Origin of the sequence: Qipengyuania xiapuensis (genome assembly GCF_019711395.1) — a bacterium.
Classification (GTDB): Bacteria; Pseudomonadota; Alphaproteobacteria; order Sphingomonadales; family Sphingomonadaceae; genus Qipengyuania; species Qipengyuania xiapuensis.
The window spans coordinates 1001533-1056815 of record NZ_JAIGNL010000001.1 but is presented as its reverse complement, the minus strand read 5'-3'; the positions used below and the strand labels follow the sequence as shown (position 1 = coordinate 1056815).

Annotated in this window: 55 protein-coding genes and 3 tRNA genes (2 of these 58 only partly in view); 28 read left to right on the top strand and 30 right to left on the bottom strand. The window is 63.5% G+C overall.

The window, feature by feature from the left end; translation table 11 throughout:
• From K3163_RS05395 to K3163_RS05380, 4 genes are all read right to left on the bottom strand, one after another.
• Nucleotides 1–297, bottom strand: the 5' end (the start) of a protein-coding gene (locus tag K3163_RS05395) for a sensor histidine kinase (protein ID WP_425594718.1). Its footprint begins 1209 nt before the window's first position; 297 of the gene's 1506 nt are visible here — the first part of the coding sequence; it begins with the start codon at nt 295–297; the stop codon falls past the left edge of the window.
• The gene (locus tag K3163_RS05390; RefSeq protein WP_221428849.1) at nt 245–925 is read right to left on the bottom strand and encodes a response regulator transcription factor; all 681 of its coding nucleotides are present in this window, start codon (nt 923–925) and stop codon (nt 245–247) included. The genes K3163_RS05395 and K3163_RS05390 overlap by 53 nt, the downstream gene beginning before the upstream one ends.
• 85 nt (nt 926–1010) lie before the next feature.
• A complete protein-coding gene (locus tag K3163_RS05385) occupies nt 1011–1328 on the bottom strand; it encodes a PepSY domain-containing protein (protein ID WP_221428850.1) in 318 nt (105 codons plus the stop codon).
• A 62-nt stretch (nt 1329–1390) separates the two neighbouring features.
• Nucleotides 1391–2107, bottom strand: coding sequence for an SIMPL domain-containing protein (locus K3163_RS05380; protein ID WP_221553394.1), 717 nt, complete (start codon nt 2105–2107; stop codon nt 1391–1393).
• 136 nt (nt 2108–2243) lie between these two features.
• Between K3163_RS05380 and K3163_RS05375 the strand changes: the two genes are divergently transcribed.
• Genes K3163_RS05375 through K3163_RS05360 form a run of 4 tightly spaced genes read left to right on the top strand, consistent with a single transcriptional unit; the run spans nt 2244 to nt 6572 of the window.
• On the top strand, nt 2244–3806 hold the full coding sequence (locus K3163_RS05375) for an amidohydrolase family protein (RefSeq protein ID WP_221553392.1): 1563 nt from the start codon (nt 2244–2246) through the stop codon (nt 3804–3806).
• Nucleotides 3807–3831: 25 nt separating this feature from the next.
• Entirely contained in the window at nt 3832–4146 is a 315-nt protein-coding gene (locus K3163_RS05370) for a phage tail protein (protein ID WP_221553390.1), read from the top strand.
• Between the two features lie 48 nt (nt 4147–4194).
• Nucleotides 4195–6000 (top strand): ABC-F family ATP-binding cassette domain-containing protein, encoded by a 1806-nt coding sequence (locus K3163_RS05365; RefSeq protein WP_221553388.1) that lies wholly within the window; start codon nt 4195–4197, stop codon nt 5998–6000.
• Complete coding sequence (locus K3163_RS05360) at nt 5997–6572, top strand: uracil-DNA glycosylase family protein (protein ID WP_221553386.1); 576 nt, start codon at nt 5997–5999, stop codon at nt 6570–6572. Before K3163_RS05365 ends, K3163_RS05360 begins: the two co-directional genes overlap by 4 nt.
• Before the next feature lie 8 nt (nt 6573–6580).
• Here the strand turns inward: K3163_RS05360 and K3163_RS05355 are convergent, their stop codons facing one another.
• Nucleotides 6581–7054, bottom strand: a complete 474-nt coding sequence (locus K3163_RS05355; protein WP_221553384.1) for a DUF6456 domain-containing protein — start codon at nt 7052–7054, stop codon at nt 6581–6583.
• 99 nt (nt 7055–7153) lie between these two features.
• Between K3163_RS05355 and K3163_RS05350 the strand changes: the two genes are divergently transcribed.
• The gene (locus K3163_RS05350) at nt 7154–7726 is read left to right on the top strand and encodes a helix-turn-helix transcriptional regulator (RefSeq protein WP_221553368.1); all 573 of its coding nucleotides are present in this window, start codon (nt 7154–7156) and stop codon (nt 7724–7726) included.
• A 19-nt stretch (nt 7727–7745) separates the two neighbouring features.
• Here K3163_RS05350 and secF read toward each other — a convergent pair whose 3' ends face one another.
• From secF to yajC, 3 genes are read right to left on the bottom strand one after another with little or no spacing between them, the layout of a single operon-like run.
• Nucleotides 7746–8723 (bottom strand): protein translocase subunit SecF, encoded by a 978-nt coding sequence (secF, locus tag K3163_RS05345; RefSeq protein WP_221553361.1) that lies wholly within the window; start codon nt 8721–8723, stop codon nt 7746–7748.
• Between the two features lie 12 nt (nt 8724–8735).
• Complete coding sequence (secD, locus tag K3163_RS05340; RefSeq protein WP_221553350.1) at nt 8736–10331, bottom strand: protein translocase subunit SecD; 1596 nt, start codon at nt 10329–10331, stop codon at nt 8736–8738.
• 39 nt (nt 10332–10370) lie between these two features.
• A complete protein-coding gene (gene yajC, locus K3163_RS05335; protein ID WP_221553348.1) occupies nt 10371–10697 on the bottom strand; it encodes a preprotein translocase subunit YajC in 327 nt (108 codons plus the stop codon).
• 202 nt (nt 10698–10899) lie between these two features.
• Between yajC and K3163_RS05330 the strand changes: the two genes are divergently transcribed.
• A tRNA-Pro gene (locus K3163_RS05330) sits at nt 10900–10976 on the top strand.
• 54 nt (nt 10977–11030) lie between these two features.
• Here K3163_RS05330 and K3163_RS05325 read toward each other — a convergent pair.
• A complete protein-coding gene (locus K3163_RS05325; RefSeq protein WP_221428860.1) occupies nt 11031–11456 on the bottom strand; it encodes a hypothetical protein in 426 nt (141 codons plus the stop codon).
• 157 nt (nt 11457–11613) lie between these two features.
• Between K3163_RS05325 and K3163_RS05320 the strand changes: the two genes are divergently transcribed.
• Nucleotides 11614–12024 carry a holin family protein gene (locus tag K3163_RS05320; protein ID WP_221553346.1) on the top strand — a complete coding sequence of 137 codons (411 nt, stop codon included), beginning with the start codon at nt 11614–11616 and terminating at the stop codon, nt 12022–12024.
• Nucleotides 12025–12077: 53 nt separating this feature from the next.
• Here K3163_RS05320 and K3163_RS05315 read toward each other — a convergent pair whose 3' ends face one another.
• Nucleotides 12078–14327 carry a copper-transporting P-type ATPase gene (locus K3163_RS05315; protein ID WP_221553344.1) on the bottom strand — a complete coding sequence of 750 codons (2250 nt, stop codon included), beginning with the start codon at nt 14325–14327 and terminating at the stop codon, nt 12078–12080.
• 107 nt (nt 14328–14434) lie between these two features.
• Here K3163_RS05315 and K3163_RS05310 point away from each other — a divergent pair, with 107 nt between their 5' ends.
• The 3 genes from K3163_RS05310 to accC all read left to right on the top strand — a co-directional run bounded on the left by K3163_RS05310 (nt 14435) and on the right by accC (nt 16788).
• Nucleotides 14435–14869, top strand: a complete 435-nt coding sequence (locus K3163_RS05310) for a type II 3-dehydroquinate dehydratase (RefSeq protein WP_221553341.1) — start codon at nt 14435–14437, stop codon at nt 14867–14869.
• A gap of 74 nt (nt 14870–14943) precedes the next feature.
• Nucleotides 14944–15435: an acetyl-CoA carboxylase biotin carboxyl carrier protein gene (gene accB / locus K3163_RS05305; protein WP_221428864.1), complete on the top strand. Its 492-nt coding sequence runs from the start codon at nt 14944–14946 to the stop codon at nt 15433–15435.
• Nucleotides 15436–15438: 3 nt separating this feature from the next.
• Nucleotides 15439–16788 carry an acetyl-CoA carboxylase biotin carboxylase subunit gene (gene accC / locus K3163_RS05300; protein WP_221428865.1) on the top strand — a complete coding sequence of 450 codons (1350 nt, stop codon included), beginning with the start codon at nt 15439–15441 and terminating at the stop codon, nt 16786–16788.
• 126 nt (nt 16789–16914) lie between these two features.
• Here the strand turns inward: accC and K3163_RS05295 are convergent, their stop codons facing one another.
• The 3 genes from K3163_RS05295 to K3163_RS05285 all read right to left on the bottom strand — a co-directional run bounded on the left by K3163_RS05295 (nt 16915) and on the right by K3163_RS05285 (nt 18163).
• Nucleotides 16915–17202 (bottom strand): hypothetical protein, encoded by a 288-nt coding sequence (locus K3163_RS05295; RefSeq protein WP_221553331.1) that lies wholly within the window; start codon nt 17200–17202, stop codon nt 16915–16917.
• Between the two features lie 74 nt (nt 17203–17276).
• Nucleotides 17277–17705, bottom strand: a complete 429-nt coding sequence (locus K3163_RS05290) for a GFA family protein (protein ID WP_221553329.1) — start codon at nt 17703–17705, stop codon at nt 17277–17279.
• Nucleotides 17702–18163 (bottom strand): Lrp/AsnC family transcriptional regulator, encoded by a 462-nt coding sequence (locus tag K3163_RS05285; RefSeq protein WP_221553327.1) that lies wholly within the window; start codon nt 18161–18163, stop codon nt 17702–17704. The genes K3163_RS05290 and K3163_RS05285 overlap by 4 nt, the downstream gene beginning before the upstream one ends.
• A gap of 254 nt (nt 18164–18417) precedes the next feature.
• Between K3163_RS05285 and K3163_RS05280 the strand changes: the two genes are divergently transcribed.
• The 4 genes from K3163_RS05280 (at nt 18418) to K3163_RS05265 (ending at nt 21711) form a co-directional block, all read left to right on the top strand.
• Complete coding sequence (locus tag K3163_RS05280; RefSeq protein ID WP_221553325.1) at nt 18418–20088, top strand: sensor histidine kinase; 1671 nt, start codon at nt 18418–18420, stop codon at nt 20086–20088.
• Between the two features lie 74 nt (nt 20089–20162).
• Nucleotides 20163–20239 (top strand) — tRNA-Ile (locus K3163_RS05275).
• 32 nt (nt 20240–20271) lie between these two features.
• A tRNA-Pro gene (locus K3163_RS05270) sits at nt 20272–20348 on the top strand.
• Nucleotides 20349–20424: 76 nt separating this feature from the next.
• A complete protein-coding gene (locus K3163_RS05265) occupies nt 20425–21711 on the top strand; it encodes an MATE family efflux transporter (protein WP_221553323.1) in 1287 nt (428 codons plus the stop codon).
• 31 nt (nt 21712–21742) lie between these two features.
• On the opposite strand, the gene K3163_RS05260 is transcribed toward K3163_RS05265, so the two are convergent.
• The 4 genes from K3163_RS05260 to K3163_RS05245 form a co-directional block, all read right to left on the bottom strand.
• Nucleotides 21743–22954 carry a GGDEF domain-containing protein gene (locus K3163_RS05260; protein WP_221553321.1) on the bottom strand — a complete coding sequence of 404 codons (1212 nt, stop codon included), beginning with the start codon at nt 22952–22954 and terminating at the stop codon, nt 21743–21745.
• A gap of 130 nt (nt 22955–23084) precedes the next feature.
• Nucleotides 23085–24440 (bottom strand): M20/M25/M40 family metallo-hydrolase, encoded by a 1356-nt coding sequence (locus K3163_RS05255; protein ID WP_221553319.1) that lies wholly within the window; start codon nt 24438–24440, stop codon nt 23085–23087.
• 39 nt (nt 24441–24479) lie between these two features.
• Nucleotides 24480–25469 carry a UDP-glucuronic acid decarboxylase family protein gene (locus K3163_RS05250; RefSeq protein WP_221428873.1) on the bottom strand — a complete coding sequence of 330 codons (990 nt, stop codon included), beginning with the start codon at nt 25467–25469 and terminating at the stop codon, nt 24480–24482.
• Nucleotides 25466–26641 carry a glycosyltransferase gene (locus tag K3163_RS05245; protein ID WP_221553310.1) on the bottom strand — a complete coding sequence of 392 codons (1176 nt, stop codon included), beginning with the start codon at nt 26639–26641 and terminating at the stop codon, nt 25466–25468. Before K3163_RS05245 ends, K3163_RS05250 begins: the two co-directional genes overlap by 4 nt.
• A 123-nt stretch (nt 26642–26764) precedes the next feature.
• On the opposite strand from K3163_RS05245, the gene ettA reads away from it, so the two are divergent.
• Nucleotides 26765–28438: an energy-dependent translational throttle protein EttA gene (gene ettA / locus K3163_RS05240; protein ID WP_221428875.1), complete on the top strand. Its 1674-nt coding sequence runs from the start codon at nt 26765–26767 to the stop codon at nt 28436–28438.
• Between the two features lie 51 nt (nt 28439–28489).
• On the opposite strand, the gene K3163_RS05235 is transcribed toward ettA, so the two are convergent.
• Nucleotides 28490–29593: an endonuclease/exonuclease/phosphatase family protein gene (locus K3163_RS05235; RefSeq protein ID WP_221553308.1), complete on the bottom strand. Its 1104-nt coding sequence runs from the start codon at nt 29591–29593 to the stop codon at nt 28490–28492.
• A 152-nt stretch (nt 29594–29745) separates the two neighbouring features.
• Here K3163_RS05235 and K3163_RS05230 point away from each other — a divergent pair, with 152 nt between their 5' ends.
• The gene (locus K3163_RS05230) at nt 29746–30183 is read left to right on the top strand and encodes an FKBP-type peptidyl-prolyl cis-trans isomerase (protein WP_221553306.1); all 438 of its coding nucleotides are present in this window, start codon (nt 29746–29748) and stop codon (nt 30181–30183) included.
• Between the two features lie 217 nt (nt 30184–30400).
• Entirely contained in the window at nt 30401–32203 is a 1803-nt protein-coding gene (locus K3163_RS05225) for a sensor domain-containing diguanylate cyclase (protein ID WP_221553304.1), read from the top strand.
• Between the two features lie 28 nt (nt 32204–32231).
• Here K3163_RS05225 and K3163_RS05220 read toward each other — a convergent pair whose 3' ends face one another.
• Complete coding sequence (locus tag K3163_RS05220) at nt 32232–32801, bottom strand: PNPOx family protein (RefSeq protein WP_247712465.1); 570 nt, start codon at nt 32799–32801, stop codon at nt 32232–32234.
• A gap of 176 nt (nt 32802–32977) precedes the next feature.
• Between K3163_RS05220 and K3163_RS05215 the strand changes: the two genes are divergently transcribed.
• Both K3163_RS05215 and K3163_RS05210 read left to right on the top strand, forming a co-directional pair.
• Nucleotides 32978–33964: an RcnB family protein gene (locus K3163_RS05215; RefSeq protein ID WP_247712464.1), complete on the top strand. Its 987-nt coding sequence runs from the start codon at nt 32978–32980 to the stop codon at nt 33962–33964.
• A 252-nt stretch (nt 33965–34216) separates the two neighbouring features.
• Complete coding sequence (locus tag K3163_RS05210; protein ID WP_221428880.1) at nt 34217–34669, top strand: hypothetical protein; 453 nt, start codon at nt 34217–34219, stop codon at nt 34667–34669.
• Between the two features lie 67 nt (nt 34670–34736).
• Here the strand turns inward: K3163_RS05210 and K3163_RS05205 are convergent, their stop codons facing one another.
• Nucleotides 34737–35294: a cytochrome b gene (locus tag K3163_RS05205; protein ID WP_221553302.1), complete on the bottom strand. Its 558-nt coding sequence runs from the start codon at nt 35292–35294 to the stop codon at nt 34737–34739.
• 104 nt (nt 35295–35398) lie between these two features.
• Between K3163_RS05205 and K3163_RS05200 the strand changes: the two genes are divergently transcribed.
• Nucleotides 35399–36067 carry a prolyl hydroxylase family protein gene (locus K3163_RS05200; RefSeq protein WP_221428882.1) on the top strand — a complete coding sequence of 223 codons (669 nt, stop codon included), beginning with the start codon at nt 35399–35401 and terminating at the stop codon, nt 36065–36067.
• 7 nt (nt 36068–36074) lie between these two features.
• On the opposite strand, the gene K3163_RS05195 is transcribed toward K3163_RS05200, so the two are convergent.
• From K3163_RS05195 to K3163_RS13690, 3 genes are all read right to left on the bottom strand, one after another.
• Nucleotides 36075–37196, bottom strand: a complete 1122-nt coding sequence (locus tag K3163_RS05195; protein ID WP_221553301.1) for a PAS domain-containing protein — start codon at nt 37194–37196, stop codon at nt 36075–36077.
• Between the two features lie 147 nt (nt 37197–37343).
• Entirely contained in the window at nt 37344–38969 is a 1626-nt protein-coding gene (locus K3163_RS05190; protein WP_221553293.1) for a lysine--tRNA ligase, read from the bottom strand.
• 291 nt (nt 38970–39260) lie between these two features.
• Complete coding sequence (locus tag K3163_RS13690; protein ID WP_221553290.1) at nt 39261–41183, bottom strand: TIR domain-containing protein; 1923 nt, start codon at nt 41181–41183, stop codon at nt 39261–39263.
• A 222-nt stretch (nt 41184–41405) separates the two neighbouring features.
• Here K3163_RS13690 and K3163_RS05180 point away from each other — a divergent pair, with 222 nt between their 5' ends.
• Nucleotides 41406–44150, top strand: coding sequence for an ATP-dependent DNA helicase (locus K3163_RS05180; RefSeq protein WP_221553281.1), 2745 nt, complete (start codon nt 41406–41408; stop codon nt 44148–44150).
• Complete coding sequence (locus K3163_RS05175; protein WP_221553273.1) at nt 44147–44674, top strand: SixA phosphatase family protein; 528 nt, start codon at nt 44147–44149, stop codon at nt 44672–44674. Before K3163_RS05180 ends, K3163_RS05175 begins: the two co-directional genes overlap by 4 nt.
• 5 nt (nt 44675–44679) lie before the next feature.
• On the opposite strand, the gene K3163_RS05170 is transcribed toward K3163_RS05175, so the two are convergent.
• From K3163_RS05170 to soxR, 4 genes are all read right to left on the bottom strand, one after another.
• The gene (locus K3163_RS05170) at nt 44680–46023 is read right to left on the bottom strand and encodes an APC family permease (RefSeq protein ID WP_221553271.1); all 1344 of its coding nucleotides are present in this window, start codon (nt 46021–46023) and stop codon (nt 44680–44682) included.
• Nucleotides 46024–46114: 91 nt separating this feature from the next.
• Complete coding sequence (locus K3163_RS05165; RefSeq protein WP_221553269.1) at nt 46115–47206, bottom strand: acyl-CoA dehydrogenase family protein; 1092 nt, start codon at nt 47204–47206, stop codon at nt 46115–46117.
• Between the two features lie 4 nt (nt 47207–47210).
• Nucleotides 47211–48419: an acyl-CoA dehydrogenase family protein gene (locus K3163_RS05160; protein ID WP_221553267.1), complete on the bottom strand. Its 1209-nt coding sequence runs from the start codon at nt 48417–48419 to the stop codon at nt 47211–47213.
• A gap of 110 nt (nt 48420–48529) precedes the next feature.
• Nucleotides 48530–48967, bottom strand: a complete 438-nt coding sequence (gene soxR / locus K3163_RS05155) for a redox-sensitive transcriptional activator SoxR (RefSeq protein ID WP_221428893.1) — start codon at nt 48965–48967, stop codon at nt 48530–48532.
• Between the two features lie 113 nt (nt 48968–49080).
• Between soxR and K3163_RS05150 the strand changes: the two genes are divergently transcribed.
• From K3163_RS05150 to K3163_RS05145, 3 genes are read left to right on the top strand one after another with little or no spacing between them, the layout of a single operon-like run.
• The gene (locus K3163_RS05150; RefSeq protein WP_221553264.1) at nt 49081–49464 is read left to right on the top strand and encodes a VOC family protein; all 384 of its coding nucleotides are present in this window, start codon (nt 49081–49083) and stop codon (nt 49462–49464) included.
• The gene (locus K3163_RS13625; protein ID WP_280638297.1) at nt 49457–49582 is read left to right on the top strand and encodes a hypothetical protein; all 126 of its coding nucleotides are present in this window, start codon (nt 49457–49459) and stop codon (nt 49580–49582) included. Before K3163_RS05150 ends, K3163_RS13625 begins: the two co-directional genes overlap by 8 nt.
• A gap of 45 nt (nt 49583–49627) precedes the next feature.
• Entirely contained in the window at nt 49628–50890 is a 1263-nt protein-coding gene (locus K3163_RS05145) for a Xaa-Pro dipeptidase (protein WP_221553262.1), read from the top strand.
• Here K3163_RS05145 and K3163_RS05140 read toward each other — a convergent pair.
• Genes K3163_RS05140 through ubiA form a run of 3 tightly spaced genes read right to left on the bottom strand, consistent with a single transcriptional unit; the run spans nt 50887 to nt 52878 of the window.
• Entirely contained in the window at nt 50887–51339 is a 453-nt protein-coding gene (locus tag K3163_RS05140; protein ID WP_221553260.1) for a tRNA (cytidine(34)-2'-O)-methyltransferase, read from the bottom strand. The genes K3163_RS05145 and K3163_RS05140 overlap by 4 nt on opposite strands.
• A 4-nt stretch (nt 51340–51343) precedes the next feature.
• The gene (locus K3163_RS05135) at nt 51344–51964 is read right to left on the bottom strand and encodes an SOS response-associated peptidase (RefSeq protein ID WP_221553258.1); all 621 of its coding nucleotides are present in this window, start codon (nt 51962–51964) and stop codon (nt 51344–51346) included.
• Nucleotides 51964–52878, bottom strand: coding sequence for a 4-hydroxybenzoate octaprenyltransferase (ubiA, locus tag K3163_RS05130; RefSeq protein ID WP_221553256.1), 915 nt, complete (start codon nt 52876–52878; stop codon nt 51964–51966). The genes K3163_RS05135 and ubiA overlap by 1 nt, the downstream gene beginning before the upstream one ends.
• Nucleotides 52879–52917: 39 nt before the next feature.
• On the opposite strand from ubiA, the gene K3163_RS05125 reads away from it, so the two are divergent.
• The 3 genes in view from K3163_RS05125 to K3163_RS05115 are tightly spaced (at most 42 nt apart) and all read left to right on the top strand, a layout consistent with a single transcriptional unit that may run on beyond the window.
• The gene (locus K3163_RS05125) at nt 52918–53673 is read left to right on the top strand and encodes a 16S rRNA (uracil(1498)-N(3))-methyltransferase (protein ID WP_221553254.1); all 756 of its coding nucleotides are present in this window, start codon (nt 52918–52920) and stop codon (nt 53671–53673) included.
• Nucleotides 53674–53715: 42 nt separating this feature from the next.
• Nucleotides 53716–55086: a glutamate--cysteine ligase gene (locus K3163_RS05120; RefSeq protein ID WP_221553252.1), complete on the top strand. Its 1371-nt coding sequence runs from the start codon at nt 53716–53718 to the stop codon at nt 55084–55086.
• A gap of 15 nt (nt 55087–55101) precedes the next feature.
• Nucleotides 55102–55283, top strand: partial view of a putative quinol monooxygenase gene (locus tag K3163_RS05115; protein WP_221428901.1) — the 5' portion only. 121 nt of this gene lie beyond the right edge of the window; the window shows 182 of its 303 coding nt (coding positions 1–182); it begins with the start codon at nt 55102–55104; its stop codon lies beyond the right edge, outside the window.

Genomic DNA, 55283 nt, shown 5'->3' with positions numbered 1-55283 from the left:
GTTGAGGACGTACTCGAGCTGGTCGTCGAAGTTCGTCTGCACCTGCCGGGCGAGCGCGCGATCGAGCGCGAAACCGCCACCCACGAGCAGCACGGCGATCCACACCGCCGCAATCACCATCATGCGCGAGGCAAGACTACGGCGCTGCTCGGGCTGGTGACCCAGCGTTACGGGATCGGACGCGGGCACAGCGCCTTCGCCGGTGGGAGAACCCGCCGCCGGACGCGCCTCGCCCGCTACATCGTCAGGATGCGCGGGGTGCGTCGGCGGGGTCGTCGAGGCTGTAACCGAGTCCACGGATGGTCGTGATCACTTCTGCACCCAGCTTTTTGCGGATGCGGGTGACGAAGACTTCGATCGTGTTCGAATCGCGATCGAAATCCTGGTCGTAGATATGTTCGATAAGCTCGGTGCGGCTCACCACCTTGCCCTTGTGGTGCATGAGGTAGCTGAGCAGCTTGTATTCCTGTGCGGTCAGCTTGACCGGCTCGCCCTTCAGCGTGACGCGGCCCGATCGCGTGTCCAGCCGCACGTCGCCAGCCGTAAGCTCGCTCGAGGTGTTGCCCGAAGCGCGGCGGATGAGTGCGCGCAGGCGAGCGATCAGTTCTTCGGTCTGGAAGGGCTTCGCGAGGTAATCGTCTGCACCTGCATCGAGGCCGGCAACCTTGTCGGACCAGCTGTCACGCGCGGTGAGCACGAGGACGGGGAATTTGCGCCCTTCCTTGCGCCACATGCCGAGCACGGTGAGCCCGTCGATCTCCGGCAGGCCAAGGTCGAGAATTACAGCGTCATAGTCTTCGGTCGAGCCGAGGAAGTGGCCGTCCTCGCCATCGGTCGACAGGTCGACGGCGTAGCCGTTCTGCTCGAGCGTGCTCTTGAGCTGCTGGCCGAGTGTCGGCTCGTCTTCGACGATAAGGATTCTCATGAATTTCCGTCCTCGCTAATATTCTTGCGCGTGTCGTTCATGTACATGAACGCGTCAAGGTGCGCGAGGTTTCTAATGGCGGAAATCAGCGGCTTCGGCGCAGGATGCGGCCGGTGCGAGCATCGACATCGACGTAGAGAACACGGCCGTCACGAATGAATTTCAGGCGATAGGCCATGGCGGTACGGTCGTAGTCGAAGCCGAGGTATTCGGCGCCGCGCATGGAGGGCAGCACCCGGTTCTCGATCTCGCGCGAGGTCAGGATATTGCCCGCACGCATCTCCTTGCGCGCCTCGCCCTGGTCGGAGCGACGCTGCGCTTCGGCCGGTGCCGCACCGATGGTCGCGGCAATCGGCCCGGCGACGAGGCCGAAGGCGAGAAGGGATGCGAGAACGCGTTTCATAGTGGCAGTGTTACTACGCAGAGAGCATTGAACAAGGTGTGAATACCGGGGTTGTCACCCGTTCAGCGAACCATCTCGTATTTCACCGTTATGTTGACCGCCGTACTGACCAACCCGGGCTGAACCGGAGCGGCATCTTCGGCAACATCCATCGTGGCCACGTTGCGCAACTGGGGCATCGGGCCGCCGCGCCCTGTGATCGTCTCGTTCACCTCGAGAAGCCTCAGCTCCGAGTACCCGGCGAGCTGCGCATATTCGAGCGCCTGCGTACGTCCGCGCTCCATCGCACGGGCACGCGCGGTGGCCTTGGCCTGGCTATCGTCTTCGAGGCTGAAACGCGGTCCGTCGAGATTGGTCGCACCGGCCACCACGAGCGCGTCGAGGATCCGGCCCGTTTCGTCGATCTCACGCAGTTTCACGCTGACCCTGTTGCTCGCCTGGTAGCCGCGAAAGACCTGCCGCTGCGCACGCTGGTCGTAGTCATAGCGGGCATTGAGATTGATGCCGGTGGTCTGGATATCGCGCTCGGCAATCCCAAGCGCCTTCAGCCGGTCGATGACCTTGCGCATCTCGACGGAGTTGAGGCGCAGTGCCTCTACGGCCGTGGGAGCATCGCTCGTCACGCCTGCCCCAACCGTCACCAGATCCGGATCGGCTTCGATCTTCTCGACCACGGTCAATTCGACGACCGGTCCGGAGGATTCGATCACGACTTCCGCCGCGTGGGCCGGCATCGCAACCAGCGTCGCTGCAAATGCGGTTCCGATCAGGTGTCTCATGATGTCTACTCCTTTGAAATTCCGGCTCATCATCCCTGCCGGTGGTTTACGCCTTGCTGAACTGGTCGGTTCCACTGGCGGCTTCACTTTCCCGGCGAGGCGAGATACGCCCCGGCGCAAGAGGGGAACTGTCTCGATGAAACTTCTGAAATTCGCGCTCGCAGCTCTGGCCACGCTAGGGTTCTCGGCAGCAACGGCCCAGACGATGCAGCCGGTGCCGGATCGCGCGGCTGGCGAAGGCGAAGGCCCTTACGGGACGCTGATCATCTCAGGCGCGACGATGATCGAAGGGTCAGGCGCCCCGCCAATGGGACCGGTCGATATCGTGGTCGAGGGCAACCGGATCGCAGCCATCCACGGCGGCGGTGCGCCAGCCGACGTTCGTGCCCGCGCCGACCGGATCGTCGATGCCAGCGGCATGACCGTGATGCCGGGCTTCGTCGACACGCATGGCCACAATGGCGATCCGTCGAAAGCAGCGCAGCCTTCCTATGGCTACAAGCTCTGGCTTGCGCACGGGGTGACCAGTGTGCGCGGAGTTTCGTTCTACTTCGGTCCGGGCCAGCCCGACCTCACCGATACGCAGCGCAGCAGGAACAACACCATCGCCGCGCCGCGTCTGTTCCCCTATGCCGTGTTCGGCGACAAATGGGGCCGCGACTATCCAGCAACTCCGGCTGCCGCGCGCGAATGGGTACGCTGGGCGAAGGCGCAGGGTTTCTGGGGCATCAAGTTCTTCAACAACCTCAGTCCGGAAATGCTGGCCGCCACTCTCGATGAAGCGGAGAAACAGGGTCTCGGAACGGTCGCCCACCTCGCCCAGCCGGGCGTTCAGCGCGTTAACGCGGCCAAGGCCGTCGAGCTCGGGATGGACGGCATCACCCATTTCTACGGGCACTTCGAAAGCCTGCTCGACGACAATGCGCTGCCGACCTACCCCAAGGGTTACAATTACTACGACGAGCAATCTCGCTTCGGCTGGGTCGCACGCCTTGCCGACCAGGTGGTGGAGCCGGGCAGCGAGGAGTGGGTCGCCTATATCGACCATCTGGTAGAGAGCGGGGTAACGCTGAGCCCCACCTTCAACATCTACTCCGCCAGCCGCGACGTGATGGCCGCCAAGAACCGCGACTGGCACGCGCGTTACACTCTGCCGAGCCTCATGGATTTCTACGCGCCCAGCGCCACCAATCACGGCAGCTATTACAAGGACTGGTCGACCGAGGACGAAGTCGCCTGGCGCAAGTTCTATCGCTACTGGTTCGACCTCACGAAGGAGTTCCATCGCCGTGGAGGCCGCGTCACTGCAGGCTCGGACCCGGGCTATATCTACCAGACCTGGGGCTTCGCCTATATCGGCGAACTCGAGATGCTTCGCGAAGCCGGCCTCGAACCGCTCGAGGTGATCCGCGCCGCCACCGTCGCCGGAGCCGAGGAAATCTACCAGGCGCGCGGTGAAACACCGCCGATGGGCACGATCCAGGTCGGGAAGCTGGCCGATCTCGTCATCGTACCGGGCAATCCGCTCGACAATCTCAAGCTGCTCTACGGCACCGGCCACACAAAGCTGAACTACGAAACCGGCGAGATCGAACAGGTCGGCGGCGTACGCTGGACCATCAAGGACGGCATTGTTTACGACGCACCCGCACTGCTTGAAAGCGTCGCGGCGATGGTCGAGGCTCAGCGAGCGAACTAGGGGCGCGCACAAAGGGGGAAATAGTATGAAACCGGGTAAGATGCTTGCCGTTACCGCCGTGGCGATATCGGCAGGATTCACCTCCGTGCCAGCGCAGGCACAGGACCGCTATCTCGCGGAAGTGATCCTTGTGGGGCAGAATTTCTGTCCTAGGGGCACGCTGCCTGCCGACGGCCAGCTTCTCCCGATTGCCAAGAATGCTGCCCTCTTCTCACTGCTAGGGACGACATACGGCGGGGACGGGCGCACTACCTTCGGCCTGCCCGATTTGCGCAACGATGCACCGGCGGGCACCCGATACTGCGTTGTGACCGCGGGCCTCTATCCCAGCCGCAGCTAAGCCCTTTCCCTTGCGGGGCGAACCGCGCTCGACTAAGCGGCGCCCCCTATGGCACAGCCCCCCATCCTCAGCCTTGAAGGCATGGCCCTGCAGCAGGGCGGCAATTGGCTGTTCGGCGGGCCCGATCACGAACCGCTCGACCTGCATATCGGCCCGCGCGACCGGCTTGCGCTGATCGGTCGCAATGGCGTGGGCAAGACCACGCTGTTCCGTATGATCGACGGCCAGGTCGAGACCGATGCGGGCACGCGCAAGATCAAGCCGCATGCGAAGATCGTTCTGCTCGAACAGGATCCCGACCTCACCGATCACGCGACGCTGATGGACTGGGCACTGTCCGGCGAAAACGCGCCGCAAGAGCACGAGGTCGAAGCGATCGCCGGCCAGCTCGGCATCGATATGAGCCGCGAGACCAAGGGCGCGAGCGGTGGCGAGAAGCGCCGCGCGGCTATTGCCCGCGCGCTGGCGCAGGAGCCCGACCTCCTGTTGATGGACGAGCCGACCAACCACCTCGACCTCGGCGCGATCGACTGGCTCGAGAGTTGGCTCGAACGCTATCGCGGCGCTTTCGTGGTCATCAGCCACGACCGGACTTTCCTCAAGCGCCTGACCCGCGCGACTATCTGGCTCGACCGCGGCAATCTGCGCCGCAAGGAAGTCGGCTTCGGCGGCTACGAAGCATGGGAAGAGCAGGTCTATGCCGAGGAAGCGCGCGCGGCGGAAAAGCTCGACGCCAAGTTGAAGCTGGAAGCGCACTGGCTCGAACGCGGCGTTACTGCCCGGCGCAAGCGCAACCAGGGCCGGCTCGAGAAGCTCTGGCAGATGCGTGCGCAGCGTGCATCGATGATTTCCGCTGCCGGCACCGCCAAGCTCAAGCTGGCGACCGAGGAGGAGTTCAAGTCCAAGTCGGTCATCGTCGCGGACAAGATCACCAAGTCCTATGGCGACCGCACCATCATCAAGCCCTTCTCGCTGCGCATCCAGCGTGGCGACCGGATCGGCATCGTCGGCGCGAATGGTGCCGGCAAGACGACGCTGCTGAAAATGCTCACCGGCGAGCTCGAACCCGACAGCGGCACGGTTGAGATCGCAAAGACGCTGACCGGCGTGATGATCGACCAGCAGCGCCAGCTACTCACCGCCGACAAGACCGTACGGCAAGTGCTGGCCGAGGGGGGCGATTGGATCGACGTGCGCGGCAACCGCAAGCATGTGCAGGCGTACCTGAAGGACTTCCTGTTCGACCCGAAGATCGTCGACATGAAGGTTGCCGTCCTTTCGGGCGGCGAGCGTTCGCGCCTCCTGCTCGCCCGCGAGTTTGCCAAGGCCTCCAACCTGCTCGTACTCGACGAACCGACCAACGACCTCGATCTCGAGACGCTCGACCTTCTGCAGGAAGTCATCGCCGACTACGAAGGCACCGTGCTGATCGTCAGCCATGATCGTGACTTCCTCGACCGGACCGTCACCATCACATTGGGCCTCGACGGGACTGGCAAGGTCGATGTCGTCGCGGGCGGCTACGAGGATTGGGAGAAGAAACGCCAGAAGCCCGTCGTGGGCAAGGCGAAGAGCGAGAAGGCGGAAGATAAGCCCGCGCCGCCTCCCCCGCCGTCAAAGCCCACCAAGCTCTCCTACAAGGACCAGCGCGACTACGAGCTGCTGCCTGCGCGGATCGAGGAACTGGAAGCGGCGATCGCGCGCGGCGAGGAGATCCTCGCCGATCCCGATCTCTACACCTCCGATCCGCAGCGCTTCGCCAATGTCTCGAAAGGAATCGAGAACGCGCGCACCGAGAAGGACGCGGCCGAGGAACGCTGGCTGATGCTGGCCGAGCAGGTCGAGGCGCTTTGACGCACGAGCGGCTCGCCGAAGAGATCGCGGGCTGCCGAACCTGCGCAGCGCACCTGCCGCACGGTGTCCGCCCGGTCGCAAGCTTTTCTCCCACCGCACGGCTCCTGATCATCGGACAGGCGCCCGGATCGAAGGTCCACGAGACCGGTATCCCGTGGGACGACAGGAGCGGCGACAGGCTGCGCGAATGGACCGGTCTTTCGAAAGAGCAGATGTACGATCCCTCGCGCGTCGCGCTGGTGCCGATGGGATTCTGCTATCCCGGCAAGGCGAGCGGTGGCGACATGCCTCCACGCCCGGAATGCGCGCCGCAGTGGCATGAACGCGTGCTCGATGTCCTGCCCGAGGACCGGCTGACCCTGCTGGTCGGCACCTATGCGCAGGCGCATTACCTGCCGCAGACGCGCAAGCTCTCGATGACCGAGCGGGTCCGTGCGTTCCACGATTTCCTCCCCCGCTTCCTGCCACTGCCACACCCCGCATGGCGCAGCGCGATCTGGATGAAGCAGAACCCCTGGTTCGAGGCCGAGGTGCTACCGGTCCTGCGGGAGGCGGTTTCTGGCCATACCTAGCTGCACGCTCACTTGATCCGGTAGAAATCGGCCACCCGGTCGAGCGCCAGCTTCAGCACCAGCTTCCCGCTCCGCGCGGGCCAGCCCAAGGCTTTTTCAGCATCGGGCAGGCCCTCACAGGCACAGACCACGCGCCACAGGACATCTTTCAGTCCGCTCCCCGCCTCGGCCATCGCGCCATCGAAACGCGCCTTGGCCGCCAGCTGGCGCTCGGATGGCGTCAAGCCGTCACCCCCGCCACCATCCACCCGCACGGGGTCCCAGCGCATTGTGATCGAAGGTGCGATCTGAGCCCGCTCGAAATCGGCGCGCAGCCGCTCGCCCGCATCGAATTGCCTGTTGTCGAGATGGCCGCGCGCATGCAGCCAGGTCAGCGGGCTCTCGGCGATATTCACCGTCACGCTGCGCTTGGTCGCCCTCGCACCTCCGGCGCGTTTCGGCCCGACTGCGGTCAGTTCGCGCTCGACCAGTTCCCTACGCATATCGCTGTCTCCTTGGTGGCTGTGGACAGCGGACTTGCAAAAAATCGGTTACTGTAGGAAAGCGAAAACACCAATTTGGTTAGAAGGGTTTCAAGAGCCGTGATCAACCGCATCCGCGATATCCGCAAGCAGAAGGGCATGACGCTGGCCGATCTTGCCGAGGCCTGCGATCCGCCGACCACGCCGCAAACGGTGGGTCGGCTGGAAACCGGCATGCGCAATCTCTCGCTCAAGTGGATGGAGCGCATCGGCGCAGCGCTCGGTGTCGAACCGGAAATGCTGGTTCGCTCCGAGAACGCGGCGCATCCCCAGGTTGTCGCGACGCTCGGACAGGCCGGCCCCGAAGCGCTTGCCTCGGCCCGCGACGCTATCCTTGCCACCGATCTCGGCGGCGAAGGTACGCTGGTAGTGATGACGATCGACTACCCGCATGGCGAATACCGCCCGGGCGACCAGCTATGGTTGCGTCAGCTCTCGCCCGAGGAAGCGGCACGCGCGGTCAATCGCGATGTGCTGGTGCCAAAGACCGGTGGCCGCTTTGCATTCGGCCGGCTGATCGACCGGCAGGGCAATCTCGTCGGCCTCCTCCCCCCGGGACATGGCGAAAAGCAGCAGGTCGTCGATAGCCCTGCCTGGATCGGGGTTGCGGAGATGCTGGTCCGCCGCCTCTAGGGGCAGCGGACACGCATCGTCAGACTTCGCCGCGAAGCTTCTTTTCCTGCTTGTCGGCGATGGACTCTTCCGGAACGAAACTGTCCGAGTTGACGCCCATCCAGATGAGCAGCGGTGCTGCCATGTAGATCGACGAATAGGTACCGACGAACAGGCCGAAGGTGATCGCCGCGGTCAGGCCGAAGAGGCTCGTCGGGCCGAAGAACAGCAGCGGCACCAGCGCCACGAGCAGCGTGAGCGAGGTCATCACCGTACGTGCCAGCGTCTCGTTGACCGAAAGGTCCAGCAGTTCGGGCACTTCCATCTTGCGATACTTCTTCAGGTTTTCGCGGATACGGTCGTAGACGACGATCGTATCGTTCAGCGAATAACCGATGATCGCGAGGATGGCCGCGATGATCTGGAGGCTGAATTCGAGCTGGAACAGCGCGAACAGGCCCAGTGTCAGCGACACGTCGTGGAACAGCGCGAAAAGCGCGCCCACGCCGAATTGCCACTCGAAGCGTATCCAGATGTAGGCTGCGACCGCCAGCATCGCGTAGATCAGTGCCCAAGTCGCATCGTTGCGGAACTCGCCCGAGACCTTGCCCGAGACGTTGTCGTTCCCGTCGAGGCGGAAGTCAGGATAGCTCGACTGCAATTCGGCCACCACGGCATTGGCGGCCTCCTGCGCAGCTTCCTTGTCGGCAGCCACTTCGTCAGGAAGGCGAATGCGGATCGAGACCTGGTTGTCTTCGCCGAAGCGCTGCACCACGGGTGAGCCATAGCCCAGACCCTCGATGTCGCTGCGCAACTGCGCGACCGGAGCTTCCTCGCTCTGGGTGAAGGTCGCACGGACCTCCAAACCGCCGGCGAAGTCGACGCCGAAGTTGAGACCCTTGGTCATGACCAGTGCCCAGCTCGCCGCGATCAGCGCGATGCTGACCACGAAGAAAGGCACGCGCCACTTGAGGAATTTGATATTGGTGTCGTCGGGGACGAGCTTGAGAAGTTTCATCGTCCGTCCTCCTTAAATGTTCAGATCCGAAGGCCGCGTCTTGCGCAGCCACCCTGCCACCCACATGCGCGTCAGCGGCACGGCGGTGAAGACCGAGGTGAAGAGGCCGACGACAAGCACGACAGCGAAGCCTTTCACCGGACCCGAGCCGAAGCTGAACAACAGCACGCCGGCAATGAAGTTGGTGACGTTCGCATCGTAAATGGCGCGGCTGGCTTCCTTGTAGCCGTTCTCGACCGCCGCCATCACACGGCGCCCTCGTTTTCGCTCCTCCCGGATACGCTCGTTGATCAGCACGTTCGCGTCGACCGCGGCACCGATGGTCAGGACGAAGCCCGCGATACCCGGCAGGGTCAAAGTGAAGTTCAACATACCCATGATGCCGAGCAGCATGGCCACGTTGATGAACAGCGCGATGGTCGAATAGACGCCGAAGCGGCCGTAGGAGGCGATCATCACGAACATCACCAGGATGGTGCCGATGGCGATTGCGATCAGGCCCTGGCGGATCGAGTCCGCGCCGAGGTCCGGACCCACCGTGCGCTCTTCGACCACCGCCAGGGGGACCGGCAGTGCACCCGAACGTAGCTGGATGGCGAGATTGTTCGCGCTTTCGACAGTGAAGCTGCCTGAGATCTGCGACTGTCCGTTGACGATCGGTTCGAGCATGCGCGGTGCGCTGATCACTTCATCGTCGAGGATGATTGCGAACTGGCGACCGGTGTAGTTGGTCGTCATGACGCGGAAGCGGGTGCCGCCTTCGGGATTGAAGGCGATCGAGACGACCGGCTCGTTGGTCTGCGAATCGAAGCTCTGCTGCGCGCTCGTCAGCGTGTCGCCGCTGATACCGCCGAGGCGGTCGACGACGAGCCCGGTTCCGGGAACGCCTTCGCCTTCCGCCCAGGGGACGACTTCGCCGCCGGAGACAAAGCCGCGTTCGACTTCCTCGACCGTGGCAGCGCGCTGGACGAGCTTGAACTCGAGCTGTGCGGTCTTGCCGAGCAGTTCCTTGAGCTGCTCGGGATCCTGGAGGCCGGGCACCTGCACCACGATGCGGTCATCGCCCTGACGCAGGATGGTCGGCTCGCGCGTGCCGAGACCGTCGATACGAATGCCGACGGTGCGCAGCGCGCCTTCCATTGCCTCGTTGAGGGCGTTCGAAAGGCCGTTCGCGGTCTGGGTCAGCACGAAGCGCTGGCCGTCGACAACCTGCAGGTCCCATTCGCGGACCGGGCCACTGCCGTTCATCAGGTCCTCGATCTCGGCGCGAGCGCGATCGACGTCGCCGGCATCGTCGAGCAGGAAGCTCAGCTGGCCATCGTCGGTCGATACATCACCGATGCGGATACGCGGCTCGGCACGGCGCAGGGCATTGCGAACGCCCTCTTCCATGTTCTCGAGGCGTGTCGCCGCGACGAAGTCGGGGTCGGCCTCGAGCAGGATGTGGCTACCGCCAGCAATATCGAGACCAAGATTGACCGTCGGCTCGGGCAGCTCGGAAGGCCAGGCGTTGTTGGTCAGCGAAAAGATCGAAGGCAGTGCCGCGAGCGCGCAAATCAGCGCGATGCCCCACAGCATTACCTTCTTCCATGTCGGAAAATCGAGCATTGTGGCCTGGTGTCCCCTACCCTGTCGCCTATCGGCGGATCAGTCGTTCGCCGGCTTGGCGGACTTGGCGTTCAGCACTTCGCCGATGGTGTTCTTGACCGCGCGCACCTTCATGCCCTTGGCGAGTTCGAGCTCGACGAACTGCTCTTCCACCTTCGTGATCTTGCCCACGAGACCGCCAGCGGTCACGACCTCGTCACCGCGCTGAAGGCCGGCAACCTTTTCCTGGTGCGCCTTCTGCTGACGCAGCTGCGGGCGGATCATGAGGAACCAGAACACGGCGAAAATCGCGACCCACGGAAGGATCTGCAGCCAGATGGGAGGCTGGGCTGCGGCGGTACCGGAAGCGGCGAGAAGCGTGATCATGGAAGGTTCGGTCTCTTGTTATAGCTAGCGTTCTAGAAAGCGAGGTGGGTCATGCATGGGCATGCTTCAAGAGCCGCCGCGGCGCCCTCCCTCACTTTGGTGGCGGGCGGTTAGCAGCAAACCCGAAAAGTCGCAACGAAATGAGGCGAGAGATGCTTGCCATGTTTCCAGACCCTGCCTATAGGGCCGCTTCCACTGGCTTCGGGACGTAGCGCAGTCTGGTAGCGCACCATACTGGGGGTGTGGGGGTCGCTGGTTCGAATCCAGTCGTCCCGACCAGTGGTTTTCCATCCGATATGTGAAAATGCACCCCGCAATCGGGGCGCCGCGGCTTCAACCGGGGCTCATCGCATTGTCGCCGCCGCTCGCCGCCGCCAACGCAGCCGCGAAGGCTCCGATGACGAGGCCCACGGCGGTGGGCGTACCGATGCCGCCGCCCGAGCTACCCGGAGAGAGATAGGCAGGCGCGACGCAGCCATTGTCTTCCGACCATTCGAGCCAGTCGTCCCAAGTATAGAGATCGCCGTCAGAGACCGCGCGATAGGTCTTTCCGGAAAAACGCCAGGCTTCGGGTGCGTTGCCGGCATCGATCCACTCGCGCCATTCCTCGTCGTAGCGGTCGCAGTCCCAGTCTTCGGGAGCTTCGAGAGCGCCTGCGCTGTCAGAGGCGATCGGCGCCGAATCAGCCTGCGCAAACGCACCGTTCGCCGCAAGCGATGCTGCGGCTGCAAACAGTGCGATCGGTAGGATTCTGCGCATTGCGAGGGTTACCCGAGGTTTCACCTTAAGCCCGTTTCTTACACGCAAAACATGAATTTTCAATGTGCACGAAGCCAAACGCTAACCGTGGATTAACTGCGATCTTTCCTACTCGAACCTCTCTGGTGAGAATGCAGGCCATCAGGAGGACAACCCCATGCCGCTCGTCGAATCCCTCATCGGACCCATCGCCTCGATCATCGACAAGATCATTCCCGACAAGGAAGCCCGCGCGAAAGCCAAGCTCGAACTGCTCGCGCTCGAAGGCTCGCACGAGCTGAAGGCCATCGAAGCGCGCCTTTCGGCCATCGTTGCCGAGGCGAACTCTAAAGACCCATGGACCAGCCGCGCGCGACCGAGCTTCCTCTACGTGATGTACGCCATCATGCTCTTTGCCTTGCCCATGGGAATACTCGGCGCTTTCTCCCCGACGGCAGCGGAAGCGATCGGCAGCGGCATCACCGCCTACCTGCGCGGCCTCCCCGAAGAACTCTATGCTCTCTTCGGCACCGGCTATCTCGGCTACACCGCCGCACGGCAGTGGGGAAAGGTGAAAGGGGTGGATTGATCTACCGACCTTTGGGCGTCCGAAATTGGGTGGAAAGCAGACACGCCGGTCAGCTAGATGTTTATGCTCCTCAGCCGAAGAGAATTGGCCACAACCGAAATTGAAGAAGCGCTCATGGCAAAGGCGGCAATCATCGGACTGATCAGGATACCCATCACAGGGTAGAGAATTCCAGCAGCGACAGGCACACCCAGCGCATTGTAGAAGAGGGCGAAGAACAAATTCTGGCGAATGTTGCGCATCGTCGCCAGCGTGAGTCTTCGTGCACGAACAATGCCATCGAGATTGCCTTTCACAAGAGTAATCCCGGCGCTTTCGATCGCGACATCCGCGCCTGTTCCCATGGCAATGCCAACGTCGGCTTGAGCAAGAGCAGGAGCGTCATTCACGCCATCGCCCGCCATTGCGACCTTGTAGCCCTGCTGCTGCAGATCGCGAACAATGCGCGCCTTGTCTTCCGGCAGCACATCCGCGCGCACGTCATCAATTCCCAGACGCTTGGCAATGGCGACAGCAGTGCGCTCATTGTCCCCTGTGGCCATGATTATGCGGAAGCCCAACTGGTGCAAAGCGGACAGGGCAGCAGGGGTGGTCTCTTTCACCGGGTCTGCCACGCTGATCATGCCGGCAAGCGCGCGCTCGATGGCAACGAACATGACCGTCTCACCTTCGTCCCGGCGCGCACCGGCCGCTTCTGCAAGTCTCGCTGGCTCGAGCCCCAGGTCCTGCATCAGCGCCGCATTCCCGAGCGCGACCGACCTCCCGTCGACGACTCCTTTGACCCCTTTGCCGGTTATGGCCTCGAACATCTCGGTATTCGAAAGCTGCAAGCCACGATCGTGCGCGCCGCTCACGATTGCCTCGGCAAGCGGGTGTTCGGAGCCGCGCTCCAGCGTCGCTGCGACACGTAGCAACTCATCCTCGGTGCTGCCTCCTTCCGAGATGACCGCGATGAGGCGCGGTTTTCCTTCGGTAAGAGTGCCCGTCTTGTCGACGATCAGAGTTTCGATCGTCTCGAAACGTTCCAGGGCCTCGGCATTCTTGATGAGTATCCCTGACTGCGCGCCGCGACCCGTCGCAGTCATGATCGACATGGGTGTCGCCAGCCCAAGTGCACAGGGGCATGCAATGATAAGAACCGAAACAGCCGCGATCAGCGCATAAGAGAGAGCAGGCTCAGGACCGAGAATTGCCCAGGCAATAAAGGCGATGAAAGCGACGCCGATCACTGACGGCACGAACCACCCGGCGACCTTGTCAGCATATTTCTGAATCGGGGCGCGCGATCGCTGCGCCTTTGCGACCATCGCGACAATCTGGCTCAGCACCGTGTCCGCGCCGATCCGCTGGGCTTCGATGATAAGGCTGCCCGTGCCATTGATGGTCGCACCGGTGACCGGATCGCCTTTCGCCTTCTCGACTGGAACGGGTTCGCCTGTGATCATGCTCTCATCGACGGCTGAGTGACCCTCGATGACCCGTCCGTCGACCGGCACCTTTTCTCCCGGCCGCACGCGAAGGTAGTTGCCGACCTGAATTTCTTCGAGCGAAACTTCTTCCTCGCTGCCATCATCGTGAATGATGCGCGCTGTCTTGGATGCAAGATCGAGCAGCGCCCGGATCGCCTTACCCGTTCCCTCGCGGGCCCTGAGTTCCATTACCTGCCCAAGCAGGACCAATACGATGATTACCGCAGCGGCTTCGAAATAGACCGGCACATGGCCATGCATGTCTCGGAAGCCTGCCGGGAAAACTTCGGGCGCGAAGACTGCCGCAACGCTGAACAGCCATGCGGACACTACGCCCATGGAGATCAGCGAGAACATATTGAGGTTCCACGAGGCAAAAGACTTCCAGCCCCGTTCAAGGAAAGGCCAGCCGCACCACAACACCACCGGCGTGGCAAAAACCAGTTCCGCCCATTGCGCACGCCCTTGGCCGATTGCCTCACGGATCGCTCCAAGGCCGATCATCGGCCCCATGGCGATGAGCAAGACAGGCAAGGTAAGGATTGCGCCGATCCAGAAACGACGGGTGAAATCACCCAGTTCCGGGTTAGGACCCTCTTCCGCTTGCGCCGCAGATTCGAGTTCGAGAGCCATCCCGCAAATCGGACATGGACCGGCGTGGGTCTGACGCACCTGGGGGTGCATCGGGCAGGTGAATACCGTCCCCTCGTAGTCCGAAGGAACAAGGTCGTACTTACCACCGCGAGCAGGCTCTCGATACCCGCCAAGGTGACCGCCCTGGCAACTGGCCTGATCGTGATGACCCGACCGGTTATGATCGGCGTCTTTGCTCATGCCGGCATAGTATATTGGTCACACGGGATATTTGCCAGTTTCCGCAATCGGGTCGCTAGCCGACAGTCTGCTTCTCAGCCACGCCAACTGCCGCTAACGCTTCTTGCATGACCAACACCGTCTTCGTCCTCAACGGCCCCAATCTCAACCTGCTCGGCACGCGCGAGCCGGAGATCTATGGCTCGGGCACGCTCGCCGATATCGAGGCGGCCCTGCGCGGGCAGGCCGAGCAGCTCGGACTTGCGATCGACTTTCGCCAGACCAACCACGAAGGCGAGCTGGTTGACTGGCTCCACGAGGCGCAGCGCGAGGGCGCCAAGGCCGTATTGCTCAACGCCGCGGCCTATACCCACACCTCCATCGCCCTGCTCGATGCGATCAAGGCCATCGACGTGCCGGTGATCGAGGTACACCTCTCGGACCCCACGAAACGCGACGCTTTCCGCCACACTTCCTATGTCGGGATGGCCGCAGTGGATTGCGTGCAGGGCCTCGGCCCGCATAGCTATTCCGTAGCGTTGGAGAAGGCTGCCGCTCTGTAAAAGGCTGTCCTTGCCCCTTGTCTTGCACGTCCAGCCGGAGCATAGGCGGGCGCAACAATTATCAAGGGATACCCATGGCCGAACGTAAAGGCAGCGCCGGCAAATCCGGCATGAACGTCGACACCTCTCTCGTGCGGGAACTGGCCGAGATGCTGGGCGACACCGGGCTCACCGAAATCGAAGTCGAAGATGGCGACCGCAAGATCCGCGTATCGCGCGGTGGCGGCGTGGCTGTTGCAGCCGCACCTGCCCCGATGGCGGCACCTGCAGCAGCGCCCGCCCCGGCAGCGGCTGCCCCTGCAGCCGAAGCGGCACCTGCCGAGGCCGACATGGCCGGCGCGATCAAGTCGCCCATGGTCGGCACCTGCTATCTCGCTCCCGAACCGGGCGCAGCCGACTTCATCAAGGTCGGGGACAGCGTGAAGGAAGGCCAGACCCTCCTCATCGTCGAGGCCATGAAGGTCATGAACCCGATCGCTGCCGACAAGTCGGGCACGGTCAAGTCGATCCTGGTCGAGAACGCCCAGCCGGTCGAATTCGACCAGCCGCTCGTCGTCATCGGGTAAGCCATGACGATCTCGCGCATCCTCATCGCCAACCGCGGCGAAATCGCGCTGCGCATCCACCGCGCGGCGCATGAAATGGGCATCGAGACGGTAGCGGTTCACTCCACTGCCGACGCCGATGCGATGCATGTCCGCCTTGCCGACCAGGCCGTGTGCATCGGCCCGCCCGCGGCGGCCGACAGCTATCTCAACATCGCCAACATCATCTCGGCTGCGGAAGTCAGCCATGCCGATGCGATCCACCCGGGCTACGGCTTCCTTTCGGAGAATGCCAAGTTCGCAGAGATCGTCGAGGCGCACGACATCAAGTGGATCGGGCCCAAGCCCGAACACATCCGCACGATGGGCGACAAGGTCGAGGCGAAGCGTACCGCCGGCAAGCTCGGCCTCCCGCTGGTCCCGGGCAGCGACGGTGCAGTCTCGGAAGTCTCCGAAGCACGCAAGATCGCCGACGAAATCGGCTATCCCGTGATCATCAAGGCCGCTTCGGGCGGCGGTGGCCGCGGCATGAAGGTCTGCGAGAGCGAGGACCAGCTCGAAACGCTGATGCAGCAGGCGGGCAGCGAGGCGAAAGCCGCTTTCGGTGACGCCACGGTCTATATCGAGAAGTATCTCGGCAATCCGCGCCACATCGAATTCCAGGTCTTCGGCGACGGCAACGGCAATGCGATCCATTTGGGCGAGCGTGACTGTTCGCTCCAGCGCCGCCACCAGAAGGTGCTCGAAGAAGCGCCCTCCCCCGTCATCAGCGACGAAGAACGCATGCGCATGGGCGAGATCTGCTCCAAGGCGATGCGCGACATGGGCTATCGCGGTGCGGGTACGATCGAGTTCCTGTGGGAGAACGGCGAGTTCTACTTCATCGAGATGAACACCCGCCTGCAGGTCGAGCACCCCGTGACCGAAGCCATCACCGGCGTCGACCTCGTGCGCGAACAGATCCGCATCGCCGCAGGCAAGCCGCTTTCGGTCAAACAGGAAGAGCTGGAGTTCAACGGCCACGCGATCGAGTGTCGCATCAACGCCGAGGACCCGTTCACCTTCGCACCCTCGCCCGGTGAAGTGAGCTATTACCACCCGGCTGGCGGCATGCATGTGCGCGTCGATAGCGGTCTCTACGCCGGCTACCGTATCCCGCCCTATTACGACAGCATGATCGCCAAGCTGATCGTCTACGGCCGCAACCGCGAAGGCTGCATGATGCGCCTCAAGCGCGCGCTGGAGGAAATGGTGGTCGAAGGCGTGAAGACCTCGATCCCGCTCCACCAGGCATTGCTCGAGCAGGACGATGTGAAGAGCGGCGACTATTCGATCAAGTGGCTCGAAGAGTGGCTCAAGGAACGCGAGGACTAAGGTCCGGCGGCCTGGCCTTTCGGGCTAGCTTACAACCGTGAAAACAAACATCGGCAGGCCGCAGTGCGGCGCTGCCGATGTTTCATCGTGACCTCGGTCCTCACCCGGGGGCGCGGACCGATGCCGTTATTCGAAGTACTGGCAATAGGTCGCGCCGTACTGCGCCTCTTCGAGACCGGCGGCTTTCGCCTGTTCTTCCGACGCGTAGCGATTGCCGTCTTCATCGCAGATCACGATGGTGTCTTCAGCGACAGCTTCGCTCGTGGCGGTTTCGGCTTCGGTTGCCGGATCGACCTCGGTGCCGCTTTCGGTTGCCGCTTCGGCTTCGACTTCCGCAACCTCGTCGGGCGCGCCGCAGGCTGCTGTGAGCAGCAATATGGTGCCTGCTGCAGCAGCGGTGATCAGCTTTTTCATAGGGGCTCCTCTCTCCAACTCGCCAAACCGGTAGCACGGGCCGTTGCTATAGCCCAAGTCCCCGGACTCTGACCTCAGTCGAAGGTAAATCCGGCCGCCTTGGCCTCGGCGATGATCTCTTCACCGGTGAGCCGCGGGTGGTCGCCCTGGATGCGGCTCCATTCGGCGGCCTCGTCGACAAAAATCTCTTTCTCGACATCCAACCGGGCCGCCTCGTCGAACAGGCCGGCGGAGAAACTGCGATTGCCGGTCGGCAAGAAGCGGAACCACAGATTGCTGCCGCATTTCGAGCAGAAGCCGCGCTCCGCCCAGTCGCTCGAGCGATAGACGGTCGCGTTGTCCTCGCCGGTGATCGCAACCCCCTCGCCCTCGAGCGCGGTATAGAACGCACCCGACCAGCGGCGGCACATGTCGCATTGACAGATTTCGATGTGGTTCTTTGCGTCGGTCAGCTCGATGGTGATCGCCCCGCAAAGGCAATGGCCCTTGATGCTCCCGCTCAAAGCGGGACGCCCGGGTCGTTCTTGCTGGTGCGAATCGTCAGCGAAGTCTTCACGCTGGCCACATTGGGCGCAGGCGTGAGCTTGCTGGTCAGGAACTCCTGGAAGCTCTGCAGGTCGCGGCTGACGATCTTGATGATGAAGTCGATCTCGCCGTTGAGCATGTGCACTTCGCGCACTTCGGGCAGCTCGCGCATCGCATCTTCGAATTCGCGCAGCGCGTCCTCGGCCTGACTCTTCAGGCTGACCATGGCGAAGACGGTGATCGAGAAGCCAAGTTTCGACGGATCAAGCTCTGCGTGATAACCGCGAATTACCCCTTCTTCCTCCAGCGCGCGCACGCGGCGCAGACACGGGGGAGCGGTCAGGCCGACGCGATGGGCCAGCTCGACATTCGTAATTCTGCCCTCGTCCTGGAGTTCGGCGAGCAGCCGACGATCGATATCGTCGAGATTGGCCATCGTTCTGTCTTCCTCAAAAACAAGCGCAATCGCGCGAACTGCCTCCGGCGATTGCTGGCGCACAAGAAATGTTGAAAAGGCGCAACCAACCGATTGGCTAACATTATTATCTTTGCCAGCAATTGTCCCACATTGCAACGCATGACAACGAGGCGATGGTCAACCAGCACTTAACTATGTCCATTGTCCAAGGGTGAATGTGCCTCTGGCATGCATAAACCTGCGAATTTCCGCCCGAAAAGGACGATATTGGAATGCACTTCGACGACCGCCTCGCCACGGTGCTGCGCATCCGCGCAGCCAGCGAGCGTGCCGCGAAGACACAATTCCGGCAGTTGATCGACCTTCTGGGCGAGCGTCCACAGGCCGGCGACAAGGCGCTGAAGGCCGCTGCCTACCTGCGCCTGATTGCCCTCGGCGAGATGATTTCCGTTGCCGAACGAGCCCGAATCGTCGGCGAGAGCGGTTGGCGCTTCCGCAATCCGGAGCTGGTCAAATGGTTCGGCGAGGCGCATCCGCAGATCGCTGCCGCCGCGCTTTATCGCGCGCAGCTTACTGCGGTCGAATGGGCAGAACTGATTCCGCAGCTGCCGATCCGTGCCCGTGGTTTCCTGCGTCACCGCAAGGACCTTCCTGCCGAGGCCGAGCGCGTGCTCGACCGGCTTGGCGTATCGGACCGCGCGCTTCCCGAGCCCGAGCCGCTCGAGCTCATGGACGAGCTGGCGCCGCCCGAAGAGGACGAGACACCTGCGCCAACGCCCGCTTCTGCGGAGGAAGAACCTACGCCGCGTCCGGCGCCGGGCAAGGAAGACGTTCGTGCGCTGGTCGACCGTATCGAGAGCTTCCGCAAGGCGCGCACGGGCGAAAAGGACACCGCCGATGCACCGCGCCTGCCGATGGGCGAGGAAGAGCGCCCCCTGCCGCCGCTGGATCACTTCCTTTTCGGTGCCGATTCCGCAGGCCGCGTCGACTGGGCGGAAGAGAGCATCGCGCCGATGATACTCGGCACCGACCTCACCTCGCTCGGTTCGCAGGCTATCGAGCAGGCGATTTCGCGGCGCCAGCCGATAAGCGGACTGCGCCTTACCCTGCGCGGTGCCGAGCGGATCGAGGGCGACTGGATCGTCGATGCCGCGCCGCGCTTCACCCGCGGGGAGGGACGCTTCTTCGGCTATGTCGGCCGCTTCCGCCGCGCAGTCTCCGACGTCACCGATCGCCGCGAGGCCGAGGCGGACCGCCTGCGACAGTTGCTCCACGAGCTGCGCACGCCGGTCAACGCGATGCAGGGATATGCCGAGATCATCCAGCAGCAGATGATCGGACCGGTCCCGCACGAATACCGCTCGCTCGCAGCGACCATCGCGGGCGATTCGGCGCATATCCTTGCAGGCTTCGACGAACTCGATCGCCTTGCGAAGCTCGAGGTCGGCGCGCTCGACCTCGAAGCTGGCGAGGCCGATTTCGCCGCCATCGCACGCCGCCAGGTGATGCAGCTTCAGACCGTGCTCAGCCCGCGCGTCGCGCGGTTCGATGCCTCGCTCGGTGAGGCGCGCGCACCGCTCGCACTCGCACAGTCCGAAGCCGAGATGCTCTGCTGGCGCCTGCTTGCCACTCTCGCGGGGGCAACTGGTGCAGGCGAGACGGTGAAGCTGCACCTCGACACGGCAGCCGAGCAGATCGAGCTGGCGGCCGACCTGCCAGCGGCCCTGCGCGAGGCGGAGAACGTTTTCGCGGTAGAGACGCGTCCTTCCGGCAGCACTGTCAGCGCCGGAATCTTCGGTGCGGGTTTCTCGCTCCGGCTGGCCCGCGCCGAGGCGCGCGTTGCTGGCGGCGATCTTACGCGGATTGGCGACCGGCTGGTGCTCTCGCTCCCCCTCCTCACCTTGCAGGACATTCTACCCAGCCCGGAAAACGCATCGGGTTGAGCATGACCCGCTTCTCGCCGCTTGCCCTCTCGCACCGGCGGCGCTAGGCGGCGGGTTCGCCGGACGGATGGCGGGGGCCCGTAGCTCAGTTGGTTAGAGCTGGCCGCTCATAACGGCTAGGTCGCGGGTTCGAGTCCTGCCGGGCCTACCAATCCGCGGGTCCGGTAAATGTCGACGTCGTGTCGGGGAGTGGCGCAGCCTGGTAGCGCACTTGTTTTGGGTACAAGGGGTCGCTGGTTCGAATCCAGTCTCCCCGACCACGTCGACGATATTGCAGGAGAGCGAGACCTGACCGCAGCCGCCTCCCCCTCCACTTCCAGGCCCATCGACACCCGCGTGATCTGGGCGATCGCGCTCCCCGCGATGGTGACCAATGTCGCCACGGCCCTTATCGGGATCGGCGACATGTGGATCGTGGGCCGGCTGGGCGATGCACCGACACAGGGCGCGGTCGATATCGGCGCGCGGCTGTTTGCCGTCCTCTTCACGGTCATGAACTTCCTCAAGACCGGGACCACGGGGCTGGTCGCACAGGAAGGCACACGTTCGGGCAGTGAGGCGCAAGCGGCAGTATTGCTACGGGGACTGCTCGTGGGCCTCGCGATCGCGGCGATCCTCCTGCTCGCAAAACCGCTGCTGCTGCCATTCCTGCTGGATGCCCTGGGCGCAGAGGACGAAGTGCGCGCTGCTGCCGTAGTCTATGCCGACATTCGTTACTGGAGCGCGCCCGCGGTCATGGCGAATTTCGCCGCCATAGGCTTCCTTGTCGGCCAACGGCGCATGAACACCGTGCTGGTGCTCGAGGTCGCCTACAATCTGCTCAACGTCGGACTGGGTCTGTGGCTCACACTCGGCCTCGACTGGGGCATTGCCGGGATCGGCTGGTCGAGCTTCATCGCCGAATACGCGAAGCTCGTTGCCGTCGCCGCGCTGCTGCTTGGCGGGGCGAGCGGTGCGACGATCCTGAAGCGCGCACGCGAAGGCGGTATCGCTCGCCTTTCCGAACTGCGCCCCTTCCTCTCGGTCAATCGCGACCTCTTCTTGCGCACGGTGGTCCTGATGATCGCGCTGGCCGGCCTCACTCGCCTCTCGGCAGAGCGCGGCGCGGTCGTGCTGGCGGCGAACGGCATCATCTACCAGCTATTCGTTTTCACCGCGCTGCTGCTCGACGGATTCGAGAACGCAGCGCAGGTCCTCAATGGCGAGCGTGCCGGTGCAAGCGACCGCGCGGGCTTCTCGGCCTATGTGCGCGCGATCATGCTGCGCGGCATGGCGGCCGCAGCCCTTGTCGCGATTGCCTTTGCGATCCTGGCCGATCCGATCCTCGCAAGTTTTGCAGCGACGCCGGCCGTCCGCGAGGCGGCACAGGCGCTCGGGGTCTGGCTGATCGTCATCCCCTTTGCCGGCGTTGCCGGTTTCGTGCTCGACGGGGTCTTCGTCGGCGCAAGCTGGACGCGCGCATTGTTGATGACGATGGTCGGTGCCTTTGCGATCTATGCGCTATGTCTCTGGCTGAGCTGGCCGCTGGGGAGCCATGGATTGTGGCTCTCCTTCACGGCATTCCTCCTTGCCAGGGCCGCGCTGCAAATCGTTTTTATGCCGCGACTGCTGTCGCGCATCTAGGCAGGTCTGGAAGGTAGCTGCGAGAGCGCGATCAGGCTTTCGCGCGCAGGTCCGACGTGTTCGGCACGAGCTGGGTCACACTGGCGCTTCGGCCCTTGTCCTCACCATCGGCCAGTGTCCGGTTCCGCCCTTCCTGCTTCGCCTTGTAAAGCGCCGCATCGGTGCGAGCGAACAGCTTGCCGTAGCCTTCGCCTTCCTTCCGGCCGGCCACGCCGAAGCTGGCGGTCAGGCGGTGATCGTCCGGCATGCCTTCGACCTGCGTCGCGCCAAGGCGCTTGCGGATACGTTCGGCCATGGCGACCGCGGCTTCCCCATCGCAGTTCCAGGCAAGGACACAGAACTCCTCACCACCGATCCTGCCGGCGAGGTCCGTATCGCGGATAGTATCTTCGATGACGTGGCCGAAAGCGGCGATTGCCTTGTCGCCGACCTGATGACCCCAGACGTCGTTGACCGACTTGAAGTGATCGATATCCGCCACAACGAGCGAGACGGGAATACCTTCGATCTTCGCCTTCTCGATCTGGGCGACGACGTCCTGCTCGAAAGCGCGGCGTGTCCTCAGGCCGGTGAGCATGTCCCTTTCGGCGCGCTCGCGCACGGCCTTGATCTGGTCGTAGACGCAGGCACCGACGAGAACCATCGCCGCGACCAGCGAGATCAGCGAAAGCGACAGGTTCACGACCGAGTAGTAGATCGATTCCCGATAGGCATCCGCGGCAATCGAAGATTCCACCAACAGGGTCAGCACCGGGCGGATAAGGAACTGGGCTGCAAGCAGGGCTTGGGCAGCAATGATCAGCTTGTCGATCGCCTCACGCTGGTGCGCACCCAGCAAGGTCATAACGCCGATGAGGTACATGGCACCATAGCCGGTGTTCACGATGATCAGGCGCGGCGCGATGTCGGACGACATGACCACGGCGATAGCCAGCGTAGCCGCGGACAGGCCGTATATGGTCAGGTGCACTCCCAGATAGGGCGGCTGGCCTACGCGCGTCGCGAGGCCCCACAGCGCGCTGACAGTCGATAGCGTGTAGAAGAACTGGGTTACGTGGAAGATGTAGAGGGTGCTCGTGTCGAGCAGGTGCGTGGCAGCAAAACCGATGCAGAAAAACAGGTAGGACGCGGCGAAAGCGAGCACGTAATTGCCCATCTTCCCGCGGTTCCACATCACAAGGAACACGAGGATAAAGACCACCGCCATCGTAGGCGTAATCAAGCCGATAATCTGTTCTCTCATGGTTCCGCCCCGAACCTCCTTGCCCCCTGTTAGGCATAGAAGGTTAACGGGTACTTAGGGTGACGCGTTCTTACAAGTTCTGTCCGAAAAATGTCGAACCTATTGCAAACTGGTCACAATTGAGACCTTCCTAAAGTGCGTCGGGCATCGAGATCGGCTCTGCGCGATTGGCAAGCACGCCGACAACTGCAGTCCAGACAGCGACATTCTGGCGCAGCTGGACAGGGTCGATCTTGTCGAGCGTGTCGTCGGCGGTGTGATGCAGGTCGAAGTATCGCGTTCCGTCCTGCTGCAGGTCGATCAGCGGACCGCCCTGCTCGCGCACGAGGTTGAGGTCGGCACCGCCGCTGGCAGTGATACCGCTGGGCGCGACGCCGAAGCGGCCGACTGCAGCGGCCAGCTCGCGGTAAAGCGCCGGATCGCTGGAGGTGAAGTTGCTTTCGAGGCGCCAGATGCGGTCGGCACCGAAATCGCTCTCAAGACCGACATAGACCGGCTCGTCCAGATGGGCCTCGGCATAGGCCTTCGAGCCCCACAGGCCCGTTTCCTCTGCTCCTGCGAACAGGAGGCGGATCGTGCGCAGCGGCTGGCCTTCGGCGGCGACATGCTTGGCCGCCGCCGCGATGATGCCGCAACCCGCGCCGTCGTCAATCGCACCGGTTCCCAAGTCCCAGCTGTCGAGGTGGCAGGCAAGGAGGACCGGCGGCAGCGAGGGATCGCGGCCGACGATTTCGCCCACGACATTGCCGCTGCGCGTCATGCCGAGATCGCGCGGGGTCATGACCAGTTTCATGCGGATCGGCGTGCCGTCGGCGCGCTCGAACATGCGCTCGAGATTGTCGGCGTCGGGATTGGAGAGCGCGCCTGCCGGCGTGGGCGTTACGCCCTCGGCGAAGGTGGTGGTACCGGTGTGCGGCACGCGGTGGCTGTCGGTACCGACCGAACGGATGACGGTGGCCAGAGCGCCCTTGCTCGAGGCAAGCGAAGGCGCCGTCCAGCGCGCCGGGCCTGCAAAGCCATAGTGCGAGCCGTCCTGCGCTGCCCGCATGTCGTGGCTCACGAAGGCGATCTTGCCATCGAGGCTACCTTCCTCAGCCGCGACGAGATCGGCATAGCTCGGGAAATAGACGACTTCGGCCTCGATCCCTTCGGGGCCGGTCGAGGTGGTCGTCGAGAGCGAGGTGATCGCCATCGGCTGCGCGAAAGGCGCGGTCACTTCGGCGGTCTCGATCCCGCGCACCCAGGTCGGCATGTCGAAGGGCTCGTCGGCAACATTTGCGAAGCCGTTGGCGCGCAGCCAGTCCATTGCCCATACCCGGCCGCGTGCTTCCTGCTCGGTGCCCGGCATGCGCGGGCCGACCTCGGTGGTGATCCCTTCGACGAAGTCCCAGGCGAGCGTATCGCCTGTCAGCGCGTCATCGGCGCGATCGGCATGAGCGGGAACGGAGAGCGAGAGCGCGGCGAGCGCGAGAAGCGACTTGTTCATGGCGCGGCTTGCTAACAGCGCCAGCGGCGATGCCAAGCCTCAATCGGCCTTCGCGTGTCCGCTTTCCTCGAAATAGGCGATCGTCTTCGCGAGGCCGTCGCGCAGTTTCGTGGTCGCTTCCCAGCCGAGCATTTCGCGTGCCAGCGAGGTATCGGGTCGACGGCGACGCGGGTCGTCCTGCGGCAGCGGCTTGTGCACCAGCTTCGACTTGCCGCCGACAATGTCGAGCACGGTCTGGGCCAGTTCGAGCATCGAATATTCGCCCTCGTTGCCGATATTAACCGGGCCGGTAGTGTCGGCATCGGTGCCCATCATCCGCACGCAGCCATCGATCAGGTCGTCGACATAGCAGAAGCTGCGCGTCTGCTCGCCGTCGCCGAAAATGGTGATGTCCTCGCCCCGCAGCGCCTGCAAGATAAAGTTCGAAACCACGCGACCGTCATTGGGGTGCATGCGCGGGCCGTAGGTGTTGAAGATGCGCACCACCTTGATCGGCAGGTCGTGCTGGCGGCGATAGTCGAAGAACAGCGTCTCCGCGCAGCGCTTGCCCTCGTCATAGCAGGAACGCGGGCCGATCGGATTGACGTTGCCCCAATAGTCCTCGGTCTGCGGATGGATTTCCGGGTCGCCATAGACCTCGCTGGTCGAGGCCTGCAGGATCGGCACGCGCAGGCGCTTCGCAAGGCCGAGCATGTTGATCGCACCGATCACGCTGGTCTTGGTCGTCTGGACCGGGTCGAACTGGTAGTGGATCGGCGATGCCGGGCAGGCGAAATTGTATATCTCGTCCACTTCGACCGACAGCGGCATGGTGATGTCATGGCGCAGCAGCTCGAACCGTTCATGGCCGAGCAGGTGAGCGATGTTCGCCCGCGCGCCGGTGAAGAAGTTATCGACGCATAAGACTTCATGTCCGTCAGCGATCAGCCGGTCACAAAGGTGCGAGCCGAGGAAGCCCGCCCCGCCCGTCACCAGCACGCGCTTGGTCAGCGAATAACGCGCCAGGGCGCCGGGTTTCGCTTCACTCATGTCTCGGAAATCTCCTGCCAGAATTGCTGCGCGCGCGCGGCGCCTTCGCTCGCCGGGTCGAACAGCGCCTCGACCGCATCGGCGAAGCGCTCGGTATCGCCTAGCGGCGCGCGCTCTGCAGTCGCCTCGGAATAGCGTTGCCACGCAAGCTCGCTCTGCGAAAGCGCCAGCATCGAGCGCGCGATGCTTTCGACCGACTGCGGCTCCACGACATAGCCGGTGACCGCATTGCGCACGAGCGCGTCGCGCGAACCGACGGCATGACTTACGATCGCAGGCACGCCAAACGCAGCCGCCTCGTTCACCACCAGGCCCCACTGCTCTTCCGTGCTGACGAGGCACAGCGCCAATGCGCGGGCCAGCCGCTTCGACACGTCCTCCGCGCGCAGGAAGCCTGTGAACTCGACCCCTTCGCCCGCTTGTGCCTTCAGATCGTCGGCGAGCTCTCCGTCGCCGGCCAGAACGAGACCGCGTGCCGCATCGCCCGCCAGCTCGCGGTAACGTGCATATCCGGCCAGCAGCGCCGAAAGGTTCTTCTTTTCCACGAAACGCCCGACGAAGAGGAAATCGCGATCCTCGAAGCGCACCGCCTCGCCGCCGCCCTGCTCGCGGATACGGTCGAGGCCGACCGTATCGTAGCCCGGCAGTATCGGCTTGTCCCCGAAGCCCAGGAACCTCAGATAATCGCGCTGCCTCAGACCGCCAACGATGGCCGCCTTGTAGGGCGAGAGCACCCTCGCCTTCGCCGCCTCGCGTGCCAGTACACGGGGAAAATCGTCGAACTTGCTCTCGGTCATCATGACCATGCGCTTGCCCGTGGCAGCCAGCCGCCACGAGAGCGCGATGATGTCGCGTTCCGAGTAAGGGACGCCAACGCATACCATGTCCGCGCCGCGCAGAGCCTTCATCGCGGCGCGGTAGCGCGCGAGGTGGCCGACCTCGTCATAGCTCTTGCCGGGAAACAGCGTGATGTGCCGTGCATGCTCGATGCCCTCGGCAGGCTCCCAAGCATAAGTCGCGCTGGTGGTGGCATATTCGACAGCAAGCACCTCGGCGCGCCCCGCCAGCCTTCGCGCGGCCGCTTCCACGCGGTCGACGTGATAGGCCGCGAACTGCGAAAACAGGATCGCGACCTGCGGCAATTTTCCTGACTGACCCGGCTTCTCGCTCATTGTGAAATTCGCCTAGGCGAGCCGTGTGCCAAATGCCAGTGCCACCTTGCCCCGAGGGCACCGTGCCACTATCTGCCCCACCAACTCTCCCATTCTCGCAAGATCGATTCAAGGATTCGCCCGATGGCCGCGCAATACGCCTTCGTCATGAAGGACATGACCAAGACTTTCCCCGGTGCCCAGAAGCCGGTGCTCAGCAACATCAACCTGCAGTTCTACCAGGGTGCCAAGATCGGCATCGTGGGTCCGAACGGCGCGGGCAAGTCGACGCTGATCAAGATCATGGCCGGCATCGACAAGGATTTCACCGGCGAAGCATGGCCGGGCGAGAACATCACCGTCGGCTATCTCGAGCAGGAGCCCGAGCTCGACGAGAGCAAGACCGTGCTCGAGAACGTCAAGGACGGCGCGCGCGAGATCGCCGACATGGTCGAACGCTTCAACGCGATCGGCATGGAAATGGCCGAGGAAGGCGCCGATTTCGATGCGCTCAGCACCGAGATGGCCGAGCTGCAGGACAAGATCGACGCGGTCGACGGCTGGACGCTGGACAACCAGCTCGAAGTCGCGATGGAAGCACTGCGTTGCCCTCCGGGCGACTGGCCCGTCACTGATCTTTCGGGCGGTGAGAAGCGCCGCGTCGCGCTCACCCGCCTGCTGATCCAGAAGCCGTCGATCCTGCTGCTGGACGAACCGACCAACCACCTCGACGCAGAGAGCGTCCAGTGGCTCGAAAACCACCTCAAGGATTATGCAGGTGCGGTGCTGATGATCACCCACGATCGCTACTTCCTCGACAATGTGGTGGAATGGATCCTCGAACTCGACCGCGGCAGCTACTACCCGTACGAGGGCAACTACTCGACCTACCTGGAAAAGAAGGCAAAGCGCCTCGAGCAGGAAGCACGCGAGGAAAGCGGCCGTTCGAAGGCCCTGTCACGCGAACTCGAATGGATCCGGCAGACGCCCAGCGCACGCCAGACCAAGTCAAAGGCGCGTATCCGCAAGTTCGAGGAACTGCAGGAGAGCCAGAAGGACCGCAAGCCCGGCAAGGCGCAGATCGTCATCCAGGTGCCCGAGCGCCTTGGCGGCAAGGTCATCGAGGCCAAGAACATCTCCAAGGCCTATGGCGACAAGCTGCTGTTCGAAAATCTCTCCTTCATGCTGCCCCCGGGCGGCATCGTCGGCGTGATCGGTCCGAACGGCGCGGGCAAGTCCACGCTGTTCAAGATCCTGACCGGCAAGGAAGAACCCGACAGCGGTACGGTGGAAATCGGCTCGACCGTCCACCTCGGCTATGTCGACCAGAGCCGCGATCACCTGAACCCGAAGAACAACGTCTGGGAAGAGATTTCGGACGGCCTCGACTACATGAAGGTCAACGGCCACGACACCTCGACCCGCGCCTATGTCGGCGCGTTCAATTTCAAGGGCGCGGACCAGCAGAAGAACGTCGGCAAGCTCTCGGGCGGTGAACGCAACCGCGTCCACATGGCCAAGATGCTGAAGGAGGGCGGCAACGTCCTGCTGCTCGACGAACCGACCAACGACCTCGACGTGGAAACGCTGGGCGCGCTGGAAGAGGCGATCGAGAACTTCGCCGGCTGCGCCGTGGTCATCTCGCACGACCGCTTCTTCCTCGACCGTCTGGCAACGCACATCCTCGCCTTCGAGGGCGACAGCCACGTCGAATGGTTCGAGGGCAACTTCGAAGCCTACGAAGAAGACAAGCGCCGCCGCCTCGGCGATGCTGCGGATCGTCCGACCCGTTTGGCGTACAAGAAGCTGACGCGCTAATTCCAGCGCCGGAGACGAGAGGGTCGCGCTAGCTGGCGCGGCCCTTTTTCTTTATCCCGCCTCACCCTCCACGGCATCTTTCGCCGTGTCCTCTTCGAATTCCTCCATCACCTCGCCCGCCTCTTCCTCGTCGTCCTCGTCGGGCGCTTCGGCTTCCTCGTTGCGCGCCTTCGCGCGTTCGGGGTCGAGGCACAGGCGGGCGATGACCGGGCGGTGGTCGGAGCCGACGCTCTCGCCAACGCGCATTTCGGAGAAGAGGAATTCTTCGGTCATGAACAGGTGGTCGAGCGGCCAGCCAAGCCACACCATGCCCGCCGGGAAGGTCGCATAGGTCCCGCGGCCGCGACGCGGGTCGAGAAAGCCGCCGATATCCTTGAACAGGCGCGTCGTGTCGGACCAAGCGACATCGTTGAAATCGCCGATCGCGAGCACCGGCAGCGCGAGGTCCTGCGCCTTCTTGGCGGCCATGACGATCTCGGCATCGCGTTCTTCGGTGTCCTGGTCGGGCACGGGCGGGCGCGGATGGAGGGCGATCATGCGGAAGTCGTGCCCGCCGACCGAAAGCGTCGCGAAGACCGAGGGCGTGTCCTTCTGCGCGAGGTCCTGGATCGAGGCATTCGTCATCGGCAGCTTCGAGGCGAACATGATGCCGTAGGTGTTGTCGAGCGGTCGGTCGATCCGTCCGGGGTATCTCGCCAGCGCGGGCGCGACGGCATCGGCCCAGGCTTGGTCGGTTTCCATCAGAAGGACGATATCGGGATCGAGCCGCTCGATGAGATCGATCGTGCGGCCATATTCGCGGTTATCCTGCAGTACGTTCAATGTGAGCGCGGTGAAGCAGCCGGTGCGATCGGTCTGCTGCTCGGCCACGCGCGCGACCTCGGTGCCTGCAAGCGGGGTGTAGGGAAGCACGCGGTATGCCTGCCAGATCGCGAAGGCGGCGAGCGCCAGCGGGAGCCACGGCCGCCAGCCGCGGTCGAACTTGGCGAGCGCAGCAAGGCATAGGATCATCGCGACCAGGATCTGGATGCGCGGGAAGTCCCATATGCGGATCCACCACTGGTTGAGATCGGTAGTGCTGAGCAGCGATCCCGCCACCAGCAGCACGGATACGCCGCGCAGCGCCCAGATCGCGGCCTTCTTCCAGCCTGTCATTTCAATTAGCCCCCTTGTTGTGGCCCCATCGCCCACTTCGGTTGACTCGCTACCGGTGGGTTGCGAGACTCTGTTGTGAAGACGCACGGCATGCTGCCGCGTTCCCCGGGGCCCATCTGCCCCACCAATCGAATTCTCCGAAAAGGAATACCATGACCACTCCCAAGAACGGTGACACCGTGACCATCGACTACGTCCTCAAGCGGGGCGACGGAGAGGAAGTCGGCACTACCGCGCAGACCGGTCCTCAGGACCTCCAGCTCGGCAGCGGGCAGATCTTCCCGCAGATCGAGGAGGCGCTCACCGGCCTCGAAGTCGGCCAGAGCGCGACGGTCGCCATCGAGAGCGACAATGCCTTCGGCCCGCGCCGCGAGGAGCTGGTGATCGACATCCCGCGCGCCAACCTGCCGCCCGAACCCGCCCCGCAGCCCGGCATGGCGCTGCAGGCCCAGTCCCCCGACGGCCAGCCGATGACGCTCATCATTCTCGAAGTCGGCGATGAAGCCGTGAAGGTCGACGGCAACCACCCGCTCGCTGGCGAGGACGTGACCTTCGAACTGACCCTGCGCGACATCAAGCAAGCTGCCTGACCTGGTTCCGGCGGACGATTACACCCGGCATATACTGCCGCAAGAAAAGTGATCGTCCGCCACTCGCGCCTTACTTGACCCCCTGTCGTAGAACTGTCGCAAGATTGCAGTAATTGCGTTCGGCAAGAGCAATCATGGTGATCGTGGTTACTCGCTAGTGGTGCACTGCATCATTTGTTAAGGCGAAAGTCAGAACCCCTGGTCCATAGGGGTCAACATGGGGGTTATTCATCAGGTGAACGGTAGTCGCGGTCCGGCCTATTTCGGCTTGCCGATGCTCTATGGCATCGCCTGGCTGGTCTGCGCTTTCGTCGCGCTGGACCTGACGCAGGGTGCCGACGGCATTGCCGCGGTCTGGCCCTCCAGCGGTATCTTCGTTGCCGCCCTCCTCCATTTCGGACCGCGCCGCCGCGCGATGACCGCCGGCTGGATTGCCGCTGCAAGCATGGCGGCGAACCTCTGGGCAGGCTCGGGCTTCTTCGCCACCGTCGGCTACACCATCGCAAACCTTCTCGAAGGCTATCTGGTATTCGCGCTGATGGGCGGACGGGCGCGCACCAACATGATGCTGTCGAAGCCGTGGAACATGGCGCGCTTCGGCGCAGCGGCGATACTTGCAGGTTCCTTCAGCGCACTGATGGCAGGCGTCCTGTCGGGCAACCTCACCCTCGCGTTCCTGAGCTCATGGATGAGCACGGTGACGCTTGGCATGCTGATCGTAACGCCGGTGATCCTGTTCGTTGCACAAGACCCGCATGGACACCGCAACCTGGTATCGCTGCGTGCGCTCTGGACCGTCATGGTGGTGGCGATCCTCAGCATCGCTGCCTTCGGACAGGCCGATATCCCGCTGCTGTTCCTGCCGGTCATGGCCATGGCGATTGCTACTGCGACGCTCGGTCTGAGCGGCGCGGCGGCAGCGCTGGTCATCATAGCGACCATCGGCTCGCTGCTGACCGCTGCGGGCACGGGGCCGGTCTCGCGCTTCTTCCCGGTTACCGAGACGCAGGTCCTCTTCTTCCAGCTCTACCTCGTGGCGCTGCTCATTTCCTCGATGCCGCTCGCCTTCCTGCTCGCCCAGCGCGGACGCGATCTTGCGGAAATCGCGGAAACCGCCAGCCTCCTGGAGACTGCAGAGCGAACCGCCAAGGTCGGGCATTGGCGTTTCAGCCCGCTCGACAATTCGGCCCGCTGGTCGCGCGAGGCCCTGCGCATCTGCGGCTATGACGAGGATGCCCAGCCCAACCTAGAGGACTGGTTCGACCTGCACCACGAAGACGACCGCGCCCGCGTTCGTTCCTTCATCGTCGAAGCGACAAGCCACGCATTGCCCTTCGCTTTCGAAGCACGCATCCGGCGCACCAGCGGCGAGATCGTCCATATCGACTGTCGCGGCGAAGCCGAGGCGGATGCGAAGGGGCGCGTCGTAGCGCTCTTCGGCACGATCATGGATGTGAGCGAGAGGGCCGAGACCATGCGCCAGCTCGAGGCCGCCCGTGCCCGCGCCGAACGCGAGGCTGCCGAAGTGCGCAATCTGGCAGAGACCGATCCGCTTACCGGCATGCCGAACCGCCGCTGCATCCTCGCCAACCTCGCAGAAGCGATGGACGCATCGGAAATCACCGGCGAAGCGCTGTCGGTCGCGATGATCGACATCGATCACTTCAAGCGCGTGAACGACGAATTCGGTCACGGCGTCGGCGACAAGGTTATCAAGCAAGTCGCCGATATCCTGTGCGACGAGGCGAAGGACAGCGACACTGTCGGACGTATCGGCGGAGAGGAATTCCTGTTCGTTTTCCCGCGCCGGCGCGCTGGCGATCTGGGCGTCCGCTGCGAAGCCATCAAGGAACGCATCCTTGCCGCCGACTGGGAAGAACCGGTCGAAATTACCCTGAGTATCGGCGTGGCGGAACTTGCGACCGGCTGGGACGAACGCGACCTCATGCGCGCTGCCGACAGGGCGCTCTACGAAGCCAAGCGCGCCGGCCGCAACCAGCATTCGGTGCACCAGAGCTAGCACCACTCGAGCGGACGAATCTATCGCATCAGGGCGTCAGCCATTGACCGTCCGACGGTGTGATCAGCGCCCTGCGGTGTCCCTTGTGCGACAAGCAATACCAGTCGGCCGTCTCGACCCTGATCAGCAATATTCCAAAGTTCTCGCGCGCAGGAACGAGGTCTTCCTCGCTCGGCTGCGCACCCTCCGCCCAATCGGGCAGGCCGGTCGAGGGCGCGTCGCGTTCCTCGCCCGGGCCCGCACCAAGATAGCACCGGCGTGCGAACGCTGTGCTGTCTGCCCATGCCTTCTCGGCAAGCGGCGTGTCGCTTTCGATATGGCCGCGCCCGCGGCACCTGATCTGCAGCTTGGCTTCTGCATCGTAGAACAGCACTGCCATGTCCGCACCGCTGCCGATGACCGAAGCTTTGGGTGAGCGCACATCGGTGTGAAAGCGCAGGGTCCAGCTCGCGGCGTCGAATTCGCGCAGGACCATGATCCTCGCATCTGCATCGGGAGTCACTACGACGGGCGTATGCATGGCCGAGCGGCGGCTACGGGCCGCCTCGCCGAGGCGGCTGACAATGTCCTCGCGAACAGCGGAGAGGTCTTCGATCATCGACGCTCCAACGCACAAGCGAGCCTCGGGTTCACATTCATATTCCACCCCTCCAACATGAACGAAAGGTAGACAGACCGGTTCAGTTACGGGTCAGGACGATGTGATACAAAGTGTGACATCAAGGAAGCCGCAGGTGTGGAGCGGCTTGGAAAATGAAAAGAAGGACACGCTCCATGACCCTTACAAAGCTGATGAAAGGCAGCGCGCTGAGCGCCCTCGCGATTGCGATGGCGGCCACCGCCCTGCCTGCACAGGCGGAAGCGGCTGCAGCTTCTGAACAACAATCACAACGCGAACGCGAGGATCGGCAGTACCAGCGCCGCAGCGACCGCCGTGGCGAGCGCCGCAGCGAGCGACGCCAGGAACGCCGTAGCGAGCGCCGTCAGGAACAGCGCAGCGAACGTCGCCAGGAACGACGGAGCGAGCGCCGTGAGGAACGTCGAAGCGACCGCCGCCAGGAACGCCGCGATGCCGTTCGCGAGATCCGGCGCGATTACCGTGCCGAGGACCGTACCGAACGCCGCGTGGATCGCCGCGCAGAGCGCCGTGCCGACGACCGTCGTGCGGACCGCCGTGCCGAACGCCGGATTGAGGAACGCCGCGCCGACCGTCGCGCAGAACGCCGTGCCGAGGAGCGTCGTACCGATCGTCGCGCAGATCGCCGTGCTGAGCGCCGCTACGAGGAACGCCGTGCAGATCGTCGCGCAGAGCGCCGCTACGAAGAACGCCGTGCAGACCGTCGCGCCGAGCGCCGCTGGCGCGAGCGAAGCGTCCGCGACCGGGCAGCGCGCAGCACGCTAGAGCGTCGTTCGCGTTACTGGGATGGCCGCCGCTGGCACAACTATGACCGGTGGGACCGCTATCGCTGGCGCGATAACCATCGCTACGACTGGTATCGCTATCGCCATGCCCATCGCAGCATCTTCCGCCTGGGCCGGTACTACGCTCCCTATCGGGACTACCGTTATCGCCGCCTAGAAATCGGCTTCCGCATCGGCAGCCTGTTCTTCGGCAGCCGCTACTGGATCAACGACCCGTGGCGTTATCGCCTGCCCGAAGTCTACGGCCCCTATCGCTGGGTCCGCTACTACGACGACGTGCTGCTCGTGGACATCTACAGCGGCGAAGTGGTCGACGTGATCTACGACTTCTTCTGGTAAGTTGCCCTCATTCCCCGCTTCTCCGGCGTGAGAGTGGACCGGGGGAGCATGGAAACCCCCGCCGAGCGATCGGCGGGGGTTTTTCGTATGTCCGAGTCGCCTCCCGGTAAGGCATTGGCGCTGCGGGGGATTCACGAACCGCCGCTTTCCCGTGGTATGAAAGCGGACATTGGGAACTAGGGCCGCCTTGTAAACTTGCTTGGCGCGCGCGAACCCAAGGCGATGCGTCGAGGCCTTTGCAGGGGAAGACGCATGAAAAGCATCATTGCACTTACAGCCGCAGCAGCAGCCGTCCTGGCCGCACCCGCAGCCGCGGAGAACTTCACTTACGAAATCCGGTTCAGCGAACCGTCCTTTGTCGGCGGAATGGGCGAGGAAGGCCGAGATGGCAGGTCGGGAACCATGTCGGGACCCTTCACCTCGACCTCGGCCAGCGGGGCTTCGGTTTCGGGAAACGTGACGTGCATCGGCATGGACCAGCCCGACAACAGCCTGTTCGATGTGCACTTCTCGTGCACCGCGACCCGCAGCGACGGGACCAACACCAGTCTGATCTACGGCTGTAACTGGCTCGGCGAGGACATGGGCCTGAGCTGTGTCGGCGGCGCGGAAGGCCGCGACGGTACGACCGAAGGGCGCCGCGGCGTGCTGACGATGCACCTCAAGGAAGGTGTATCGACCGGAACAGGACAGTGGATCGAATGAGCTGACGAGGTCTGGCGCCTGCTCCGCACGGGCCCCTTGCCCGTGCGGAGCAAATCCGCCGGTTCGTTCAGTCCGGAACCTTGCCGAAGGGCAGCATTCGGAAGATGCCGCCGTTCTTGTCCACGAAGGTGTGCTTGAGCGCGCCGAGCACGTGCAGCGCAATCAGGATGAGAAACGCCTTACCGCCGCTCGCATGGAGTCCGAAAATGGCCTTGGCCGCCTCCGAGTCTTCTCCGACCGGAAGCGGAGGGATCGTGAACATTCCGAACATGTCGATCTCGCGGCCTGAGAGCGAGTTTGCGTACCAGCCGCCCAGCGGGAGCCCGATCAGCAGCACATAGAAGATGATGTGCACGGTGCGAGCGAGCACGGCTTCCCATTTGGCCGTATCGCTCGGCAGCGGCGGAACCGGATGGGTCCAGCGCCATGCCAGCCTGCCGAGTGTCAGGACGAGGATGAGTATGCCCAGCGCCTTGTGGTCGGCAAAGATCGCGACCTTGTCCTCGACAGCCTCGGCATGCTCGGCGCTCTCCGCGATCCGCCAGTTTACGATCACGGCGACGGCGATCACCCAGTGGAAAATCATCGCCCCGGTCGAATAGCGGAGCGCTGCGGTATCTGTCATTCTCGGTCTCCCCTCGCCCGTTGTGGGGGAGAGACTAGCGCAGATGCCACAGGCTGCAAGATGATGCCTTGCACCCAGCACTGCCAGCGCTAACTATCGAGATCATGACGAAAACCGCCTCGATTCCCGACCAGGACGCGCTCAAGCGCATCGGCGCCAAGGTTCGCGCGCGTCTCGAAGCCGATCCAGAGATTTACAAGGTTCCTACGGACAAGGCCGAAATCTTCGCCGTCCCGAACTTCCTCACCCCCGACGAATGCCGCCGCTTCATCACCATGATCGACGTGGTCGCTCGGCCGAGCGAGCTGCACGAGACGGCCTATGTCGCCAAGTTCCGCACGTCATATTCGGGCAATTTCAACCCGAACGATCCGTTCGTGAAAGGCATCTCGCGCCGGATCGACGACCTGCTCGGCATGAACCCGGTCACTGGCGAGGCGATCCAGGGCCAGCGCTACCTTCCGGGCCAGGAATTCAAGCCGCACAACGACTGGTTCTATACCGACCAGGAATACTGGAAGCTGGAACGCAAGCGCGGCGGGCAGCGCTGCTGGACCGCCATGGCCTTCCTCAACACGGTCGAAGAGGGCGGCCACACGCACTTCACCGAGGTCGGCGCCTCGATCGAGCCAAAGCCGGGCGTGCTCCTGATCTGGAACAACGCCACGCCCGAAGGTGAGCCCAACGAGGGCACGATGCATGCGGGGACGCCCGTCATCAAGGGCGCGAAATACGTGCTGACCAAGTGGTACCGCACGCGCAAGCACAGCTGATCGCGGCTTAGGAGAGCGTCTTCACCGCCAGCGGCACGCGGATCGTCGCGCGCAGTCCCTCGGGGCGGTAGGCGGAAGAGAAACTGCCCTTCACGCCCCTGATGACGCCCTCGATCAGGAATCTGCCCGAACCGCTGCCGCGGACTTCGGGGCTTTCATTGAGCGGCTGGCTGTCCTCGCCCAACTGCTCGATCCAGTGGATCTCGAGCCACTCCTCATCAACCGTCCAGTCCACATGGACGCGGCCATTGCTGTCCGACAGGGCACCATACTTGAGCGCGTTCGTCGCCAACTCGTGCAGCGTCAGTCCGACCGGGGTCACCTGCCTGCGCGACAATTCGATGCTTCCTCCCTCGATCTCGATCCGGTCGGTCTTGGCATTGCGATAAGGGCGCAGCACCGCCTCGACGAGATCGCGCAGGTTGGACCTGCCCTCGCGCAGGCCGTCGCCTGCGAGGCTGACGCGGTGGGCACCGGCCAGCGCCTCGATCCTGCGTTCGATCTTTTCGGAAAACTCCCGCACATCGCTCGCCCCTTGCGAGGACAAGCGTACGATCGCGGTCAGCACGGCGAAGAGGTTGTCGGTCCGGTGCCGCAGTTCCTTCGCCACGCGCTCGTTCTCGACGATCGTCTCACGCGCGACGAGCAGTTCGGTAATGTCCCACTGCGAGCCGAAGAAATAGGCGAGCGAACCGTCCTCGTGATAGATCGGCCCGACGTGGACTGCGTTCCAGAAGGCAGTGCCGTCCTTGCGGTAGTTGAGGATATCTACGACCGTGTACTCTTCGGTCTTCACCGCGCGGCTCAGCTTGGCCACTGCCTCGGGCGCTGTGTTCTTGCCCTGCAGGAAGCGGCAGTTCTGTCCGACGATCTCGTCGCGGCTGTAGCCCGTCAGTTCCACGAATGCCTGGTTGCAGTAGACGATCGGGCAGTCGGGCTTGTTCGGGTCCGAAATGCACAGCGCCATGCGCGTCTGTTCGGTGGTTTGAAGGAACAGCTCCGATGAGCCGATCTTTAAATCAGCGAGACGTCCGGCCTGCCGCGCGTTGCGCTCGGCAAACTCCATGAACCTGCGATTGTCTTCCGTCGGGGGACGCGATCCCCCGCCACCGCCATTGGTACGACCCATGGCTGCCTCCCCTTTAGCACTTTACGATCCGTGCAAAAGAGTGCCGCAATTCCAATGTTTTGCAATAGACAATGGAGCGAATTCTGCCCCAGTCCTGCCATTTTCACTCCAACAGGCTGATTGCGCTAGAGCTTTTTCCCGCAATTCCTATCGCGCCAGCGCATCGGCAATCAGCTTGCGCGTATTTTCAATACCATAGAGCGCAATAAAGCTGCCCATGCGCGGCCCCTGATCGCTGCCGAGCAGCGTCTGGTAGAGCGCCTTGAACCAGTCGCGCAGCGACTCGAAGCCGTACTCTTCGCGCTTGCCGATCTCGTAGACCTCGGTCTGGAGATCCTCGGCACTGGTGTCGGCAGCCGCGCCGGCAAGATAGGCGTCGAGCGTCTTCAGTGCCTCGGCCTCGTTGGGCTCCGGCGCACGCTTCGACAGCGTCGGCACGATGTAGTCGCGCGTATAGGCAACCGCCGTGCCGATCAGAACTTCGAGCTCAGGCGTGATCTTGCCGTCGCCGATGTAGGTCTGGAGATATTCGCGCAGGTTCTCTTCGGTCGCCTCCGCACCGAGCACGCTCGCGAGATTGAGCAGCAGGCCGTAGGTGACCGGGAGGGTGTCGCCAGCACCCGGTGCCTCGTCGGTGTCGAAGCCCCCGTTCGCACGCTGGAGGTGCCACACCGGATTGCCGAGCTGCTTGTCGAGCGGTTGCTCGGCAAGACGTTCGCGGAACTGCCAGTAATCGTCCACCGCGCGCGGGATCACGCCCACGTGCAGCTGCTTGGCGCTCTTGGGATTGGGGAAGATGTAGAAGCCGAGGCTCTCTTCGCTGCCATAGGTCAGCCATTCCTCGATCGAGAGGCCGTTGCCCTTGGACTTGGAGATCTTCTCGCCGTTCTGGTCGAGGAACATCTCGTAGATCAGCCCCTCCGGCTTGCGACCACCGAGCACCTTGACGATCCGGCCCGACTGCACGCCGCTGTCGGTCAGGTCCTTGCCGTACATCTCGTAATCGACGCCAAGCGCATACCAGCGCATCGCCCAATCGACCTTCCACTGCAGCTTGGACATGCCGCCCAACGCCGACTGCTCGACGACCGTGCCGTCTTCATCGGTGAAGCGGATCGTACCCGCTTCCGCGTCGAGGACCTCGACCGGCACCTGCAACACCCGGCCCGTGGAGGGCGATATCGGCAGCACCGGCGAATAGGTCTGTCGGCGCTCCTCGCGCAGCGTCGGCAGCATGATGTCGAGGATGTCCTGGTTCTTGCGCAGGACCTGGCGCAGCGCATCGTCGAAGCGCCCCGAGTTGTACATGTCGTTCGCCGCGATGAACTCGTACTCGAAACCGAAGCGGTCGAGGAATTCGCGTAAGCGCGCGTTGTTGTGCGCGGCAAAGCTCTCGTGGCCCTTCTCGAACGGGTCGGGCACGCGGCTGAGCGGGAGGTGCAGGTTCGCCTCGAGCAGTTCCTGGTTGGGCACGTTGTCGGGCACCTTGCGCAGGCCGTCCATGTCGTCGGAGAATGCAACGAGGCGTGTCTTGCCGTCCTCGGGCTTCGCGCCGATCATGGCCTCATAGGCACGGCGCACGAGCGTGGTGCGCAGCACTTCCTGGAAGGTGCCGATATGCGGCAGGCCGCTCGGACCGTAGCCCGTTTCGAACAGCACCGGGCTGCCATCAGGCTTAGCACCATCGGGATAGCGTTTGAGCAGCCGCTGCGCCTCCTGGAAGGGCCAGGCCTTGGACACACGTGCGGCGGTGATCAGATCGTTCATGCTCATGGCAATTCCCTTTGCCGCTCGCCCACGCTTTCGCAAGTGCGAAGTGCTGGACGCATGTTGGAGAGGCGCTCGGCGAACCTCACAGGATGGAACACATGGAACACGGTCCTAAGGCAAAAGTTCACGCTGCCCGGCAAATGGTGAACGTAAAGAAGGGAAAGAGGCGAGAGCGCTTGCGGCATGCCTCACGCTCTATCGTGAGAGCGAGGAGTAGGACAGCGACTGGAAGCGTCTGCGAGAAGCGGTCATTCGGCTAACGACCCGATTGGCGATAGTTTGCACGCCCATATATCAATCGATCGTCCAGGCTCCATTAGAACCATCGGTGCCGGGGTTTGGTCTCGCGAGATCGGGCCATCCAAATTTTTGCCAAGCATCCACAAGACCGATTTCCTCGGCAAATCGCTTGAATCCAGGGTGCTGACGAAAGCCGTGGGCGCGATCTGACGGCTGCCAGAAGGAATGAGCAATGCAAAAGTGCATCGCAGGCGAACTCTTCTTCTTGTAGAGACGAAAAAAAGTCTCGGCGCTTTGCTCGCAAATGAGCACCGTCAAAACCAAATAGTTTACAGGCTGCGAACCCTCCGCATCCATCGCGATGATCGATGCTTCCACCTTTGCTTGAGCTTCCTGATCACCCGCATAAGCAGCGCGTCCTACCAACTCCCACTGTTCTCGCGAGCGCATGTGAGGATAAATGCCTTCCCCTATCGCTTCGTAGGCAGACATCATCACATCAAGTGCTTCGGCCGGTCTCCCTTTCATCATTCTAATTTTGGCCAATCCGAAGAAACCGGCGCTAAAGCCATTCTCGATCGACTGATTGAACAATTCTTCGGCGCGCTCGAACATCGATAGTTCAAGATGACATTCTGCAAGATTATAGGCCATGCGTCCGGACAAGGGATCGCGATTTAATGCGTCCCGAAACTTTGGCAATGCCGCTGATACTCGGCCCAGGACGAGCTGCGTAAGTCCACCCACGAAGACCAACTCGTCGGCGGTCGCTCGGGCGACGGGGCGCGCTATTCGTTCAAGAAATTGACCTATGTCCATCCCGTCCCAACTCGCGGCTTGCACGAGGTACTGTGCGAGATCGGAGCTGGGATCCAAGTCAAGCGCTCGGCGAGCGGCCTTCTCGCTTGCAGCGTAATTCAGTTTCTCGTCACTATTTGAAATGAACTGCGGGACGAGGAAATGCGCGCGTGCCAACAACTCCCACGCGCTCACAAACTCCGGATCCAACTCGACAGTTTGCTCCAAAATCGTCACGGCGCGGGTGAGCGTGTCAGCACCCCAGACCTTGTTGACCAATGCCCGAGCACGCAAGAATAGATCATAGGCTACCGGATTGTCGGTCAGCTGCTCAGCCACACGTCCATCTGGCGTGCTCGTCAAGACTGCCTGCAATTGTTCGACGATCGACCCGGAAATTCGGTCTTGCAGATCAAAGACGTCTTCGAGCGTTCCATCATATCGCTCCGACCACAATTGAAACCCGTCACTGGCCCGAATGAGCTGCGCGGTAATGCGGACACGATCGCCCTGTTTTCTGACCGAGCCATCGAGAACATGATCTACATTTAGCTGCGCACCAATGTCTTGCACGTTGGCATTCTTGCCTTTGAACGCAAAGCAGGAGGTCCTGCCAGCGACGAGCAAGTCAGTCGAGCTGGACAAGGCGTTGAGAATGTCTTCCGCAATCCCGTCGGAAAAGTACTCCTGCTCAGGGTCTGATGACATGTTGGTGAAGGGAAGCACTGCGATCGAAGCACTGCCACCAAGCGCTCTTGCGCTTAACTCTTCGGACCGCGACGAAATGCCTTGAGAGGGGGTTTTGCCGAGCGAAGCCAACAGCTCGTGAAAGGAAGAGTGCGAGCAGTCACCATTCCACTCTTCGAAGCTCAAGGCGTGGATCTGCCGGAAACCAAGAGGGGGAAGGACGCCATCCAGCGAGATCGGCAACAGCTTCCCTTGAGTTCTGGCAAATTCAGCCTCGTCACGAACCCAATGAGATCCGAGCGAATTTTCAGACCAGGCAACCACGACGGTCTTGGCAGCAATGAGTTCGCGTTCAATGACTGCGCTGAATTCGGACCCGCCAGTGATGTCGCGATCCCACCAAACATCATACTCGCTGGCCGCGAGAGTTCGTGCAAGCCTTTCGATCTTTGCGCGATCTGCTCGTGCATAAGAAATGAAAATATCGGCCACGCTTGCTCCATCTGTGCGACCGATAATTTGTTAGCAGGTCAATGAAAGATGCTACAATGTTTGTTTAGGAGCTGTCCTTTTGGGCAGGAGCCTCAACCTCCGCTCCCCACCACATTCGGAGATAACCGCTTAGTCCCATCGCTCCCAAAAGCCGCTATCCCCGCGAGGAAAACCGGCCTTCCCCGCTTGCCCCGCGTTCCGTTTGTGTTCTAACGCCGCAGGGTGAGCCAGCCTCTCCCCCTTCCCTCCCTCCATGCAAGCCACGCGGGCACCTGGCTGCGCGATGCGAACGGCGCTACTCGGGGGTGTTCGAAAGGCGAGGCTGTCATGGCGGCGGCCGATACGCCGCTTCTGATGATGAACGCGCCGTTGGTCGCAAACCGGCTGGGCTATCCCGACCTTTCCGGCCTCGACCTGCTCGAGCTATTCGCCTTCGTCCATCCGGCGAAGTTCTGCGTGCCGACGCCCAAGGGGCTCGCGCATGCGCTCGATCTCGAGGAGCCGGAGGACGATGCGGGCGTGCCGTTGCTGCTGCAGCAGGCGGCCGGCGCGCTGGTGGCGACCTGCGAAAGCGACGATTGGGCCGAGCGCGAGGGCGCGTGGTCGACGCTGCAATCGCTCGCGCGGCTGCGCTGGCCCTGGGCGAACGTGCTCGCCCCCCATGTCCGCAAACCCGAAAAAGCCGAGAAGTGGCTCTTCACGCGCCTGCCCGAATGGGAGGAGACACCCGAACGCCCGCAGCCCGCGCAGGTCCTGATCGACGAGCCCGAGATCGAGGCACATCTCGAGAGACTGACCGGCGAAGGGGCGGAAAAGCGCGAGGGGCAGCGCATGTATGCGCGCGGTGCGGGTCATGTCTTCTCACCCCGCGACCGCGAGAAGCGTCCGCATGTCCTGCTGGCGCAGGCGGGCACGGGGATCGGCAAGACGCTTGGCTATCTCGCCCCCGCCTCTCTCTGGGCGAAACAGTCGGGCGGGACGGTCTGGGTCAGCACCTATACCAAGAACCTCCAGCGGCAGTTGCGGCAGGAGAGCACCCGCGCATGGCCACCTGCGCGGCCCGACGGATCGCCGCCGGTCGTGGTTCGCAAGGGGCGCGAGAACTATCTCTGCCTGCTCAATCTCGAAGACGCGCTGCAGGGCGGATTTGCCGGACGGCCTGCGATCCTCGCGCATCTGGTGGCGCGCTGGGCTGCCTATACGCAGGACGGCGACATGATCGGCGGGGACCTGCCCGGCTGGCTCGGCACGCTGTTCAGGAAGCGCGGCATCGCGGCTCTGACCGACCAGCGTGGCGAATGCGTTTATGCGGGCTGCCCGCATTACCGGAAGTGCTTCATAGAGCGCAGTGCGAGGAACGCGGCGCAGGCCGATCTCGTGATCGCCAACCACGCGCTGGTGATGGTCAACGCCGCACGCGGGCGCGACCTTGCAAGCCGTCCGACGCGCATCGTATTCGATGAGGGCCATCACGTCTTCGATGCTGCCGACAGCACTTTTTCCGCCGCCCTGACCGGACAGGAAGCGATCGAGCTTCGCCGCTGGATCATCGGTCCCGAACGCAATTCGCGCGGGAGGCGGCGCGGCCTCGCCGCACGCCTTGCCGATGTCGCCAGCTATGACGAGGCGGGCGGCGATGCGGTCGAGGAAGCAGTCGAGGCGGCGCAGGCGCTGCCCTCCGACGGCTGGCTCGGTCGGTTAGCCGAAGGCGCGCCCTCGGGTCCGCTCGAAGCACTACTCGGGCAGGTCCGCGCCGTCACCTATGCGCGCGATGAAAGCGGGCAGGAGGCGGGCTACGGCATAGAGACCGAGACCTCGCAGCTTCCGGGTGAACTGGTCGAGGCTGCGGGAAGTGCCGCACAGGCCCTCGCGCAGATCCGCACGCCGCTGCTGAAACTGGCGGGACGGCTGGAGGCCGTGCTCGAGGATACGCCCGACTGGCTCGACGGACAGGGCCGTGCACGGATCGAGGGCGCGCGGCATTCGCTCGCCTGGCGCATCGATTTGATCGCGGCATGGGAAGCGCTGCTCTCGCGGCTTGGCGGGCCTGCCGATCCCGAATTCGTCGACTGGCTGGCGGTCGATCGCAACGATGCGCGCGAGTTCGACGTCGGACTCTATCGCCACTGGCTCGACCCGATGAAGCCTTTCGCGCAGGTCGTGCTCGAACCCGCGCACGGCGTGATGCTGACCAGCGCCACGCTGACCGACCGCGACGAGAGCGGGCCCGACTGGGAGCATGCCATCGCCAAGAGCGGCGCGCCGCATCTCGAACTGCTTCCCAAGACCGCGCAAGCTGACAGCCCCTTCGACTATGCAGGCCGCGCCGAGGTGTTGATCGTTACCGACATCAAGCGCGGCGATATCCCTGCCCTCGCAGGAGCCTATGCCCGACTGATCGAGGCGAGCAAGGGCGGCGTGCTTGGCCTGTTCACCGCGATCCGGCGGATGCGCGCGGTCTATGGGCGTATCGCCGACCGCCTCGCGCGTGCAGGCCTCCCGCTCTATGCGCAGCACGTCGACCCGATCGACACCGGCACGCTCACCGACATCTTCCGCGACGATGCACGCGCCAGCCTGCTCGGCACCGATGCCCTGCGCGACGGTGTGGACGTGCCGGGCCGATCTTTGCGCTGCGTGGTCATGGAAAGCGTACCCTGGCCGCGCCCGACCATACTCCACCGCGCGCGCCGCGCCGCCGCGGCCGAGGAAGCGGGCGGCGCGCAGCGCTATGACGACAGGATCATCCGTGCACGGCTGGCGCAGGCATTCGGCCGCCTCATCCGCAGCCGCGAGGATTCGGGCCATTTCGTGGTCCTCTCGCCCGCCTTCCCCAGCCGGCTGCTCTCGGCCTTCCCCGAAGGCACGCCTGTCATACGCCTGACGCTCGACGAGGCTTTACAGCGGGTCGCTAAGGGTGTTGGAGAGACAACCGAACCCGAACAGGTGGAGAGCGGAGAATCGTGAAGGTCCTGGGATTGTTGCGCCACGCCAAGTCCGACTGGGGGCAGAGCGACAAGCGCGATTTCGACCGGGGCCTCAATGCGCGCGGCCGCAAGGGCGCGGGGCTGATCGGCAAGCATATCCGCGATCACGGGGTGAAGTGGGACAAGCTCGTGGCCAGCCCGGCTGAGCGGGTGAGGATCACCCTCGAAGAGGCCGCGCTCAACCTCGAACCCGAATGGGACCGCCGGCTCTACTTGGCCAGCACCGACACGATCTTCGATGTCATCCGCGAGGACGGCGGCAATGCCGACGCACTTCTGCTGGCCGGGCACAACCCCGGCTTCGGCGACATAGTTTTCGAACTGGTCGCACCGAAGAACGAGAACGACCTGTTCGACGAGGCCAAGGTCAAGTTCCCCACCGCGGCCTTCGCGGTATTCGAACTCGATATCGACGACTGGGAAGACCTGGCCGAAGGCTGCGGAAAGCTCGTCCATTTCGCCCGCCCGCGCGATCTCGATCCCGAGCTGGGGCCGGAGCACTAGGACCGCTAGGCCCGCCCTTCCGGCAACTCGATCCCGTCCTGCGCCACGGCACTGCGACGCGAAATCGCATAGAACACGAAGCCGACAGCGACGAAGGCAAGCGTGGGAATGACCGTACTCCACGGCACTTGAGAGAACAGCCAGACCACGAATAGTATCGCGATCGGGATGATCACGAGCCAGCGCGCATCCATGCTTTCGCGAAGACCGGCGTCATTGCGCCGCCACATGACGATCAGCGCTGCGATACTGGACGTGAAGAGGATCTGCTCGACGCTGACCATGAGGGTTGCGAGGAGGGTGAAGGTGCCCGACAGGGCGAGAATGGCGACCACCGCCCCGTAGAATGCAATCGCCGCTACCGGCGTCTGGAATCGCGGAGAGACGTAGGCCAGCGGGTGCGGCATCAAACCGCGACGCGCCATGCCATAGGCAATTCGCGGGATGGCGACGAATACATTGAGCTGGAAAGTCGCGACCGAGAAAATCGCGGCGATGCTGATCATCAGTATCCCGGCAGGCCCCATGACCTTTTCCGCAGCGGCCGCCAGCGGCGTGTCCACATTGCTGGGGTCGGGAGCAATCGCGATGTAGGCCCACATCACGAGCGCATAGAAGATCGCGATGCCAGCAAGGTTGAGGAAGATGGCGCGCATCAGCGTTTGCCTCGGGTTCTTCGTCTCGCCGGCAGCGGCAATCGCGACATCGGCACCAGAGAATGCAAACGCCAGCAGCAGTGCGATTGCTTCGAACTCGGAGAAGACGGGCAGGCTGACCTCGGTCGGGAAGCCGTTCTGGGCGAAACCGAATATGCAAAGCAGCAGGAGCGGCGAGAGCTTGAGGATGGTGCCCAGCTTGATCGCTCCCACCGAACGCGTCGTTCCGCTGATGCTGATGGCCGTGAACAGGGCGATCAGCACCGCGATCGTCGCCAGCTTCAGGAATGGATCGGCAAACACAGGAAACAGCGCTGCAAGATAGGCCATGAGGACATGGAAATTCGCCGAGGCCCCGATCATGTTGGTCGCGAGCGCCAGCCAACCGGCCTGGAAACCGACGAGCGGGCCGAAGGCGTGCTGCGCATAGAGCTGCGCCCCACCCGACTGCCGGAAGATCGTGGACAGCTTGGCGATCACCGCCATCACGCAGCCGTAAAAGCAGGCAAACAGCATCAAGGCGTATGGCGAAAACGTGCCAGCCGCTGCGAACAGCAAGGCAGGCAGGGCGAATATGCCGGAACCGACCACCGCATTGAGGTTGATGACGATGGCGCCCGCGAGACCTATCGCTCGCGGCGGCTTCTGGTCATATCCGATAGTCCGTCCCCTGCTAGGACGCGCCCCATGCAAAGCAAGCTAGACCACCGGCAATATTAGTAAAGAACAATCCCCGCTCGGCCCAAGTAGACGCAAGTCAGTGACTGCCGGAATCTCCCGGCAATCACCCCATCCCGACCTTTCGGAAATGATAGGCGTGATCGCCGAAGGTCGTGTCGCAGGCTAGCAAGCGCTTGTGATAGTGGCTCACGCTCAGCTCGTCTGTCATGCCCACGCCGCCATGTGTCTGGATGGCCGCTTCGCCCACTGCCCGACCTAGCTTGCCGACCTGCCCCTTGAGGATGGCAATATCGCGCGGGGTCGCCGCGCCGGATTCCGCCAGAGCCGTGGTGTAGATCAGCGTCGCACGCGCCTTGGTATAGGCGATCTTCATGTCCGCGAGGCGATGGGCCACTGCCTGGAAGGTCGCGATCGGCACGCCGAACTGCTTGCGCGTGTGGGCATATTCGCCGGTGATGGCGACGAGCGCGCCCATCGCGCCGACCGCCTCCGCAGACTGTACGATGATCGCATCGGCAATGATCTTCTCGACTGCCTCTTCGGAGGCCTCAAGCTCGGTCGCGGCGACATCGTTGAAAGAGACGTTCGCTGCGCTGCGTCCGTCGATGGTCGTGTAGGCGCGCGCATCGAGGCCGTCCGCCCCCGCTTCCACGAGGAAGAATGCAGGAGGACCGCCCTCGCCCTTCCTTGCCAGCACTACGATGGCATCGGCATCGGCGCCCCCATGGACGAGGCGCTTCTCGCCGGTGAGGCGCGCGCTGTTTCCGCTGCCCTGCGCGGTCATCGCGACCAGTTCGGGTGAGGCCGTTCCGTGTCCTTCCTCGAAGGCGAAAGCGACCACCGCCTCTCCGGAAACGATCCTTTCCACCCACTCCTGCGCGGCCGCATGGCCGCTCTGAGCAAGCGCCGAACCGGCAAGCATGACCGAGCCGAGATAGGGTTCGATAACGAGGTGCCTGCCGAACAGCTCGGCGAAGGCGACGCAATCGGAGATCGAACCTCCGAGACCGCCCTGTTCCTCGCTGAATGGCAGTGCCAGCAGACCGAATTCGGCAAACTGTTGCCATGCGTCGGCTGACCAGGGCGCGTCCGAATTGACCAGTTTCTGGCGGGCATCGAAATCATAGCTCTTTTCCAGGAATTTGCCGACGCCGTCGCGCAGCATCTGCTGTTCGTCCGTGAAGCTGAAATCCATGGCTTTAGCTCCCCGACACCGTGCGGGCGATCAGGTCGCGCTGCACTTCATTGGAACCGGCGTAGATCGTCGTCGCGCGGCTGTTGAGATAGAGCGGCATGGAAACGAGGTCGAACTCGCTGCCGAGCGGTTCGACATTCGAACCCACACGCAGGGCCTCCAGCTGCCGCGCAAGCCCGTCCACGCCTGAAACCTGGGTCATCAGGACCGAGGCGCGCTGCACCAGCTCCGAATTGATCGTCTTGTTCATCGAGGGGAACGCGGGATCGCGCGCGATCTCGTGACCGCTGATCGCCAGCTTCTCGAAGTGGCCGAGCGAGGCGATGTCCGCTTCCAGCTCGCCGATCTCGCGCTGGAAGACCGCATCATCCGCGACCGTTCCGCCGAAGGGAGAAGGCGTCTTTGCGGCGGCTGCCCGAGCCCTTTCGCAATAGCGCATCAGTGTCGGGCTCGCGGCATTGCCGCCGCCTCGCTCGTGCTTGAGGAGGTGCTTGGCGACGCTCCAGCCGTCGTTCTCCTCACCAACGCGGCCCGACTGCGGCACGCGCACATCCTCGAAAAAGACCTCGCACTGCTCGGGAAAGCCGTCGAGGCCAACGATCGGGCGGATTTCCATGCCCGGATAGTCGATCCGGTCGAGCAGCAGGAAGGTGATGCCCTGCTGCTTCTTGCCCTCGTTGCTGGTGCGCACGAGCATGAACATCCGGTTCGCGTGATGCGCATAAGTGGTCCAGATCTTCGACCCGTTGATGATGTAATCGTCGCCATCGGGTTCTGCTCGGCAGCTGAGCGAGGCGAGGTCCGAGCCGGAATTTGGCTCCGAATATCCCTGCGCCCAGAAATCCTCGCCCTTGAGGATCGGTTCGAGATATTTCGCCTTCTGCTCCTCGGTCCCGATATCGATGAGCAGCGGCCCCACCATGCCGAGGCTCTGCGGTAGCAGCGGCGGGAGGTCGGCCTTGCGATATTCCTCGGCGAAGATGAAGCGCTGCTCCACGCTCCAGCCGGTGCCGCCGTATTCCACGGGCCAGTGCGGGGCCACCCATCCCTTTTCGTAAAGGATGCGGTGCCATTCCATGCATTCCTTGAACGGGGCGAAGACGCTGGTTGTCTTGCGGCCGGCCTCGCGAATGGCGGGCGTTGGCGCAGTAGCGAAGAACTCTGCAACTTCGGCTCGGAATGCCTCGAGTTCGGGCGCGAATTCGATCTTCATCTCTCTCCCCGTCGTCCCCGCACTGCTGGATTGGCCGGGATCGATGCCCTTCATGCACGGCCAAGGCGCGCGCTGCTACCCGCAAATATGATTGGCCCGGAACAGGAGAGCTATCGCAGCACCCGTGGGCCGCTGCCACCCTCGCCCCACTTGTCGCCAGCGTTGTAGAGCGCGCATTTCTTGAGGGAGAGACAGCCGCAGCCGATACAGCCGTCGAGATCCTCGCGCACCTTCTCGAGGGCGGCGATCTGAGCATCGATCCTCTTCTTCACTTCCCCGCTTATCCGCTTCCAGTCGGCAGCATTGGGTGTGCGCCCCTGCGGCAGGCCGGCGAGCGCCTCCTCGATCTCCGACAGTGAAAGGCCGAGTTTCTGCGCGATCAGGATGAAGCTGAGCCTTCGGATGTCGCTGCGCAGGAAACGCCGCTGGTTGCCCGCAGTGCGATGCGGTTCGACCAGCCCCTTCTCTTCGTAAAACCGGATCGCCGAAACCGAGAGGCCGGTGCGGCGGGCGAGATCGCCGATTGGCAAAAGGTCGTTCGCTTTCATCGATCACAGCGATAGCGAAAACAAAGCTTGACCTCAACTTAGCTTGAGGTTGCATATCCCTGTGCATCGCAATCGGGCCTGCCCAACGCGCAGGCCGCATAAGGAGATGCACGATGGCAACCCAAAGGTCCCAAGGCCGCCTAGAACACGCCAATATCTCGGTAACGGATCCCGACCGCAGCGCAGCCCTGCTGATAGAGCTACTCGGCTGGAAAGAACGCTGGCGTGGCCCCTCGATGCTAGGTGGACGCAGTATCCACGTCGGCGCCGATCACGATTATGTCGCGCTCTACACCGGCGACCACGTGAAGGGCGAATACAGGAAGGGTCAGCCGCTCAACCACATAGCCTTCACCGTTGGCGATCTCGACGAGGCGGAAGAGGTGGTCGAACGCCACGGCCTGAAGCCCTTCGGTCACGACGATTACGAGCCCGGCCGCAGGTTCTACTTCTTCGACTGGGACGGCATCGAATTCGAGGTGGTCAGCTATGAATGAGATCATCCTGCGCCGCCCGCTGTTCGATCAGCGCCCGGACAAGTCCAAGCGCCGCGATGCGCCAAGGAAGACGCGCGAGGCGCAGCCCCGCTTTCCAGCAGGGCCGGTTCGTGTATGAATTCCCCGGAAGGCCCCGCGCGGGGCCGCATCCGGGGGAATATAGATGAAGTCGATCGCCAACGCCGCTGCCGCACTTGCCCTCTTGTCGGCAGCCCCGGCAGCCGCCGAAACCGTTGCTGTCACCGCCGACCGCCTGCTCGATGTCGAGAGCGGACGCTATGTCGAAGCGCCGGTGGTGGTGATCGTGGATGGGAAGATCGCGAGCGTGACCCCGGGCGGCGAAGTGCCGGAAGGCGCCGCGCATATCGACCTTGCCGGACACACGCTGCTTCCCGGTCTCATCGACATGCACGTGCATCTCGACGGGCGGCCCGAATATGGCGGCTATTCCGGCCTCCAGTTTACCGACCAGTTCTGGAGCGCCATCGCCGTCTCGAATGCACGCGCCATGCTCGATGCAGGCTTCACCACCGTGCGCAACCTCGGCGATACCGATTACCGCGTGATCGGCGTCGACCAAGCGATCGGCGAAGGCTGGCTTGTGGGCCCGCGCATCGTCACCGCCAACCACGCGCTGGGCGCGACTGGCGGGCACTGCGACGAGACTTTCCTCCCGCCCAGCTACGGGGCGAAAAGCCCTGCCGCAGCCGACGGAGCCGCCGCCCTGCGCGCCGCCGTGCGCGAGCAGCGCAAATACGGCGCCGAAGTGATCAAGGCCTGCGCCACAGGCGGTGTATTCAGCCGCAATACGGCACCCGGTATCCAGCAGCTCCACGCGGACGAGCTCGAGGCTATCGTCGACGAGGCGCATTTCTGGGGCCTCAAGACCGCCGCCCACGCCCATGGTGCAGACGGCATCAAGGCCGCTATTCGCGCGGGCTTCGATACGATCGAGCACGCCAGCTACGCCGATGATGAGGCGATCCGGCTTGCGCGCCAGAACGGCACCTATTTCTCGATGGATATCTTCAACACCGAATACACGCTGAGCCAGGGCGCGGCGAACGGGGTGCTCGAAGAGAACCTCGCGAAGGAACGCTCGCTCAGCCAGGCGCAGCGTGACAACTTCCGCCGCGCGCATGAGGCGGGCGTGAAGATGGTCTTCGCCAGCGATGCAGGCGTCATGCCGCACGAGGATGTCGGCGGGCAGTTCCGAGTGATGGTCGAATACGGGATGAGCCCGATCGAGGCGATCCGCGCGGCGACGGTGAATGCTGCCGACGCGCTGGGACAGGCCGGGCAGGTAGGCGTCGTGAAGCCGGGCGCATGGGGCGACATGATTGCCGTCGATGGCGATCCTCTGGCCGACGTCGGCGAGCTTGCCGATGTCGATGTCGTCATCAAGGGCGGCGAACTGGTGAACTAGCCGGGAAGCGTATCGGTCTGCCGCAGCGCCTCGGTCAGAGCGATCGCTGCGCTGGTCGCGAGATTCAGCGAACGCACTTCCGCTCGCATCGGCAGGCGAACGCTCGCATCGACCGAGGCGCGAACATCGTCGGTCACGCCCGCGCTTTCCTTGCCGAACAGCAGCACGTCGTCGGCGCGATACTCGAAATCGTAGGAGGACTGCGTCGCGCGCGTGGTGAAGAGCACCAGCCTGCTCTCGCCCATCGCCTCGCGAAACGCGTCGAAGCTCTTGTGACGCACGACTTCGACGTGATCGATGTAATCCATCGCTGCGCGGCGAACACGGCGGTCGTCCCACGGGAAACCCAGCGGCTCGATCAGGTCAACGCTCGCGCCCATGCAGGCGCAGGTCCGCATGACCGCGCCGACATTTCCGGCAATCTCGGGTTCGAACAAGGCTATGCGCATCGTGTCAGAGCAGCCCCACCTGCCCCTTGCCCGACCACGGCACCTTGGTGCGGTCGAGCTCGAGTTCACCTTCCCACGGCTTGCACAATGCGCGCGCATCCTCGGGCGAACCGCCGGTCCACTTGCCCCAGTCGTCCTTCGCGAGCAGCACGGGCATGCGCGTGTGGACCTCTGCCGCAAGGCCGGCCGCGTCGGTCATGACCATCGAATAGCATTCGCCCCACTCATCCGAATTGCGCCAGACGCCCGCGCAGGCGAAGAGCTCGGCATCGGGGCGGGATAGCCAGCTGCGCGTCTTGCCGCCCTTCGGCCCTTCCGCCTCTGCCCATGCGGTGATTGGGATCAGGCAGCGCCTCTCCTCGAAACTGTAGCGCCAGAAAAAGCTGTCGAGCTTGTCGGTGCGGGCATTGTTGACCGGCTTGGGCTTCAGCGGCTGGCCGCTCTTGCCTTTCATCACCAGCGGGAAACCCCAGCTCATCTGCTTGAGTTTGCCCTCGGCCACGACCGCGCCGGGATAACCGGGATAAACTTCCGCGCCGAAGTTCGCGCCGCCCAGCTCGTTCATCACGTCGAACCAGGCTGCGACCTCGTCCGTGTTCTTGGTCATGCGGTAGAGATTGCACATCAGGCGTTCCCCACGACGAAGCAGGCTGCCGCCACCAGCGCGCCGGTCCAGCGGTTCGAGCGGAAGCGTTCGAGCGGATTGCCGCCGTCCTCGCCGTCGAGCGTCGAGACCTGCCATGCGAGGTGTCCGGCAGCAGGAAGCAGCGCCAGCAGAGCCACCCAGTCGGCGCGGTAGAGCCAGAAGGCGAGCGCCCAGAGCGCAACCGCGCCCGAGTAGAACAGCGCCACTCCGCCCTTCACCTGCCCGCCGAGGCGCAGCGCCGAAGAGCGAATCCCGACCAGCGCATCATCCTCGCGGTCCTGCATCGCGTAGATCGTGTCGTAACCGATCACCCACAGCGCCGCGCCCGCATACATGGCCGCAAGCGCATCGAGATTATCGGAGCGCAGCTGCGTCCAGCCGACCAGCAGCCCCCACGTGAAGACGAGACCGAGCCATGCCTGCGGCCACCAGGTAATCCGTTTCATGAAGGGATAGGCCGCGACCATGGCGAGGCTGGCCAGCGCCACGATCTGCGCCAGCGGGCGCAGTTGTAGCAGGACGAGAAGGCCAATGAGGCACAACGCCAGCAGCCAGCCCCACGCGAGTTTCTTCGACACACGCCCGCTCGCCACAGGCCGGCTGGCGGTGCGCGCGACCTTCCGGTCGAGATCGGCATCGACGATGTCGTTATAGACGCATCCTGCGCCCCTCATCGCGATACTGCCGAGCAGCAGCCAGCCGAGCAGCGCCCATTGCCAGCCCGCTCCCGTCAGCCAGACGCCCCAGACGCAGGGCCAGAACAGCAGCCACCAGCCGATCGGCCGGTCGAAACGCGCCAGCTGCGCAAGGTCCCGCGGGAGTTGCGGCAGGCGCGCGACAAGGCCGCGATGCTCGCTGTCAGGGACGATATCGGACGCTGCGCTTTCGCTCATGGCTTGCTCCCTACAAGCGCACGTGCCACCTGCAAAGCCATGCCTGCAACACCCGCCTGGCCGCCCAAGAGCGCGCCCCGTCTTTTCGTCGAAACCCAGCTCGCCGCGGATACCGAGGTGAAGGTCGAGGGCAACCAGGCGCACTATCTCGGCAAGGTGATGCGCGTGTCGCCCGGCGATGCCGTGATCCTGTGCGACGATATCACCGGCGAATGGGCCGCCGAGGTCGTCGATGCGGGCAAGCGTCATGTCACGCTGGTCCCCAAGCTGCACCTTCGCCCGCGCGAGGAAGTGCCCGATTTCTGGCTTTGTGCGGCACTGCTCAAGAAGGACCGCTTCGACATGGTCCTCGAAAAGGCGACCGAGCTGGGCGTTGCGCGCATTGCGCCGGTCGTCACCCGCCGCTGTGTGGCCGACAAGCTCAATGCCGAACGCGCCGACACGATCGTGACCGAGGCCGCCGAGCAATGCGCGCGCACCGCGCTTCCCGAGATCGCGCCGGTGGTAAAGCTCGAGGCGCTGCTGCGCGACTGGCCCGAGGACCGCATCCTGTTCTTCGCCGACGAGGAAGGCGGCGAAAGCGCAGCCGATGCCTTCTGCTATGCCGAGGGTCCCGCCGCCCTGCTGACCGGCCCCGAAGGCGGCTTCGACGATGCAGAGCGCGAGATGATCCGCGCCCATCCCAATGCCAGCCCGATCAGCCTCGGCCCGCGTATCCTGCGCGGCGAAACGGCTGCCATCGCGGGAATATCCGTATGGATGGCCGAGGCAGGCGACTGGCTCGACGCCGAATAATTTCTTTGCGAACGCGGGTTCGGTTGCCTATCGCCACCGACCATGAGCACGAGAGAGGCCTCGGGGGCAGCAGACCCCATCATCGAAAGCCGCGACCAGCTGGTTGCGCCGATGCAGAAGGGCGAGAAGCCCAAGGATGCCTGGCGCATCGGGACCGAGCACGAAAAGCTCGTCTATTGCTGCAAGGAACACCGCGCGCTGTCCTATGACGAGCCCGGCGGTATTCGCGATATCCTGCTGAGTTTGCGCGAGTTCGGCTGGGAGCCGATCGAGGAGAACGGGAAGGTCATCGCGATGAAGGGCGATGACGGCACCGTCAGCCTCGAACCTGCCGGACAGCTCGAACTTTCGGGCGCCCCGCTCGAGAACCTGCACCAGACATGCAACGAGACCGGGCGCCACCTCGCGCAGGTCAAGGAGATCGGCGAGCGCTACAATGTCGGCTTCCTCGGCCTCGGCATGTGGCCCGACAAGACCCGCGAAGAGCTGCCTATCATGCCCAAGGGCCGCTACGAGATCATGATGCGGCACATGCCGCGCGTGGGCAATCTCGGCCTCGACATGATGCTGCGCACCTGCACGATCCAGGTGAACCTCGACTATTCGAGCGAAGCCGACATGGCACAGAAGTTCCGCACCGGCCTCGCGCTCCAGCCGCTCGCCACCGCGCTGTTCGCGAATTCGCCTTTCACCGAGGGCAAGCCCAACGGCTACCTGTCCTATCGCAGCCATATCTGGAGCGATACCGACCCGCACCGCACCGGCATGCTGCCCTTCGTCTTCGAGGACGGCTTCGGCTACGAACGCTGGGTCGACTACATGCTCGACGTGCCGATGTATTTCGTCTTCCGTGACGGGAAGTACATCGATGCAGCTGGGCTGAGCTTCCGTGATTTCCTCGAGGGCAAGCTCGAAGTCCTGCCCGGCGAGAGGCCCACGACAAGCGACTGGTGGGACCACCTCTCGACCGCCTTCCCCGAAGTGCGCCTGAAAAGCTTCCTCGAAATGCGCGGCGCCGATGGCGGCCCGTGGAGCCGGATCTGCGCCCTGCCCGCATTCTGGGTCGGCCTGCTTTACGAACAGCACGCGCTTGATGCCGCGTGGGATCTCGTGAAGCACTGGACGATGGAAGAACGCGAGGCGCTGCGCAACGCAGTGCCCAAGCTGGCGCTCGACGCCCCCATCCCGGGCGGCGGCAAGCTGCATGACCTTGCCAAGGAAGTGCTCGCCATTGCGCGTTCAGGCCTTGCAGCGCGCGGTCGGCTCAACACCTCGGGCGACAACGAGACCGGCTTCCTCGAAACGCTCGACGAGATCGTCGCCAGCGGGAAAGTGCCCGCGCAGGTCCTGCTCGACCGCTATCACGGAGAATGGGGCGGCGACGTCAGCAGGGTCTACAAATACAGCTTCTGACTTGGGAGTAAGCGCATGATCCAGATCAACGGCACCATCAAGCTTGGCACGACGATCGATGCGGCAACACAGAAGGCGATCATCGAAATGGTGCGCGCCAGCCGCAACGAGGACGGATGCCTCGATTACACCTTCGCCCGTGACCTTGCCGATCCCGACACGCTGATCCTGTTCGAGCGCTGGCGCGACCGCAGCGC

What these genes read in the sequence shown, in the direction of transcription:
- K3163_RS05285 (WP_221553327.1), bottom strand. Translation starts at nt 18,163, where the DNA reads ATGGCCAATCTCGACGATATCGATCGTCGGCTGCTCGCCGAACTCCAG.
- K3163_RS05235 (WP_221553308.1), bottom strand. Translation starts at nt 29,593, where the DNA reads ATGACAGGCTGGAAGAAGGCCGCGATCTGGGCGCTGCGCGGCGTATCC.
- accB (WP_221428864.1), top strand. Translation starts at nt 14,944, where the DNA reads ATGGCCGAACGTAAAGGCAGCGCCGGCAAATCCGGCATGAACGTCGAC.
- K3163_RS05165 (WP_221553269.1), bottom strand. Translation starts at nt 47,206, where the DNA reads ATGGATTTCAGCTTCACGGACGAACAGCAGATGCTGCGCGACGGCGTC.
- K3163_RS05225 (WP_221553304.1), top strand. Translation starts at nt 30,401, where the DNA reads ATGGGGGTTATTCATCAGGTGAACGGTAGTCGCGGTCCGGCCTATTTC.
- ettA (WP_221428875.1), top strand. Translation starts at nt 26,765, where the DNA reads ATGGCCGCGCAATACGCCTTCGTCATGAAGGACATGACCAAGACTTTC.
- K3163_RS05365 (WP_221553388.1), top strand. Translation starts at nt 4,195, where the DNA reads ATGGCACAGCCCCCCATCCTCAGCCTTGAAGGCATGGCCCTGCAGCAG.
- K3163_RS05310 (WP_221553341.1), top strand. Translation starts at nt 14,435, where the DNA reads ATGACCAACACCGTCTTCGTCCTCAACGGCCCCAATCTCAACCTGCTC.
- accC (WP_221428865.1), top strand. Translation starts at nt 15,439, where the DNA reads ATGACGATCTCGCGCATCCTCATCGCCAACCGCGGCGAAATCGCGCTG.
- K3163_RS05220 (WP_247712465.1), bottom strand. Translation starts at nt 32,801, where the DNA reads ATGATCGAAGACCTCTCCGCTGTTCGCGAGGACATTGTCAGCCGCCTC.
- ubiA (WP_221553256.1), bottom strand. Translation starts at nt 52,878, where the DNA reads ATGAGCGAAAGCGCAGCGTCCGATATCGTCCCTGACAGCGAGCATCGC.
- K3163_RS05195 (WP_221553301.1), bottom strand. Translation starts at nt 37,196, where the DNA reads ATGGGTCGTACCAATGGCGGTGGCGGGGGATCGCGTCCCCCGACGGAA.
- K3163_RS05135 (WP_221553258.1), bottom strand. Translation starts at nt 51,964, where the DNA reads ATGTGCAATCTCTACCGCATGACCAAGAACACGGACGAGGTCGCAGCC.
- K3163_RS05205 (WP_221553302.1), bottom strand. Translation starts at nt 35,294, where the DNA reads ATGACAGATACCGCAGCGCTCCGCTATTCGACCGGGGCGATGATTTTC.
- yajC (WP_221553348.1), bottom strand. Translation starts at nt 10,697, where the DNA reads ATGATCACGCTTCTCGCCGCTTCCGGTACCGCCGCAGCCCAGCCTCCC.
- secF (WP_221553361.1), bottom strand. Translation starts at nt 8,723, where the DNA reads ATGAAACTTCTCAAGCTCGTCCCCGACGACACCAATATCAAATTCCTC.
- K3163_RS05120 (WP_221553252.1), top strand. Translation starts at nt 53,716, where the DNA reads ATGAGCACGAGAGAGGCCTCGGGGGCAGCAGACCCCATCATCGAAAGC.
- K3163_RS05355 (WP_221553384.1), bottom strand. Translation starts at nt 7,054, where the DNA reads ATGCGTAGGGAACTGGTCGAGCGCGAACTGACCGCAGTCGGGCCGAAA.
- K3163_RS05295 (WP_221553331.1), bottom strand. Translation starts at nt 17,202, where the DNA reads ATGAAAAAGCTGATCACCGCTGCTGCAGCAGGCACCATATTGCTGCTC.
- soxR (WP_221428893.1), bottom strand. Translation starts at nt 48,967, where the DNA reads ATGAAAGCGAACGACCTTTTGCCAATCGGCGATCTCGCCCGCCGCACC.
- K3163_RS05280 (WP_221553325.1), top strand. Translation starts at nt 18,418, where the DNA reads ATGCACTTCGACGACCGCCTCGCCACGGTGCTGCGCATCCGCGCAGCC.
- K3163_RS05390 (WP_221428849.1), bottom strand. Translation starts at nt 925, where the DNA reads ATGAGAATCCTTATCGTCGAAGACGAGCCGACACTCGGCCAGCAGCTC.
- K3163_RS05315 (WP_221553344.1), bottom strand. Translation starts at nt 14,327, where the DNA reads ATGAGCAAAGACGCCGATCATAACCGGTCGGGTCATCACGATCAGGCC.
- K3163_RS05385 (WP_221428850.1), bottom strand. Translation starts at nt 1,328, where the DNA reads ATGAAACGCGTTCTCGCATCCCTTCTCGCCTTCGGCCTCGTCGCCGGG.
- K3163_RS05200 (WP_221428882.1), top strand. Translation starts at nt 35,399, where the DNA reads ATGACGAAAACCGCCTCGATTCCCGACCAGGACGCGCTCAAGCGCATC.
- K3163_RS05255 (WP_221553319.1), bottom strand. Translation starts at nt 24,440, where the DNA reads ATGAACAAGTCGCTTCTCGCGCTCGCCGCGCTCTCGCTCTCCGTTCCC.
- K3163_RS05320 (WP_221553346.1), top strand. Translation starts at nt 11,614, where the DNA reads ATGCCGCTCGTCGAATCCCTCATCGGACCCATCGCCTCGATCATCGAC.
- K3163_RS05190 (WP_221553293.1), bottom strand. Translation starts at nt 38,969, where the DNA reads ATGAGCATGAACGATCTGATCACCGCCGCACGTGTGTCCAAGGCCTGG.
- K3163_RS05380 (WP_221553394.1), bottom strand. Translation starts at nt 2,107, where the DNA reads ATGAGACACCTGATCGGAACCGCATTTGCAGCGACGCTGGTTGCGATG.
- K3163_RS05140 (WP_221553260.1), bottom strand. Translation starts at nt 51,339, where the DNA reads ATGCGCATAGCCTTGTTCGAACCCGAGATTGCCGGAAATGTCGGCGCG.
- K3163_RS05370 (WP_221553390.1), top strand. Translation starts at nt 3,832, where the DNA reads ATGAAACCGGGTAAGATGCTTGCCGTTACCGCCGTGGCGATATCGGCA.
- K3163_RS05210 (WP_221428880.1), top strand. Translation starts at nt 34,217, where the DNA reads ATGAAAAGCATCATTGCACTTACAGCCGCAGCAGCAGCCGTCCTGGCC.
- K3163_RS05260 (WP_221553321.1), bottom strand. Translation starts at nt 22,954, where the DNA reads ATGAGAGAACAGATTATCGGCTTGATTACGCCTACGATGGCGGTGGTC.
- secD (WP_221553350.1), bottom strand. Translation starts at nt 10,331, where the DNA reads ATGCTCGATTTTCCGACATGGAAGAAGGTAATGCTGTGGGGCATCGCG.
- K3163_RS05150 (WP_221553264.1), top strand. Translation starts at nt 49,081, where the DNA reads ATGGCAACCCAAAGGTCCCAAGGCCGCCTAGAACACGCCAATATCTCG.
- K3163_RS05160 (WP_221553267.1), bottom strand. Translation starts at nt 48,419, where the DNA reads ATGAAGATCGAATTCGCGCCCGAACTCGAGGCATTCCGAGCCGAAGTT.
- K3163_RS05245 (WP_221553310.1), bottom strand. Translation starts at nt 26,641, where the DNA reads ATGAGCGAGAAGCCGGGTCAGTCAGGAAAATTGCCGCAGGTCGCGATC.
- K3163_RS05215 (WP_247712464.1), top strand. Translation starts at nt 32,978, where the DNA reads ATGACCCTTACAAAGCTGATGAAAGGCAGCGCGCTGAGCGCCCTCGCG.
- K3163_RS05325 (WP_221428860.1), bottom strand. Translation starts at nt 11,456, where the DNA reads ATGCGCAGAATCCTACCGATCGCACTGTTTGCAGCCGCAGCATCGCTT.
- K3163_RS05230 (WP_221553306.1), top strand. Translation starts at nt 29,746, where the DNA reads ATGACCACTCCCAAGAACGGTGACACCGTGACCATCGACTACGTCCTC.
- K3163_RS05125 (WP_221553254.1), top strand. Translation starts at nt 52,918, where the DNA reads ATGCCTGCAACACCCGCCTGGCCGCCCAAGAGCGCGCCCCGTCTTTTC.
- K3163_RS05250 (WP_221428873.1), bottom strand. Translation starts at nt 25,469, where the DNA reads ATGAGTGAAGCGAAACCCGGCGCCCTGGCGCGTTATTCGCTGACCAAG.
- K3163_RS05375 (WP_221553392.1), top strand. Translation starts at nt 2,244, where the DNA reads ATGAAACTTCTGAAATTCGCGCTCGCAGCTCTGGCCACGCTAGGGTTC.
- K3163_RS05145 (WP_221553262.1), top strand. Translation starts at nt 49,628, where the DNA reads ATGAAGTCGATCGCCAACGCCGCTGCCGCACTTGCCCTCTTGTCGGCA.
- K3163_RS13625 (WP_280638297.1), top strand. Translation starts at nt 49,457, where the DNA reads ATGAATGAGATCATCCTGCGCCGCCCGCTGTTCGATCAGCGCCCGGAC.